Source organism: Mesorhizobium sp. P2_D1, from assembly GCF_056404455.1.
Map to the genome: position 1 here is coordinate 56,561 of NZ_JBFUDZ010000003.1, position 56,874 is coordinate 113,434.

Genomic DNA, 56,874 nt, shown 5'->3' on the forward strand with positions numbered 1-56,874 from the left:
GACGACGCCATGCTTGGCGGCGACATAGGGCGCAACATAGGCGTAACCCTTCAGGCCTGCGGTGGAAGCAACGAACACGATTCGTCCTGTTTTCCGCGCCGCCATGCCGGCGAGCGCCGGCTTCACCGTCAGGAAGGCTCCGGTCAAATTGACATCAAGCGTCCGCTGCCAGTCGGCGAGGGTGGTCTTGTGCGCCGGCGTGCTGCCGGCCATACCGGCATTGGCGATGACGATGTCGAACGGGCCGCGCGCGGCTTGCGCCGTCTCGTATAGCGATGCCAGCGCAGCCTCGTCGGTGACGTCGGCTGCAATGCCGAAGATGCGGTCGCTTTCCCCGACCACATTGGCGAGCTCCGCCTGGCGGCGGCCGCAAATGGTGACGTCGATGCCGGCGCTGGCCAGCGCCAGCGCGATGGCCCGGCCGACGCCGGAGCCGCCGCCGGTAACCAGTGCATGCTTGCCGGAAATCGTTGCAGCGTCGCTCATACTTTCAGCCCCGCCGCGGCGTCGCGCTCGGCCAGCCGGTAGAGCTGGTCGCGCCCGGGCAGATAGGGATCCGGCCATTTGACACCGCGGTCGCCGAGTGTAATCGCCGCATGCAGCGTCCAGTAGGGATCGGCGAGATGCGGCCGTGCCAGCGCCACCAGATCGGCGCGGCCGGCCATCAGGATCGAATTGACATGGTCCGGTTCGTAGATGTTGCCGACCGCCATCGTCGCCATGCCGACCTCATTGCGGATGCGGTCGGAAAACGGTGTCTGGAACATGCGGCCGTAGACCGGCTTTGCCAATGCCGAGGTCTGGCCGGCCGAGACGTCGCAGATGTCGACACCGGCCTCATGTAGCAGCCGCGCGATCTCGACCGCGTCGGCCGGGGTCACGCCTTCGATGCCGACCCAGTCATTGGCCGAAATGCGCATCGAGATCGGCTTCTGTGCCGGCCAGGCGGCGCGCACCGCGCGGAAGATTTCCAGGGGATAGCGCATGCGGTTTTCGAGCGAGCCGCCATAGGCGTCCGTGCGCCGGTTGGTGACCGGCGTGATGAAGGACGACAGGAGATAGCCGTGCGCGGCATGGATCTCAAGCATGTCGAATCCGCAACGATCGGCCATTTCGGCCGAGGCCACGAACTCGTCGCGCACTTTGTCCATGTCGGAGCGGTCCATGGCCTTCGGCACCTGATTCTGCGGCGACCACGCAACGGCCGATGCCGCCATCACAGGCCAGTTGCCAGAGGGCAGCGGGACATCGGTGCCCTCCCAGCCGAGCCGGGTCGAGCCCTTGGCGCCGGAATGGCCGATCTGGGCGCAGATCTTCGCCTCTGTTTCGGTGTGGACGAAATCGACCAGTCGCCTCCACGCCACCTCATGTTCGGGCGCATAGAAGCCGGGACAGCCTGGTGTGATGCGCCCTTGCGGACTGACGCAGGTCATCTCGATGTAGATGAGGCCGGCGCCGCCCTTGGCGCGTTCGGCATAGTGGGTGAAATGCCAGTCGGTCGGACAGCCGTCGACGGCCTTGTACTGCGCCATCGGCGAGACGACGATGCGGTTCTGCAGTGCCATGTCGCGCAGCTTGAACGGCGCGAACATCGGCGCGCGGCGCAGGCTGTTGCCGCCGGCACCCGCCTGGCGCTGGAACCATTCCTCCGCGCCGCCCAGCCATGCGGCATCTCGCAGCCGCAAATTCTCGTGGCTGATGCGTTGCGAGCGGGTCAATAGCGAATAGTTGAACTGCACCGGATCGAGGCCGAGATAGCGCTCGACCTCCTCGAACCATTCGAGCGAATTGCGGGCCGCCGACTGCAGCTTCAGCACCTCGGTGCGGCGGGCATCCTCATATTTGCGGAACGCGGCGTCGAGGTCCGGCTCGGACTCGACATACTCTGCCAGCGCCACGGCACTTTCCAGCGCCAGCTTGGTGCCGGAGCCGATCGAGAAATGCGCCGATGCGGCAGCATCGCCCATCAGTGCCAGGTTCTTGTAGGACCAGCGTTCGCACAGCACGCGCGGGAAATTGATCCAGGCCGAACCACGAATATGGTTGGCATTGGTCATCAGTGCATGACCGCCAAGATGCTTGGCAAAAATGCGCTCGCAGACGGCGATCGATTCCTGCTGCGACATCATGCCGAAGCCGAAAGCAGCCCAAGTCTGTTCGCTGCACTCGACGATGAAGGTCGCGGTGTCGCTGTCGAACTGGTAGGCGTGCGCCCACACCCAGCCATGCTCGGTTTTCTCGAAGATGAAGGTGAAAGCGTCGTCGAATTTCTGGTTGGTACCGAGCCAGACGAACTTGCACTTGCGGGTGTCGATGTCGGGCTTGAAGACGTCGACGAAGGTGTTGCGCGCTTTGGAATTCAGGCCGTCGGCGGCGACGACCAGATCATGCGTCTCCATATAGGGCCGGGGATCGGCGATGTCGGTCTCGAACATCAGCTTGACGCCGAGTTCGCGTGCGCGCCGCTGCAGCAGGACCAGCAGCCGCTTGCGGCCGATGCCGCAGAAACCATGGCCGGTCGAAACCGTGCGCACACCGTCATGGATGACGGCGATATCGTCCCAGTAGGCGAAATGCTTCTTGATCCAGACGGCGCTGACCGGATCGTTCTTCGACAAATTGTCTAGCGTCTCGGCCGACAGCACGACGCCCCAGCCGAATGTGTCGTCGGCGCGGTTGCGCTCGAACACCGTCACGTCGTGCGCGGCGTCCCTGAGCTTCATCGAGATGGCAAAATAGAGGCCGGCTGGTCCGCCGCCGAGAACCGCAACCTTCATCTGTGCGATCTCCTCTTCGCTTGCTGGTCCCAGTATCGCGCCGGTGGCGAATTATTTCAAGCTTAAAGTTTCATATCGAAATGATTATCCGGATATCACGAAGGCGCGCTTGCGTGACGTGGCGCAAGCGCGTCTTCAATCATTTTTCCGGATTCTTCGGGCTCCACAGCACGGTCTCGGCGCCTTTCTCGTAAGCCATTCCCGAGGGATAGCTGATCGCTTCGAGCTGCAGCCCCCAGGGCGCCTGGAAATAGAGAATGGTCTGGCCGGCGGCCGGCCCCTCCTTGACCGGCAGCGGCCCCATCCGCGTCTTGACGCCCTTGGCATCGAGATAGGCTTTGGCGGCGGCGACGTCATCGACATAGAAGGCGATGTGGAAGCCGCCTATGTCGCTGTTCTTCGGTGTCAGATCCTTCTGGTCTGGTGCGGTGTATTTGAACAGTTCGATGTTCGATCCATAGCCGCAGCGAACCAGGGTGATCTCCTCGATCACGGCCTTCGGATCGACGCCCAGCAAATCCCGCATGAAGGTGCCCTTGTCGTCGGCGAACGGCCCGAACGACATCGCCTTCTTGCAGCCGACGACTTCGGTGAAGAAGTCGACCGCCTGCTTCATGTCGGGAACGGTGATGCCGGTGTGATCGTGGCCGCGCATGCCGGGGATCGAGCTGGCGGCGGCAATAGCGGCGCTGCCAAGGATGGCGGCGGCGAGCGTGGCGTTTCGAACTTTCGTCTTCATGTCAGTCCTCCTCCATGGGTGGGCCTGGTCATTTGGCGGTCGCACGTCCGAGGCCCGCTTTTCGGCGTGCGTTTGCATTCATGTCGCCTTGGCGGCGGAAGGGATATCCAGCCAGCCGGCATCGATTTCGGGCAGCGGGATGGCTGAGATCAGGTCGCGCGTGTAGCTTTGCCGTGGGTTGTCGAACAGGGCATCGGTGGCGCTGGCTTCGACGATCACACCTTCGCGCATGACGATSACTTGCCGGCACAGCCGCCGRATGACCGACAGRTCGTGGCTGATGAAGGCGACKGTCAGGCCCATCTCSGCYGCMAGCTTCTCCAGCAGGGTCARGATCTGCGCCTGYGTCGACACGTCGAGRCCGGAGACGATCTCRTCGGCSAGCACGAATTTCGGCGACAGCGCCAGCGCGCGCGCAATGCCGACGCGCTGGCGCTGGCCGCCCGACAGTTCGTGGCGGTAGCGGCTGGCGAAGCTCTGCGGCAGGCCGACGCGCTGCAAGGCTTCGGCGACGCGCGCCTTCAGATTGTCGCCAAGGCCATTCTGCTTCAGTGGTGCGGCGATGATGCTGGCGATGGTGCGGCGCGGGTTGAGCGACGACATCGGATCCTGGAAGATCATCTGCAGGTCGCGGCGCAATGGCCTGAGTTCCGCTTCCGGTAGATGGGTGATGTCGCGGCCGTCGAAGTTGATGCTGCCGGCGCTGGGTTCCAGCAGGCGCACCAGGGCGCGGCCGAGSGTCGACTTGCCSGAYCCGGAYTCGCCGACRATGCCGGTCACCGAGCCCCTGGGCAGGTCGAGGTCCAGGCCTTTCAAGATCTCGGCCAGCGGCGCGCGGCCGATCAGCGGCTTGCGYGTCATGTCGGGCARSGCGACCTTCAGCCCGCGCACGGAAAACAGCGGCTCARCCATGSGGCCGCCYCCASGCCWGGTCKGCKGCSGYGATCTCSGCGGCWAGCCCGGCCAGSACCGCMTCGTCCACCGGCTTCAGCGAGGCGAAKGGATCGGTGTAGCGCGGYGTSGCSGCCATCAGCGCCCGYGTGTAGGGGTGYTGYGGGGCRGCGAAGAGGGCAGCMGTCTCGGCYTCYTCSACCACYTTGCCGGCATAGAGCACCGACACYTTCTGGCTGATCTTGGCGACGACGCCGAGATCATGGGTGACGAACAGGATCGCCGTGCCGTGGTCGCGCTGCAACTGCGCGATCAGCCGCAGGATCTGCTTCTGCACGGTGACGTCGAGTGCAGTCGTCGGTTCGTCTGCGACGATCAGCCGTGGTTCGGCGGCGAAGGCGGCGGCGATCAGCACGCGCTGGCGCATGCCGCCGGAAAGCTCGTGCGGGTAGGTCTTCAGCACGCGATCGGGGTCGCGGATCTGCACCTCGTCGAGCAACTGGCGAATTCGGGTATCGGCCCTCTCACCGCTCCAGCCCAGGATGCGCACCAGCCGGTCGGTCATCTGTGAACCGATGCGACGTGACGGGTTGAGCGCGGTCAGCGGGTCCTGCGGGATCAGCGCCGTGCGGGCACCGATCAGCGTGCGCCTTGCCTTTGGCTGCAGCCTGCCGAGGTCTTCGCCCTCAAGCAGCATGTCGCCCTCGACAATGCGCACGCTCGACGGCAAGACGCCAAGCACCGCCTTGCCGATCATCGTCTTGCCGGCGCCGCTCTCGCCAACCAGCGCGCGGACCTCTCCTGGATGCACGCAGAGTGACACCGAGCGCAGCACGCGCTGGCCGTTCGGCAGCACGGCGCTCAAGTCCCTGATGTCGAGGCAAGCGCTCATCGCAACACCGGGTCGAAACGCGTCTTCAACGCCTCGCCGAACTGGCTGAACGACAGCACCGTCAGGATCAGCGTGATCAGCGGAAACACCAGCACCCACCAGGCCTGGTGGATGGAAATCCGACCCTCGGCGATGATACCGCCCCAGGTCGGATCGTCGGTCGAGATCGACAGATTGACGAAGGAGAGGATCGCCTCGACGATGACGGCGATGCCCATTTCCAGTGACAGCAGCGCCACGATCGACGGCACCACATTTGGCAGCACTTCGCGCAGCATGATGCCGATCCGGCCATAGCCGGCGATGCGGGCATTCTCGACATAGTCCATGCGCGACTGGCCCATCGTCTCGGCGCGGATCACCCGGCAGAAACGCGTCCAGTCGATGACCGCAATGGCGATGATGACGGAACTGAGCCCGGTGCCGAGCACGGCGACCAGCAGGATGGCGAACAGCACCGGCGGGAAGGCCATCCAGACGTCGACGATGCGCGAGATGATGCGGTCGGCCCAGCCGCCGAAATAGCCCGATATCAGCCCSAGCGTCGAGCCGACCAGGCACGYGRCGATGGCGGCGGCGAAGGCGACGATGAAGGCAATACGGCCGCCGAAGATCAGYCGSGACARCARATCSCGGCCGAGGCTGTCGGTGCCSAGCCAATAGCCGGGYTCGGCGCCGCTCATCCAGAACGGCGGCAGCCGCTCCAGCATCAAATCCTGCGCCAGAGGATCCTGYGGYGCGACCAGCGGCGCGAAGATCGCGGCCAGCAGCGCCAGCAGCAGCCAGCCGCCGGCCAGCCACAAGCGCGGGGATACGCCACGCCTTCGAGCGCGCCCCTCATCCATGGCGCAGCCTCGGATTGAGCAGCGCATACATCATGTCGACGSTGAGGTTKATCARYACGAACAGCAGCGCAAAGACCAGCACGATGCCTTGGATCAGCGGCAGGTCGCGGTTGATGACGGCATCGATCGCCATATTGCCAAGGCCTTCATAGGAAAACAGCCGTTCGACGATGACCGTGCCGCCRATSAGGAAGGTGAATTGCACGCCGACMAGSGTCAGYGTYGGCARRGCKGCGTTCTTCAGCGCYTCGCGCAGGATSACCTGCGTTTCCGAAAASCCTTTCACCCGCGCCAGCACGACATAGTCGAGGTCGAGCACTTCCTTCAGCGACTGTTTCAACAACTGCGAAATGATCGCCGCCAGCGGCAGTGCCAGCGCAACCGCCGGCATCAGCATGTGTTTGAGGAGATCCCAGGTGAGATCGAAGCGGAGTCTCAAGATGCTCTCGGCCAGATAAAACTGTGTGACGAAGGGCAGGTCGAGCTGCGGCGACACCCGGCCGGAAATGTCGAAGATCGGCACCAGCACGCCGAACAGCAGGATCAGCACCAGGCCCCACAGGAAGTCGGGAATGGAAAGCGCTGCACCGCTGGCGATATCGATGCCGGCCTCGACCGCCGTGCCGCGTTCGCGCGCACCGAGGATCGCGGTCGTGCCGCCGATCGTCACCGCCATCAGAAGGGCAACGATGGCGAGTTCCAGCGTCGCCGGCAGCCGGTTGAAGACGAGACCAAGCACATCCTGCCGCAGCGAAATCGAGGTGCCGAAATCGCCTCGGGCCACGCCGGACAGCCAGATGAAGAACTGCTGCACGATGGTTTTGTCGAGTCCGTAGAGGGCGCGCAGCCGGGCGATGTCGGCGTCCGTCGCACCGGGCGGCAGCATCATCGCGATCGGATCGCCCGGAGCAACGCGGATCACGACAAAGACGACGACGGCAACGCCGAACAGCGTCACCAGCATCGTCAGAAGACGGATCAGGAATCTTTGCAGAAGCATGTAAATCTTTGCAGGAGCCAGCTGGCTCGTATGCCGGATAGGAAATGCGCGCCGTCTCGATGGACGGCGCGCGGCAATCCCAGGCCGATATCAGGCCGGAGTCATAAGTGCAGGCAGCAACGCGCCGGACACGTGCTGCACGACATTAACGCCCTTGGCATGCACGATCGGCTGCGCATACTGCATCAGCGGCAGCACATAGGCCTGCTCGGCGATGTATTTGTCGACCGCCTTCCAGCCGGCAACGCGCTTGGCCTCGTCCTTCTCGCCCCATAGCGGGTTGATCATGTCGATCAGGTCCTGGCTGTCCCACACCGAATGCGGGCTCGGGCCATACATGGCAAAACCGGTCGAGGTGGTCGGATCGCCGATGGCATTGCCCCAATTGTAGAACGCGGCCGGCGCCAGCTTGTCGGCGGCGCGCAGTTCGTAGTGCTTGGCGATCTCGTAGACCTCGATCGTCGCCTCGATGCCGACCTTGCGCCACATGCCGACGATCGCCTGGATCATCTCGTAGTCCTTGGGCTTGAAGCCCTTGGTCGTYTGKATGGTGAACTTGACCGGCTTTTCCGGCGAATAGCCKGAAGCAGCGAGCAGTTCCTTGGCCTTTTCCGGATTGTGCTCGACCTTGATCGACGCATCGTAAGCCGTGTATTCCGGCGTCTCCAGCGTGTCGATCGGCTGGCCGTAGCCGCGCAGCAGGCGGTCGACCAGCAGCTTCTTGTCGATCGACATCACAGCTGCCTGGCGGACGTTCTTGTCCAGCATCGCCTCGATGTCGTTGAAGAAGATCATGCCGATATCGGAGACGTTCTTGCACGAGCCGGCAAGCCCGTCCTTGGCGATCAGCCGGTCGTACTCCTCATAAGGGATTTCGAGCGTCACCTGAGAGGAGCCGGACTCGATTTCGGCGACCCTGCTTGCCGCATCGGCAACGAACTTGATCGTCACATTCTCGAAGGCCGGCTTGCCGCCCCAGTAGTTCGGATTGGCTTTCAGCCGCAAGAAGGCGTTGCGCTCGAATTTTTCCACCATGTAGGGTCCGGTGCCGATCGGCGCTTTCTCGAAACCTTCCGCGCCCACTTTCTCGTAGTAGGCCTTGGGCATGATGTAGCCGGTCAGGAACGACATCCATTTGAAATACACCGGGTCGAACTGCACGACGTCACCGGTGATCTTGTTGCCGTCGATCTTGAAATTGCTGACGTTCTTCCAGACGAACTGGATCGGGTTGCCGGTCTTCTCGTCACCCGCCCGCTGCAGCGACCAGACCACGTCCTCGGCCGTGAACGGCGAGCCGTCATGCCAGGTCACGCCTTCGCGCACCGTCATCATGATCTTCGTGCGGTCGTCGTTCCAGCCCCATTCGGTGAGCAGGCCCGGCGCAAAGGAAAGGTCCGGCTTTTGCGGGATGAACTGGTCGAACACCGACTGGTAGAGGCCCTGGATCGTCGGGTTGACGGCCGAAGGTCCGGTCGTCGGATCCCAGGACGGCAGGTTGACATTATAGGCGATGGTCAGTTCGCCGGCAGCGGCCTTGGCGATCTGCGGCAGGCCGATAGCGGCCGCCCCGAGTGCCGCGGCACTGTATCCGAGCAATTCGCGTCTGTTGATTGTCATGGTCGTTCCCCTTGTTGGTTTATTGTCTTTGCGCGGCGATCTCAGTTCATCGTTTCAGCTCCTTGGGCAGCAGCGCCTTGCCCTTTCTCACCCAGAAAATCCTAGGGCTCCTACCTCCCGCCAAGTTGTTGCGCGAGCATGTAGCCTGAGGCGGCACCGGTACCTGCGCCCGGCCATGTCGCGGCCCCCGTGAGATGCAGATTGCCGATCGGTGTGTTCCAGCCGGCAAAACCGCGCGCCGGACGGAACAGGAAATTCTGCGCCAGATGGTGGCTGCCGCAGACCTGGTCGCCGCCGACGAGGTTCGGGTTCTCGCGCTCCAGATCGATGGGCGAAAACACCGCCCGGCCAAGGATCTTGTTGTGCAGGCCGGGCGCGTAGCTCTCGATGATGTCGAGAACGCGCTCGGCGTAGTTGTCCTTGACCTTGTCCCAATGCGCCGGTGCGATCTTGCCGGCCGCATCTCCCAGGATTTCGGCGGGCAGCATGCGCACCTGCACCCACAGCACGTGTTTGCCCGTGGGCGCTCGCGTCAAGTCGATCGCCGTCGGCTGGCCGACGACCAGCACAGGCTCGTCCGGCAGCATGCCTGCCATCGCCTGCTGATAGGTGCGCGACATGGCGTCGAGCGAGGGAGACAGATGCACATAGGCAAACTGCCGCAACTCGGCGCCGGCGCGCCAGTCCGGCACGTCGTCGAGCGCCAGATGGATCATCATCGTGCCGGGTGCGTGGCGAAACTCTTTCATCGCCGTGTCGAAGCCGGCGTCACCCGAACCATTGGGCAGCAGCTTGCCGGTCAGCGCGCTGGGCGCCACGCCGGCGATGACTGCCTTGGTCGCGGTATGCGTTTCGCCGGAAGCGAGCCGCACGCCGGTCGCCTTGCCGGCGGAAACCGTGATCTCCGCCACCTCGGCACCGGTGACGATTGTTCCGCCAGCAGATGTGACCATGCCGGACAATGCCCGGATGATGGTATCTGCCCCGCCCTTGCCCAGCACCATGCCGAAACTCTGGTTGGCCATCGATTCCAGATAGGGGAACACCGCACCGCCGGCGATGTCGGGCGCGAAGTCGAGATGCATGCCCCAGGTGGCAAGCGTTGTCCGCACATGAGGCGACTCGAAGGTCTCCTCAAGCCAGGCGCGCGGTGAGGACAGCAGCAGCCGGCTGGTGTCGAGCKCACCGGACATGCCCTTCTTGCGCCACAGGTTCCATGCCGTGCCGGCAAGCGCGCGGGCACTCATCGGCGATCCCAGCAGCCGGAACAGATGTTCGGCCTCCGCCGGGAAGGCGGCGACCAGCCTGCGCCATGTTGCGGCATCCGCGGCTGAAAAGGCGGCCATGCGCGAGGCGGTCTTTTCCAGGTCGTTGCTGACGCCGAACCAGCGTCCGTCAGGGAAGGCGCTGGCAAAACAGTCGGCGACCGGCGCGAACTCCAGCCCTTGGCGGTTCAATTCATTTGCATATTTCCGGTGGAAGGCCGAGCCGGCAAACAAGCTCAAATTCATCGCGCCGAAATCGTGGCGGAAGCCGGGAAGGGTGAATTCGCGGGTCTGGACGGCGCCGCCGATTGTTGCACTGCGCTCGAAAATCCGGGTTTTCCAGCCTATAAGCGCCAAATGCGCGGCGCATGCCAGACTGTTGTGGCCCGCCCCGACAAAGATGGCGTCGAACTCGCTCACGCCCCGGTCCCATTTCCTTTATGCTTAAAGATAATTGCAGATGCATATGTTTTCGTCTAGTAGGATATTAAGGGCCGAGACGAGCCTTGATCATCATCACGAAAGAGGGAACAGAGACCATGGACACCCAAAAACTCCTCGGCGAAGTCGCCGGCCAGCTTCTTTCAGGCGCCATCAAGGTGGTCGACCTGTCGGCGCCGCTCGGCCCCAACACGCCATTGATCAAGCTGCCGCCGGAACTCGCCGTCGACACGCCGAAGGTCGAAATCCATAACATCTCCCGCTATGACAAGAACGGCCCTTGGTGGGCGTGGAACTGGTTGAAGCTCGGCGAACATTCGGGCACGCATTTCGACGCGCCGCAGCATTGGATCACCGGCAAGGATTATCCCGACGGCGCCACCGACACCATTCCGGCTCAGAACTTCGTCGGCCCGGTCAATGTCATCGACTGCTCGAAGGAAGCCGCCGCCGACCACGATTTCCTGCTCACCGTCGACCACGTCAAGGCGTGGGAAGCCAAGCATGGCGCGATCAATGCCGGCGAATGGGTGGTGATGCGCACCGACTGGTACAAGCGCAATGGCTCCGAAGCCGAGTTCCTCAACGCCAACGAGACCGGCCCGCACACGCCGGGTCCGACGGCGGAAACCATCCAGTTCCTGATCAGCAAAGACATCAAGGGCTGGGGCAGCGAGACGATCGGCACAGATGCCGGCAAGGCCGGCGGCATGGAGCCGCCATTCCCGGCGCATACGCTCATACACAAGGCCAACCGCTACGGGCTTGCCAGCCTCTGCAACCTCGACCAGTTGCCGCCGAAGGGTGCGATCCTGATCGCGGCGCCGCTCAAGATCGAACATGGCACCGGCAGCCCTATCCGCGCGCTGGCGCTTGTTCCGAAGGGCTAAGCGAAAGCGTTTGACGTGAGCCCGCCGGATCACATCATCGTCGGCAGCGGCATCAACGCACTGGTCTGCGCGGCGATGCTTGGCGGCAAGGGCGCGAAGGTGCTCGTCCTCGAGCGCAACGACCGCATTGGCGGCTGCATGCGCACCGAGGAGATCACCGCGCCCGGTTTCATCCATGACGTGATGGCGACGACCTTCGTGCTGTTCATCACCTCACCGGCCTTTGCGGCGCTGGGCGCCGACCTCGCCCGGCACGGGCTGGAGTTCTGCCACACCGGCACGCCGACCGGCGTGCTGCGGCCGGACGGCAGCCATGCCGTGCTCGGCACCGACCGCGCCGCCAACATCGCGGCGCTCAATGCCATCGCCGCAGGCGACGGCGACCGGCATGCAGACGATGTCGGTGGCATCGAACGCAATGCCGGCCTGCTGTTCGGCCTGCTCGGCGGCAGCCTGTGGTCCTATCCGACGGCGAAGCTTTTGGCTGGCGACGGCTGGCGGCGCGGGCCGCGCGGCCTTGCCGCCTTTCTCGGCGAAGCGCTGGTGCCGGCGCGCAACTGGCTCGAAAGCACCTACCAGTCGGAAACCATCCGCGCGCTGTGGGCACCCTGGGTGCTGCATGCCGGGCTCGGACCGGAAGATGCTTTCTCCGGCCAGATCGCCAAGGTCATCGCCTTTGCGCTGGAGGCGGCCGGCGCGCCGATCGTCAAGGGCGGCGCGAAGAACCTGCTGTCAGCCTTCGAGGCGCTCATCACCGAGCGCGGCGGTGTCATCTCCACCGAAGCCGACGTTGCTTCCATCATCCTGACTGGAGGTCGCGCCACCGGCGTGCGGCTGGCCTCGGGCGAAACGGTCAATGCGAAGAAGAGCGTCATCTGCTCGGTCACGCCGACGCAACTCTATGGCCGGCTGCTCGGCGCTGACGCTCCAAGGGGCGATGCCGAGGCGACGCGGAAGTACCGTTACGGCAAAGGCAATTTCCAGATCCACTATGCCCTGGACAAGCCGCCGGCATGGCGCGGCGAAGGCCTGGACAAGGTCGCATTGCTGCACCTGACGCCGGGACTGGATGGCGTGTCGAAAGCCTGCAACGAGGCGGCGCGCGGCATGCTGCCGGAGGTTCCGACCATCTGCGTGGGCCAGCCGCATGCGCTCGATCCCTCACGCTGCCCACCGGGTAAGGCGATCCTGTGGCTGCAACTGCCCGAGGCACCGCGGCACATCAAGGGCGACGCCGCCGGCAAGCTGGGGACACCGGCCGATGGCCAATGGACCGAGACGCTGCGCGAAGCCTATGCCGACCGCGTCGAGGCCATCCTCGCCAGCCATATCGACGGCTTCAAGGACAGCGTCATCGCGCGCCGCGCCTATTCGCCAGCCGATCTCGAAACAATGAACATCAATCTGGTTGGCGGCGATCCTTATGGCGGCTCCTCGACCATCGACCAGTCGTTCCTGTGGCGCCCGTTCAAGACCAGCCGCAACCACCAGACCGGCATCAAGGGCCTCCACCATATCGGCGCCTCGACCCATCCGGGTGCCGGCCTCGGCGGCGGCTCCGGCTTTCTCCTGGCGGGGAGGCTGTGATGGAACAGAAGGTCGCGGAAAAGCGCCAGCGCATTTCCACCTTGGGGCAGATCGGCCTGCAGCAATTCGCGCCCTATCTGATGAACCGCATCATGGGCCGCTACAACGCCACTTTGCGCGACGATTTCCGCAAACAGGGGCTGACCATTCCGCAGGTCCGCACGCTGGCCGTGCTGTCGGTCACCGACGGCATCACCGTCAACGATCTCTCGGTCTATACGGTGATCGAGCAGTCGACCTTGAGCCGGACGCTCGACACTCTGGAGGGCCAGGGCCTGGTGCGGCGCGAGCAAGGGGTCACCGACAGCCGCATCCGCCATGTCTTCCTGACCGACGATGGCCGCGCCGAGTTCACCCGCGCCTGGCCGGCCATGCATGACGCGTTCGAGGCGATGTTCGACGATATCGACGACGCCGAATATTCGGCGCTCATCGCCACACTTTTGAAGATGCTCAAAAACATTCGCAAGCACGACATCTAGACCTACGCGCCGCCGGCGCCGGCGCCGGCGGTAACGGAAGGGAGAAAAAAATGGCCGAACGGTCTTTTGCCAAGGAAGTCGAAAAGCTGCGGCTCGGCTCCGGCGAGGAATTTGCAGGCGAAGGCATTCTCGCCATCACCAAGGCGCTGCTGCAATGCGGCGTCGGCTATGTCGGCGGCTATCAGGGCGCGCCGATCAGCCATCTGATGGACGTGCTGGCCGACGCGCAGGACATTCTGGGCGAGCTCGGCGTGCATTTCGAAGCCAGCGCTTCGGAAGCCACCGCCACCGCCATGCTGGCCGCATCGGTGCACTACCCGATCCGCGGCGCCGCGACCTTCAAGTCGACGGTCGGCACCAATGTCGCCTCCGATGCGCTCGCCAATCTGGCGTCGGGCGGCGTCACCGGTGGCGCGCTGATCATTGTCGGCGAGGATTATGGCGAGGGCTCCTCGATCATGCAGGAGCGCAGCCATGCCTTCGCTATGAAGAGCCAGGTCTGGCTGCTCGACCCGCGCCCCAATTTGCCGTCGATCGTCAAAGCGGTGGAGGACGGTTTCGAGCTGTCCGAAATTTCCAACACGCCGGTCATGCTGCAGGTCCGCATCCGCTGCTGCCATGTGCATGGGCATTTCATCGCCAAGGACAACAAGCGACCGCCGATGACAGTGGCCGATGCGCTCGACGCGCCACGCCGCGACACCGGCCGCATCGTGCTGCCGCCCGCCTCCTTCCTGCACGAGAAGGAGAAGGTGCAGAAGCGCTGGCCGGCGGCGGTGGATTTCATCCGCAAGAACAAGATCAACGAGATGTTCGGCTCGGACCACGGCTCGGTCGGCATCGTCATGCAGGGCGGCATGTACAATTCGGTCATCCGCGCGCTGCAGCGTCTCGGCCTCGCCGACACCTATGGCGACACCGATGTGCCGCTCTATGTGCTCAATGCCGTCTACCCCTTGATCGACGACGAGTTCCTGTCCTTCTGCGAGGGCAAGCAGTCCGTGCTGGTCGTCGAGGAAGGTCAGCCCAATTACATCGAGCAGGCCTTTGCGGCGATGCTGCACAAGGCCGGGCGCGGCACCAGGCTGGTCGGCAAGGAGCATCTGCCGATGGCCGGAGAATACACCGGCCAGGTCATGCTTGACGGCATCGGCGCCTTCCTGCGTGCCGAGGCGCCGCATCTGTTGCCGGGCGAGGTGCGCGCGCCCAACAAGGTCGGCGACGGCGTCGATACTGCCGACCTGATCAACGTCGTGCCGGGTCGTCCGCCGGGCTTCTGCATCGGCTGCCCGGAACGACCGATCTTTGCCGCCACCAAGCTGGTCGAGCAGGAACTCGGCAAGCACCACATCGCTTCCGACATCGGCTGCCACCTGTTCTCGATCATGCCGCCATTCGAGCTCGGTGCCACGACCATGGGCTATGGGCTGGGGCCGGCCTCGGCCTCGGCCTTCAATTCGCCCGACGCCAAGCGCCGCTCGATCTCCTTCGTCGGCGACGGCGGCTTCTGGCACAACGGCCTGACCTCCTCAATCGGCAATGCCGTGTTCAACAAGAACGATGGCGTCATCGTCATCGTCGACAATTTCTATTCGGCCGCGACCGGAGGGCAGGATATCCTGTCGTCGCGCGCGGGCAACAAGACCAAGTCGACCAAGCATCCGATCACCGAGGCGGTGAAAGGCATGGGTGTCAAATGGTTGCGCCACATCGACCGCACCTATGACGTGACCAAAATGCAGGACACGCTGCGCGAGGCGCTGACCACCGACGAGAAGGGACCGAAGGTCATCGTCGCCTCGTCCGAATGCATGCTCAACCGGCAGCGCCGCGAAAAGCCCCTTGTCGACAAGGCGATCAAGGGTGGCGAGCGCGTCGTGAAGCCGAAGTTCGGCATCGACGAAGACATCTGCACCGGTGACCATGCCTGCATGCGGCTGTCCGGTTGCCCGTCGCTGTCGGTCAAGTCGCTCGACGATCCGCTGCGCGACGATCCGGTGGCCCATATCGACCAGAGCTGCGTCGGTTGCGGCAATTGCGGCGAGGTCGCCGATGCGGCGGTGCTGTGCCCCTCCTTCTACCGCGCCGATGTCGTGCACAATCCGGGCCGCTGGGACCGCTTCCTCGAAGCGGCGCGGCGCGCCACCATCAGCCTGTTGCAGCGCCGCCGCGAGAGCCGGCGCCTGACCTTCGCCGATGCTTGACGCTGTCCCGCCATTTCGCCCCCGAGCCGGCGCTCACGATGACGAGCGCGTCATCAAGCTCGCCGTGCTGGCGGTCGGCGGCCAGGGTGGCGGCGTGCTGGCCGACTGGATCACCGACGTCGCCGAGCGCAATGGCTACGTCGCGCAATCGACCTCGGTCGCCGGCGTCGCCCAGCGCACCGGTGCCACCATCTACTATGTCGAGATGGCCCGCGACACCGGCCGGCTGCCGGTCTTCGCGCTGTCGCCCTCGCAAGGCGACGTAGACATCCTGATCGCGGCGGAGCTGATGGAGGCTGGCCGCGCCATCATCCGCGGCTTCGTCACGCCAGAGCGGACGACGCTGATCGCGTCCTCGCACCGCATCGCCGCCGTCTCGGAAAAGATCGAGCCTGGCGACGGCCGGGCGTCCTCCTCGAAAGTGCATGCGACGGCGCAAGCCGCCTCGAAGCGCTTCATCGCTTTCGACATGGAGAAGATCGCCGCCGACAAAGGCTCGATGATCTCCGCCAGCCTGCTTGGCGCGCTGGCCGGGTCCGACGCGCTGCCGTTCACCCGCGAAAGCTACGAGCACGCGATCGGTGCCGGCGGCCGCGGCGTCAAGGCCAGCCTTGCCGCCTTCGGCGCTGCGTTCGACCGCGCGCGTGGCACGGCGGCTCCGGCGCCAAAGAAGGTAGAGCCAGCGATTATCGGATCTGCCCTTGGCGCAGGGCAAGTGAGTGGCCCGCAAAATCTGCTGCAAGGCTGGCAGGCCTTGGCCGCCCGCATCGATGTGATGCCCGAGGCGGTGCGCGACATGGCGCTCAGGGGCCTGAGAAAGGTCGTCGACTATCAGGACATCGCCTACGGGGGCGAATATCTCGACCGGCTGGACAAGGCCATCGCGCTGGACGGGCCGGATCGCGGATATGACATGTCGGTCGCTGCCGCGAAGCATCTGGCCAACGCCATGTGCTACGACGACATGATCCGTGTCGCCGATCTCAAGACGCGCTCGACGCGCGACCGGCGGGTGCGCCGCGAGGTCGGCGTCAAGGACGGTTCGATCCTGCAGGTGACCGAATATTTCCATCCGCGCATCGAGGAGTTCTGCGGTACTTTGCCGGCAAACTTAGGCAGCTACATCGAGAACCGGCCTAAGCTCGCCGCCTTTCTCGACCGCCGTATCAACCATGGCCGCCGCATCCGCACCGACAGTTTCGCCGGCTTTGCCGCGCTGTGGTTCATCGGTGGCCTGCGCCGCTGGCGCCGCCGCCTGCTGCGTCACCAGGTGGAGACCAGGCATCTCGAACGCTGGTACGCGCTGGCGCTTGGCTACGTGCCGGCCGACTACGCGCTGGCCGTCGAAATCCTCAACTGCCGCCGGCTGATCAAGGGCTACAGCGATACCCACGTCCGCGCCCAGTCGAAATTCGACCGGGTGCTGTCGGCGCTCGATCTGGTCAAGGGCCGCCCGGACGCCGCCGACTGGATCCGCCGCCTGCGCGAGGCAGCGTTGAAGGACGAGAAGGGCGACATGCTCGACGGCGCGCTGAAGACCGTGGCGACGCTCTGAAGCAAGGCTACTTCAGGCGACGAGCCCTCGCATCGGCTTCACCGAGGCCGAATCGGGAAACACCTTGCCGCCGAGGACCGCGGCCGAAAGGCCGAACTGGTCGGCGAGCAGCCCTTTCAGCACTGCTCTGACATCAGAGGTCGGCGCCAGGTCGCGTTGTTCGTAAAGCTGAGCCGGCTTCAACCCCGGCCAGTCCGCAATGACGCGGCCGCCCTTGATCGCGCCGCCGGCCAGCAGCACCACGGTGCCGGTGCCGTGATCGGTGCCGACGGTGCCGTTGACCTGCGCCGTGCGCCCAAATTCGGTGATGGTGACGATCGCCGTGTCCTTCCAGCGCTCGCCCAAGCCCTTCTCGAATTCCTCGAAGACGCCGTCGAGGCCGCCGAGCAAGGTGGCGAGCCGGCCGGTCGCACCGCCTTCATTGACATGCGTGTCCCAGCCATCGAAAGCCAGGGCTGCAACGCGCGGCCCGTCATCGGCCGCGATCAGCCTGGCGGCGCCTTGTGCCGCCTGCCGCATCCCCGCCGCGCTGTCGAGGCCGCCCTTCGGCTTCATTGTCCTGCCCATCTTGTCGTCCACGGCCATCCGGTCGGCGTCGAGCCCCTTTTGCAGCGCCACCGCGAGAACCGGGTCGCGGTGCTGGTAGAGATCGAGAACGCGCGACGCGAGCCCGTCGCCGGGCGCCGGCAGCGATAGCGGCGCCCAGCCAAGCACCGGCGCCGCCCCACGGATCACCAGCGGTGTCGACGGCCCGACGGCCAGACCGCCAAGCGTTGCCACGCGGTCGCCTTCTGGCAGGTTTTCCAGCGCTCGATTGAGCCAGCCGGTCGTGACATGGCCGGGGCCTGCAAAGCCGCTTTCCAGCACATCCTGGCCATCGAAATGCGAGCGCTCGCGATAGCCGGTCGCGGCCGCATGCACGACCGCCGCCTGGTTATTCCCATACAGCCGCGCAAACACCGGCATCGCCGGATTGAGCGCGAAGAAGCCGTCGAGCGGCAGCGCCGCATGCGGACCGCTTAGCGACAAGGCGATGTCGCCATGCAGGCCGGCATAGTCGGGATCGCCGACCGGACCGACCGCTGAGAGCCCGTCCAGCGCGCCGCGCAGCACGATGACGATCAGGCGCGGATCGCGATTGTCGGCGGCACGGGCAAAGCGGGGCATGTAGGCCCAGGCAAACAGCGCGCCGCCGGTCATCAATATCGCGCGGCGGGAGGGATCCGGTGTTTCGCACAGCAGGCTCATGATTTCGTCTCCACGGCAGCGATCTTCGCTGGAACTATCTGCGCTGGAATTATCGTCGTTGGAATTCCGGAGCCATCAGCAACAGCGCCAGCCCTTGCTGCTTGGATTCGGCCCTTGCGATCGCTTGCCTCGTCTCCGCTGAGGCGGCAGGGCCGATCAGCACATCGAGCATGTCGTTGGGATTGCCGATATCCCTAGCCTGCCGCGCTGCCTGCCAGGCGATGTCGAGGCGGACCTTCATGCCCTCCGCCGATGCCCAGCCGTCGACCCCGTCGGGAAAGCCGTTCGGCCCCGGCGGTTGCCACAGCGGCTCGCCCAGCGCGTTGAGCCAGCCGAGCGACTGGCCGGGATCGTTGGCCGGACCGGGGCCGGTCGCCCTTCGGATGGCGACGACATAGTCGAAGGGCGACCGCATCTTCGCCAACGGCGTCGACCACGCCTCCGGCATGGCGATGAGGGCGGCGGCCAGCGCCCGCAGATTGCCGTCGGTCTTGGCGAAGACCTTGGCGAGGCGGGCGATTGCAGACGGCGGCGGCGTGTCGGCGATGAAATGGCGGGCCAGCTTGGTGGCGATATGCAGTGCCGTTGCCGGGTGGCGGGCGATATCGTTCAGCGCGGCCTCCGCCTGTCCCATGCCGCCGGCAGGATAGGCCTTGCCGAGCAGCACTGCATCCCCCGGCTCATGTGCGTTTGCGTTGAAGACAAAATTGCCGGGCTCGCCCAGCCGCCCGTCGCGCCCGGCCATCGTCCAGCCTGTAAGGATGCGTGCGAAACTGGTGACATCGGCCTGGCTGTAGCCGCTGCCGACGCCGAGCGTGTGCAGTTCCAGGATTTCACGGGCGAGGTTTTCATTGAGCCCGCGCTTGCGGTTGCTACCCGCACGAGAGTCCGGCCCGACCGACTGCTGGTTGTCGAGATTGAGCAGCATCGCCGGATGATGCTCCACCGCCAGCAGCATGTCGGCAAAGCGGCCGAGCACGAAAGGGCGGATGGCCTCCCGCTCGAAGGCACCGGCGCTGGCTTCAATGAGGATGTCCTTCGCCACCGAAACACAGAAATGGTTCGACCAGAAACAGACGAGCCGTTCGACGAAGCCGGCCTTCGCCCGAACGGCCTTGTCGAAGCGCGCCTGTGCTTCCGCCCGGAACAACGTCGCCTCGACCTGCGGCACGACGGGTTTGTCGGTGGGGGCAGGCGCAAGCGCGGGGTGGGCTGGCGTGATCTGGGCGGGCAGGGCCTGTGCGGGCACAGCTTGGGCGCTCGCCGTCGCTGGCTGCGCTGCCGCGGCGGCCGTGCGCTGGCGCTGGAGCTGGAAATTTGCCGCCATGCTGGCCTGGATGGCCGGCGTGCTGCCCAGCAAGCCGGTATAGGCCGGATCGTCAAGCGAGATCATGGCGATGTCGGCTTGCCGCAGTTCCGCCCTGAGATAGCCGCGCGGATCGCCGGCCAGCATCTCGCGGTCGCCGGGCCTTGCACCAAGGCCGAAGCGGTTGAATGCGACGAGTACCGGATCTGGCGGCAGGGAATTGGAGGCCGGGACAGTCAAGTCAGCTCTCCATCGCCTGAGCCTCAAGCGCCTGGCGCATGAGGCTCGTTCGAGCCGTTTCGTGCATAGTCAACAGGGGGAGGAGGCCGGCACGGAGTGGCCGACCCCCGACGCGCATCCTACCAGTGATGCCGGCGGTGCCAGACATGGTGCCGATGCCAGGCGTAGAAGGCCGGGCCATGCCGATAGATGTAACGAGGGTAGACCACCACACGATTGGGCACGCAGCGTCCCCAGGGATTGGGATGCCAGCCCGGACCGCAGCCCCAGGCGGCATGCTCGACCAGCGCCGGCGCGGCAAGCGGCGCCATTGGCATCGCCGAGGATGCCGCAGCCGTCGCAACCGTTCCGGTCACGGCGAGAGCCGCGGTGAGCACGTATTTTGTCAAATAATTCATGGCCATACTCCGAAGTGTCCGAGGTTGAAAACCTGCACGCACATGGTCCGGCAGGTCCTGCCCTTCTCCTGTTAAACGGCGTCGTCGGCGTTTTCCGTCGGTCGTCACGGCGATTTTTTTGGCACCGCCGACAGTTGCGACCCAGCGCGTCTGGTGAGCCCTTCCGCCAGTACGCGGCGGCCCTCGGCGGAACTTGCCGCCGCGAACTCGACGATGCGCTGCTCAAGCCGCATGCGCACGGTGACGTCGGCATTGCGCGCCCGCTCCAGCGCCGCCGACAGGGCCGTCGCGTCCAGAACCGGCTGTCGCAGCAGGTCTGCCGCCTCGCGCCTGGCTTGCTGGCCGTCGAGGATGACCTGACGGGATTCGCGGCGAACGTCGCGCAGCGCCTCGCGGAACACCGTCCGATCCTGCTCGGGAAGCCGGCCGCCGGCCGTCTCCAATGAGTAGCCCTGGCCTGACTTGCCGCTTCTTATCCAGACGGCCCCGCCGGCAAGCGCCCCGGCCAGGAAGACGTTGAGCACCACCGACAGGGTGACAAGGTTTCGGCTCATGTTCATAGGTCTTCCTCGATCGCGTCGCGGTCCGGGCTGGCGTCGCCGAACGCCGTCGCATTGGCGTCCAGCACATAGTGGTCCGGCTGGACCTCGGGTGTGACGATGCTCACCAGGGCCAATCCGGCGACAGCGCCGGCCAGGCCAATGCCGGCAAGCCCCAGTCCGAGCCACCAGAACCGCTGACGCCGGCGTTGGGCGAGGTATCGGCCGGCGGCCTGCACGATGCTGCCATGCAGGGCCTTGTCGGGCGCGCCGACGCGGTAGCCGTCCAGCAGGGCGTCAAGTCTCCCGGCATGCTGCAAAATGGCCTGGCCAGTCTCGCTTAGCGCAAAGATCGCGGCGGCTATCCGTTCAGCCTCCGGCCATCGCCGCAAGTCACTGCCATAGGCCTCTGCCAGGGCCGCAAAGCGCGTGGCATCCATTGCCGGTTCGTTCCTGGATCCTTCAGCCATGGTCTTCCCCTTGCCCATCGGGGCCGCTTGCCCGGTTCTCACTCATCGGCGCCATCCCTGGCCAGGATCGTCTGCAGCGACCGCCGGCCGCGCGAAAGCAGGCTCTCCAGGGCGTCGACGCTGATCTTCAGGGTCGCTGCTGCCTCGACGTTGGACATCTCCTGGTAATAGACCAGAACGATCGCTTCGCGCTGGCGCGGCGCTATGCCTTGCAGCGCTCGTTCGACCCGCTGCGCGTCTTCCTGCGGATGGGCATCGGGAAGTGCGGCCGGGTCGACCATTTCCGGCAGGTCGTCGGTCACCCATTCGCGCTTGCGGCGCAGCCGGTCGTAACAGAGGTTCAGCGTCACCCGGTGGATCCAGCTGTCGAAGCGCGCATTGCCGCGTCGCCAGCCCGAGGCATGGCGCCAGATCCGCACGAAGGTCTCCTGCGCGACATCCTCGGCCTCCGCAGCATCGCCGAGCATGCGCACGGCAAGCGCCAGGATGCGGGGCAGTTTGCGCGCGACGAGCGTCTGCACGGCTGCCGGATCGCCGGCGCCGACGCGGCGAACCAGCTCCTCGTCCGGATCGGCGCTCATCAGCCGGCGCACTCCCGATGTTCATCGCACGTCATTGCCTCTTGGTCATTGCTCCTGCTTGGGAGCGGTTTTGTGGCCCGGCAGTTCGTCGGCCGTCAGGACGCCGTCGGAATTCTTGTCGAGCCTGGCAAAGCGCTTGGCAAAGAAGGCATCGAGTTCGGCGCGGTCGATGAAGCCGTCATGGTTGGAATCGAGACGCGCGAAGGATTTGACGGGGTCGCCCTTGATGTTGCGCTTGGCCTGAAAGGCTTCCCATTCCAGCAAGCTGATCTTGCCGTCGCCATCCGTGTCGGCAGCCATGATCGCTTTCTCGCGCCGCTTCTGGAATTTGGCCAGCGTGATGTCGGACCTGGCCTTCGGCGTGGCCGGTGCGGCAACCGGCGGCGTCGCGGCAGGCGGCTGCGTCGCTGTCTGGGCGAGAGCCGCTACGGTCAGCAGGCTCATGGCAGCGGCAAGTATCGAACGACGTATCATGCGTTGGCGTCTCCGGTTGGCGCGTGGCCACGGCTTGAGCCGAGGTCACGCTTCGACCGTTAAACGCCGCGACGGCGGAAATCCGTCGGTCGCGCAATCTTGTTTCGGACGCATTTCCTGGATGCAAGGGCTCCGTCGGCGGCCGCAGTGACGTGCCAAACCCGGCGCCTCAGCGCTGGACGTGAACCCGTGCCAGGTTTGGCGCCGGTTCAAGCAAAACCGCGTCGGCAGGGACCTAGTCTGATTGGTCGGCCGCGACCAACTGGTCTGGCTTGAAGCCAGCATGTTGCGGGGTCCACACGTCACCCTCGCGGTTGAACCAATGGCACATGAATATGCCCGAGGCCGCGCCGTCGCTTATGGTCATTTTCGGGCCTCCGGACTTCAGCCTGACGACGTCTCCGGTCTTGAAATTGTTGGGCATTTTCGACCTCCATTCAGAGGCTTAGAGTTTCACACCAAACCAGGGCCTCGACAATGGCCGATATGCCTCGCCCGCGCCGCAAGCCGTTGCTCCAGCGGCGGTTCGGCCTTAACCTTTCCGTAAATATTAGGCTGCTACTTGGACGGCGATGGCCTCGTGGCGGAGCGGCTACGCTGGAGACTGCAAATCTCTGAAGCCTCGGTTCGATCCCGAGGCGAGGCCTCCATCCTCACTTACCTGTCCGACAAAAGCAGCGAACGGCCGGAGCCGAGGCTCGGCCCAGTGACGGCGCCGTTGATTGCTGCTTGAAGGAATGGTGCCGCTTAGGTGACTCGAACACCTGACCCCATCATTACGAATGATGTGCTCTACCAACTGAGCTAAAGCGGCCCGGGAGGCCAGAGCCTCCAAGATGCGGGGGTGATAGACTCAACCGGCGGCGAATTCAAGATGCGACTTGGCAATTCATGCGAGGCCGTCGAAAGCCGTCCGCCGCGTTGCTCGCCAATCGGTCGCCGAGTCAGGCTCGCGCGGTTCGCACCCTCCTGCTGGTGAAAATTGATGAAACACRCTGATTTCGTTGCCGGAACAGCGTCGGAATGGACTTTGCACACCCTGACAAGGCAGAATGCACCGCTCGCCCGTTGATTGATTGGTCGCCTGCGGCTAACGATCATGGCAAGGTTTGGGCAAACGTGCAGAGGGATCCGCTTGGACGCAATCGAAAAGGCGATCCGGAATGCCTTCGAGAAAGGCAACGCCGAGGACCGCGCGTTCCGCGAAAGGGTCTATAGATCGGCTTTTGCCGCGCTCGACCGTGCGCTCCAGGCCAATCCCGACGTGACGGTGGAAGTCGCCATCAAGCGCCGCAAGGCGATACAGGCGAAAATCACCGAAATCGAATCCGAGTATCTGCCGGCGGTGCCGGATGTCGGCCCACAGGGTGATGCGCCGGCGGTCGAGCTTGGTGGGGACCCGGCTCCTGCGGTCGAGGTGGCTGCGGACCCCGCTCCTGCGGTTGAGACCGGGCAACCGGCATCACCCGTCGTTGTCGTTGACGAGCCCGTGCAATCCGCCTCCGATGCGCCTCGCTCGCGTGTGCTGCCAGTCGTTCCCGACATCATGCCGGACGCCGGCCTTCCCGGCGCGCCAGCCATCGACATGTCTGCTCCCGACTCGGCCGAGGCCGCGACGGAAGTGGCGCCCGATCGCGATGAACGGCGCATAAGGGGGCGTCGCCTGCCGCTGACCGCCATCTTCCTGACCGTGACGCTGCTTGCCGCTGTCGGTATCGGCCTGTTCTTCGCCGTGCAGACCGGTGTGTTCAAGACACAGGCGCAGCTCGACACCGCTCCGCCCGAAGCGCCGCCGACCGTCAACGACGACGACTTCACACCGGCCGATGGCGACACCGGCCCAGCAAAGCCCGGTGCCGCGGACCAGTCGCGCGACTGGATCAACGTGTTTTCGCCAACCGACGCGTCGCATGTCAGCGCCCCGTCGGATGCCAAGGCCGAAGTGATGAAGGACGACACCGGGTCGTTCCTGCGCATCCGTTCCGGAGCCTCCGGTTCGGCGATCAGCTTCGATGTCGGGCAAGGCGTGCTGGAACAGCTCGCTGGCAAGCATGCCGTGTTCGACATCATTGCCCGCTCCGAAGAAGGCAAGGAGACGCAGATTTCCGTCGACTGCAACTTCGGCGAACTGGGCGACTGCGGCCGCAAGCGCTACGCGGTCGGCCAGCAGCAGAACGAATATCTGTTCGACGTGCAGTTTCCCAAGAAGCACCCGGGCTCGGCCGGCACGATCGCCGTCAATTCCGACTTCGACAAACAGGGCAAGGCGGCGGACATCTACGAAATCCGGGTCTCGGTCGAGCCGTAAGCGCATCCATGCAGGACAAGCGACTTAGCGATCGAGCAGCGCCTGCAGCGTCTCGATGCGGTCGGCCTCGTTGGCCGGCTTGTCCCAGCGCAGCCGCGAGATGCGGGGAAAGCGCATGGCGACGCCGGATTTGTGCCGGGTCGAGCGGTTGAGGCCCTCGAAGGCGACTTCCAGCACCAGGCCGTTGTCGCGGTCGGCCCGCACCGAGCGCACAGGCCCGAAACGCTCGACCGTGTTGTCGCGGACATATTTGTCGATCTGCTTCAGCTCTTCGTCGGTGAAGCCGAAATAGGCCTTGCCGACCGGCACCAGTTCCTCCTCGCCTTCGCCGCCGGACCAGACGCCGAACGTGTAGTCCGAATAGAAGCTCGAGCGCTTGCCATGGCCGCGTTGGGCATACATCAGCACGGCATCCACCGTGTGCGGATCGCGCTTCCATTTGAACCACGGGCCTTTCGGCCGCCCGGCGACATAGGGCGAGTCCCAGCGCTTCAGCATGACGCCCTCGATGATCGGATGCGGCGGCGCGCGGCGCAGCTCCTCCAGCGCCTGCCAGTCGGCGAAGTCGACAAATGGCGAAAGATCGAAACGGCTCGGGTCGAGCGTGCCGACAAAGGTTTCCAGTCGGCCGCGCCGCTCACGAAACGGCAGCGCGCGCAAATCCTCGTCGCCGATCTGCAGCACGTCGTAGCAGCGCATGAAGGCTGGATATTGCTGCTGCATCTTCGGCGTCACCGTCTTGCGGTTCAGCCTTTGCTGCAGGTCCGAGAAGGTGCCGGTCGCCAGCCGGGGATCGCCGACCAGCAGTTCGCCGTCCAGCGTTGCGGAAAAATGCATGGCGTCGGCGAGATCCGGAAAGGCGCCGGAGACATCGTCGCCGGTGCGCGAATAGAGCCGGCGGATACCGCCTTCAGCGACCGCCTGGACGCGGATGCCGTCCCATTTCCATTCGGCTGCATAGTCCGCGGGGTCGAGCTTTTCGAGATCGCCGTCGCCGACCGGGTTCGACAGCATGACCGGGCGAAACAGGGCCATCGCCGTATTCCTGGGCTTTTCGGCCTTGCCTTCCAGCCAGGCGAACAGTGCCGTGTAAGGCGGCGACAGTCCGTGCCAAAGCTCCTCGATCTCGGTGACATCGACCTTGCCGAAATCCGCCAGTGCCTGTTTGGCCAGCCGCGCCGACACGCCGATGCGCAGGCCGCCAGTGACCAGCTTGATGATGGCAAAGCGCGCCGAGATGCCGGCGCTGTCGAGCAGTCCGGCCAGCACCTTGGGTCCGTCGGAGCGGCTTGCCGCCTGCAGCCTGGCGACGACTTCGCCGAGCGTCGGCTCGCGGTTCGGGATGTTTCCGGGCGTTTGCGGCCAGACCAGTGACACCGTTTCGGCAAGATCGCCGACATAGTCGTAGGAATAGCCGAACAGCACCGGGTCCATGCGCTCGGTGACCAGGGTGCGCAGCATCGCCGGCTTGACCGCGGCGATGCTGAGATCGCCGGTGATGGCAGCCAGCGCCAGGCCACGGTCGGGATCCTCCACGCTGCGGAAATAGTCGGTCAGCAAGGTCAGCTTGCCGTTGCGCGACGGCGTCAGCACCAGGCGATCGAGAAGTTCGGCGAAGCGGTTCATGCCATCAATCGCCCTCGTCCTCGTAGCCGACCAGATGCAGCGGCCGTGCGGCGATGCCTTCGAGTTCGCACCAGCGCACCAGCGCTTCCTCGCGGCCATGCGTCACCCAGATTTCCTCGGCTCCGGTCTCCTTGATGGTGGCGGTCAGTTCGTCCCAGTCGGCGTGGTCTGATATGATCAGCGGCAGTTCGACGCCGCCTTGCTTGGCGCGTTGGCGGATGCGCATCCAGCCCGAGGCGAAGCACGAGATCGGATCGGGAAAGCGCCGCGCCCAGCGGTCGGCGAAAGCCGAAGGCGGACCGACCACGATGGCGCCCGCGAAATCTTGCTTGCCGCCCTCCACCGTTGCCGGTTCGAGCGTTCCGAGCTCGATGCCCTGGCTCTGGTAATATCCGCTGAGTCTGGCCAGCGCGCCATGGATGTAGATCGGCCGGTCGTAGCCGGCGTCGCGCAGCAGCCGCATCACCCGCTGCGCCTTTCCCAGCGCATAGGCGCCGACCAGATGCGAGCGTTCGGGAAACTGCGTCGCCGATTTCAGCAGGCGGGCGATCTCTTCCGTGTCGGGTGGATGGCGAAACACCGGCAGGCCGAAAGTCGCCTCGGTGATGAACACATCGCACGCGATCGGCTCGAACGGCGCGCAGGTCGCGTCTTTCTGCCGCTTGTAGTCGCCGGAAGCGACGATGCGCGTGCCCTGGTGCTCGACGGCGATCTGCGCCGAGCCAAGCACATGGCCGGCGGGATGGAAGCTGATGCTGACACCATCGAGGACAATCGTCTCGCCGAGCTGAGCTGCTTGCGTTGTGTCGGCAAAATCCTCGCCATAGCGCAGGCCCATGATGTCGAGCGTCTGCTGTGTGGCCAGCACCGAACGGTGGCCGGAACGCGCATGATCGGAATGGCCATGCGTGATCAGCGCCCGGTTCACCGGCCGCACCGGGTCGATGAAGAAATCACCTGGTGGGCAATAGAGGCCCTCGGGCCGGGGATGGAGCAGGTCTGAGGCGCGCATGATCCCCAAGATAGGATATAATTCCGCTGCGGGAAGCCTGTTGTATGTGACTGCTGACTCCCGCATACAGCACCGCCGGCTTCCATCCGCCGACAGGATCATCGCCCAGGACCCATTGCCATGAAACCGCTTCAGGCCTCGTCCGGCGACTTGAACGCCGATCGCCGTGCCGATTATGCCGAGATGCTGCATGCGGACGGCGATCATGCCGCGGCGGCGGAATTGCTGCTCGGTGCCCTGGAACTGAAGCCGCAATGGGCGATGGGCTGGTTTCGCCTCGGCGAGATGCAGCAGGCTGCCGGTGCGCCGGACCTCGCCGCGCAGGCATGGACGATGTCGCTGCAACTCGATCCGACGGATCGTCAAGGTGCCGCACTGAACCTGCAATTGATCGGCAGGGCTCCGGAGACCGGCTCGCTGCCCAGCGCCTTCGTCGAGACGCTGTTCGACCACTATGCCGACAGCTTCGAGGAATCACTGGTCGACAGGCTGGGGTATCGGCTGCCCGAATTGCTCGATCAGGCCATCCGGTCGACAAGGCCGGGCCGCTTCCCGCTGGCGCTCGATCTCGGCTGCGGCACCGGGCTCATGGGGCAGAGGCTGCGGCCCATCGCCGATCGGCTGGAGGGATATGACATTTCGGCCAGGATGCTGAAGCAGGCGCGGGCCAAGGGCGTCTACGATTTCCTCGGCAAGGCCGATCTGCGGGATTTTTCCTATGCCGGCCCGAAAGCCGATCTGGTGGCGGTGGCCGATGTCTTCATCTATGTCGGCGCGCTCGACGGCGTGGTGAAGACGGTTGCCGGCTTGCTTGCCGGCGATGGCCTGTTCGCCTTTTCCGTCGAGAGCCTGATTGGCAATGGCGATTTTGTGTTGCTGCCATCGCGCCGCTACGCGCATTCGGAACATTATGTGCGTGAAATCCTGGCTGCCAACGGGTTTTCGATCCTGTCGCTGGAGACGACCGTGATCCGGCAGGACCGCCGGGAACCTGTCAACGGGTTGGTCGTTGTGGCAGGCAAGCTACCGGGGGACAAGGCTGCGATCCCCTGCGGTCGCGGCCGCAGATAATCCGTGCTGCGAAAAAGTCTGATTTGCATGCGCGTCTGATATTTGCGATCTGGTCGGATCAAGGCGGGATATCAGGAGGAGCAGAGTCGATGCGCTGGAACATGATTGTCTTGGCATCTTGCCTGGTGACCGCCGGCTGTGCGGGCAGTTCGATGGCTGAGAGGCAGGACGCCGACATCCAGTCCTCCCTGCAATATGACAGCGTGCCCTGCGGCCAGCTGCTGGCGCAGCGCAACGCGCTGGCACAGCAACACAATTTGTCGACGAAGGCGAAGCCCACCTTCTCCAATCCGGCGATGGGCTTCGGCCCGTTCATGCCGGATGTGCGCTCCAAGGCCAAGCAGGACGCCGACAAGGCGACCGGCCAGATGGATGCCATGAACCGGTCGATCGATCGTCGCGATTGCGGCAAGCCAGACCAGCGGAAGAAACTACTGCCTGGCTAGGATCTGGCAGGCGCCGCTCTCTATGCTTTGACGCAATTCCCTGAGGGAAAACGCTACCCGCTTTTCCCGGGAAAACCGTTTCACGCATTTCCTGGAATTACTTAATACCCAGCTTTGCGGTCGACCAGATTGTCGAGCTTTTCGCCGCGTTCGAAAGCGTCCATCTGGCGCAGCATGATCGGGGCCAGGTGGACAGGATCGGAGGTCGCCGCCGAATGCGGCGTCACGAACACTTTTGGATGTCCCCACAGCGGGCTGGTCTTCGGCAGCGGCTCGACTTCGAACACATCGAGGCTCGCCTCCTTCAGCGTGCCGTCATCCAGTGCCCGCACGATGTCGGCGTCCTTCTGCAGGCGGCCACGTCCGGCATTGATCAGCACCGAGCCACCGAGGCCGTTGCGCTTCCTCAGTTCCTTCAGCACGCCGTAATTGATGATGCCATGCGTGTCCGGGGTCAGCGGCAAAAGCACCACCAGGATATCGGTCGCCTTGAGGAAGGGGATCAATCCCGCCTCGCCGGAGTAGGTCGCTACGCCTTTCATCGGCCGCTCGCTGCGTGACCAGCCATTGACGGCAAAGCCGAGTGACAAAAGCACCGAGGCGGCGGCGCGGCCGAGATTGCCGAGGCCCATGATGCCGACCGAAATGTCGCTGGCCGGCCGCTGCTGCGGCTCGTGCCAGATCTTTTTTGGCTGCTGCGACCGGTAGAGCAGGCCGTGGCGATGATGGTCGAGCACCCGCCAGACGACATATTCGGTCATGTACTGGGTGAGGTTGTCGGCGACGACCTTGACGATAGGCACATCGGGCAGGCCCGGGTCGGCGAAGATATGGTCGACGCCGGCACCGATCGAGAAGATGGCGCGCAGATTGGGCAGCGATGCCAGGATGTTGGGCTTCTGCTTCCACACCACCGCATAGGTGATCGACGGGTCGCTGGCGCCGTCCGGTTCCAGCACCACCTCACGCTCGGCCGACAAGAGCTCGCGCCAGCGCTGCGGATGAAAGCCGGTGACGGCAAGCAGGATGCGGCCTTTTTCCATCGATGGAGTTTCCCTGTTATGCGTGCCCGTTGTCCAGGCTATTCGCTGACGATGCCGACCGGCGCCGTCTCTATCTTGAAGGCGGCCGAGATCAGCGCCCGAGTATAGTCGGTTTGCGGATTTCCAAAAATCTGTTCGGAAGGGCCGGCTTCGACGATCCTGCCATTGCGCATGACGATCACATCGTTGGCCAGCGCCCGGATGACCTTGAGGTCGTGACTGATGAAGAGATAGGCGAGGTCGTGCTTGGCCTGCAGGCTGCGCAACAGGTCGACGACCTGCGCCTGCACGCTCATGTCGAGCGCCGATGTCGGCTCGTCCAGCATGACGAAGCGTGGGTTGAGCACCATGGCGCGCGCAATGGCGACACGCTGGCGCTGGCCGCCGGAAAACTCGTGCGGGTAGCGGTTGCGGGTAGCGGGATCGAGCCCCACTTCCTTCAGCACGTCGGCGACGCGCGCGTCGCGCTGGTCGGGCGACAGTTTCGGTTCGTGGATCTTCAGGCCTTCCTCGATGATCTCGGCGATCGACATGCGCGGGCTGAGCGAGCCGAACGGGTCCTGGAAGACGATCTGCAATTCGCGCCGCAGCGGCCGCATGGCGTTGAAGGAGAGCTGGTTGATGTCGCGCCCATTGAACTGGATGCTCCCGGTCGACGAGATCATCCGTGCCAGCGCCAGTCCAAGCGTCGTCTTGCCCGAGCCGGATTCGCCGACCACGCCGAGCGTCTGCCCGGCACGCACGGTGACATCGATGCCGTCGACTGCTTTCACATTGTCGACGGTGCGCCGGAAGAAGCCCTGCTTGATCGGGAACCAGACTTTGATGTCCTTGCCGGTCATCACGGGCTTGGCGGCGGCGTTGGCCGCCGGCGGCTTGCCTTTCGGCTCGGCGGCCAGCAGATGGCGCGTATAGGGGTGTTGCGGATTGGCGAAGATGTCCTTGGTCGGGCCGGTCTCGACGATCTTGCCCTTGGTCATCACGCAGACCCGGTCGGCAATCTTGCGCACGATGCCGAGGTCATGGGTGATGAACAGCATCGACATGCCTTTGCGGCTCTTCAGGCCGGCCAGCAATTCGAGGATCTGCGCCTGAACGGTGACGTCGAGTGCCGTCGTCGGCTCGTCGGCGATCAGCAGTTCCGGTTCGTTGGCCAGCGCCATGGCGATCATCACGCGCTGACGCTGGCCGCCGGACAGCTGGTGCGGATAGGCATCGAGGCGCTTTTGCGGATCGCGGATGCCGACCTCGTTGAGCAGGGCAAGCGTGCGCGCCTTGGCCGGGCGGTCGGCCATGCCCTGATGCAGCTTCAGGATCTCGACGATCTGCTGCTCGATCGTGTGCAGCGGATTGAGCGAAGTCATCGGCTCCTGGAAGATCATGGTGATCTTGTTGCCGCGCACCTGCCGCAACTGCTTCTCGCTCATGGCAAGCAGGTCGGCGCCCTGGAACAGGATCTTTCCCGAGGGATGGCTGGCGCTGGGATAGGGCAACAGCTTCAGCACCGACAGCGCCGACACCGATTTGCCGGAGCCGGATTCGCCGACCAGCGCCACCGTCTCGCCCTTGGCGATGTCGAACGAGATGTGGTCGACGGCCAGCGACTGCTGTCCGCCTTGGGCAAAGGCGACGCTGAGGTCCTGTACGCTGAGCAGGGGCGCCTCGCTCATTTGAACGTCTTGCGTGGATCGAAGGCGTCGCGCGTCGCCTCGCCGACAAAGACCAGCAGCGACAGCATCAGCGAGATGACGACGAAGCCGGAAATGCCGAGCCACGGCGCATTGAGATTGCGCTGCGCCTGCTTCAGCAACTCACCGAGCGAGGCGGATCCCGGCGGCAGGCCGAAGCCGAGGTAGTCGAGCGAGGTCAGCGTCGAGATCGAGCCCGAGAGCAGGAAGGGCATGAAGGTCAATGTCGCCACCATGGCGTTGGGCAGCAAATGCCGGAACATGATGGTGCGGTTGGGTACGCCGAGCGCGCGCGCCGCGTTGACATATTCGAAGTTGCGAGCGCGCAGGAACTCGGCCCGCACCACGCCGACCAGCGCCACCCAGGAGAACAACAGCATCAGCCCGAGCAGGATGAAGAAGCCCGGCGGCAGGATGGCGGCGACGATGAGCAGGAGATAGAGCACCGGGATCGCCGACCAGATTTCGATGAAACGCTGGAACAGGAGATCGGTCCAGCCGCCGAAATAACCTTGCACGGCGCCGGCCGCGACGCCGATCAGGGCCGAGCCGGCGGTCAGGATCAGGCCGAACAGCACCGAAATGCGGAAGCCGTAGATGACGCGCGCCAGCACGTCGCGCGCCTGGTCGTCGGTGCCGAGCCAGTTCCAGTTGCCGACGATGCAGGCCGGATCGGCCGCCCCTTGCGGATACTGGCTGCAGCGCGCCTTGGCGTCATATTGCCAGGACGGCTTGGCCGGTGCCGCTTCCGGAATGGCGTTGTTGACGGTCTGGTAGGAGTAGCGCACCGGCGGCCAGATCATCCAGCCATGGGCGTTGATCTCGTCCTGGATGACCGGGTCGCGATAGTCGGTGACCGCGTAGAAGCCGCCGAACTTTTCCTCGGGGTAGGCGACCAGCACCGGAAACAGGATTTCGCCTTTGTAGGAGGCGATGATCGGCTTGTCGTTGGCGATGAATTCGGCAAACAGCGACAGCACGAACAGGACGAGGAATATCCACAGCGACCAGTAGCCGCGCCGGTTTGCTCTGAAGTTCTGCAGGCGGCGCTTGTTGAGCGGCGACAGCCACGGCCGCACGATCCGCTCCGGTGCGGCCTCCGTGGTTGCGGTGGTGTCCGACATCAGACGTCTCTCCGCTCGAAATCGATGCGCGGATCGACCCAGGTGTAGAGCAGGTCGGACAGCAATCCGACGAACAGCCCGAGCAGCGAGAAGATGTAGAGATTGGCGAACACCACCGGATAGTCGCGCTCGACCACCGACCGGAAGCCGAGCAGGCCGAGGCCATCGAGGGAAAAGATGTTCTCGATCAGCAGCGAGCCGGTGAAGAAGGCCGAGATAAAGGCGCCCGGAAAACCGGCGATCACGATCAGCATGGCGTTGCGGAAGACGTGGCCGTAGAGCACCTGCCGCTCCGACAGGCCCTTGGCGCGCGCCGTCACCACATACTGCTTGCGGATCTCTTCCAGGAACGAGTTCTTGGTCAGCAGCGTCGTGGTGGCGAAGGCCGACAGCACCAGCGCCGTCAGCGGCAAGGTCATGTGCCAGAAATAGTCGATGATCTTGCCGGACCAGGATAGCTGGTCCCAATTGTCAGAGGTGAGGCCGCGCAGCGGAAACCAATCCCAGAACGACCCGCCGGCAAACAGCACCATCAGCATGATGCCGAACAGGAAGCCTGGAATGGCATAGCCGACGATGACGACGCCGCTGGTCCAGACGTCGAAGGGCGTGCCGTCCTTGACCGCCTTGCGGATGCCCAGCGGGATCGAGATCAGGTAGGACAGAAGCGTGATCCACAGCCCGATCGAGATCGACACCGGCATTTTTTCCAGGATCAGGTTGAGCACCGAAATATCGCGGAAATAGCTGTCGCCGAAATCGAAGCGCGCATAATTCCACAACATCATGCCGAAGCGCTCGAGCGGCGGCTTGTCGAAGCCGAACTGCTTTTCCAGCTTCTTGATGAATTCGGGATCGAGGCCTTGGGCGCCGCGATATTTCGAGCTGACATCACCGGCGACATCGACATTGGCGCCACCGACCGCGTCACCGCCGCCGCCGCCAAGGCGATCGCTGCCGCCCTGGTTGGTCAGCCGGGCGATGACCTGCTCGACCGGGCCGCCCGGCGCGAACTGGATGACGGCGAAGGATATCGCCATGATGCCGAACAGGGTCGGGATCATCAACAGGATGCGGCGCAGGATATAAGCGCCCATCAGGTCTTTTGCCCTGCTTGAGCGAACATCTCAGCCTTTGCCAATTTTTGCCGCCTTGCCCTTATCGAACCACCACAGCGTCTCGACCGGAAAGCCGAAATCGGGCTTTTGCTCGACGAAGTCGAACATGTCCCAATAGGCGACGCGGTGATTCGCCAGATAGTATGTTGGAATCCAGTCTAGCCGTGCGCGCAAGACCCGGTCGAGCGCCCTGAGCGCGGTGACGAGTTCGTTTCGGCTTTGCGCCTTGCCGGCAGCCACGATCAGCGCGTCGATGGCCTTGCTTTCCGTGCCCGGATAGTTGCGTTGCCCCGGCGTTTTCGCCATTCGGGAATCATAGAGCATCTCCAGGCCGTCGTTGGTCGGCGTCGCTCCGATCGACCAATGCAGCACGGTAAGATCGAAGTCGAAATCACTGTGCCGCTGTTCATACTGTGCCGAATCGACTTGCCGGATAGAGGCGTCGATCCCGATCGCCTTCATATTCTCGGACCATGGGGTGAAGATGCGAACGATGCCGTCATCCTCCGCCAGCATTTCAACCTGCAGACGCTCACCCTTGTCGTTGACGACGAAACTGCCCGCACGTTTCCAGCCGGCTTGCGCAAGCAATCTCGAAGCCTCGCCCAGCAGCTTGCGGTCATGGCCCGAGCCGTCGGACAGAGGCTGCGTCACGGCTTCGCCAAAGACCTCTGGTGGCAACTCGGCCCGGAACGGCTCGAGCAGGGCCAATTCCGCAGGCGAGGGCAAACCTTCGGCCTTATAATCCGACCGTTCGAAGTTCGATTGAGAGCGCTCGTAAGAGCCGTAAAACAGGGCCCGCTTCATCCATTCGAAATCGAAGCATCTGGCGATCGCCCGCCGTACCCGCTCGTCGCGAAATTGCGTACGACGTTGATTCAACGCCACGCCCTGCATGTCTGGCGTCTTCTCACCGGGAAATTCCCGTTTGACGATCTTGCCATCCTTCAGCGCCGGAAAGTCGTATCCGGTCGCCCATACCCGCGCGGTGAATTCCTCGCGAAAATGCGTGTCGCCTTTCTTGAAGGCTTCAAAAGCCGCCTGCCGATCAAGATAGAAGTCGATGCGGATGCGGTCGAAATTGTAGAGGCCACGGTTCACGGCTAGATCGCGACCCCAATAGTCGGCGACGCGGTCATATTCGACAGTCTGTCCGGCTACCACGCGCCCTATCTTGTAAGGCCCCGAGCCGAGCGGCGGTGTCATCGTCGAGGCATCGAAATCATTGGCCGTATAAAAGGCCTTGGACACGATCGGCATTGCCACAATCGCAAGGATGTTCTGCGGCGACTGCTCGCCGTTGAAGGTCAGGTCGAGAGTGGTGGGATCGACCGCGACCGCTTCCGTCATGTACCGCAGCGCCTTGGAAAGGTTTGGATGGCCTTGGTCTTTGTAAAGCTTCAACGCGAAGGCAACGTCTTCAGCGGTCAGCGGCGAACCGTCGTTGAAGCGGGCTTGCGGTCGTAGGCTGAAACGGAAGCCATTGCGGTCTTGCGACAAGGTGACGGACTCGGCAAGCAGGCCATAGACCGCATCCGGCTCATCGAGCGCGCTTGCCATCAGAGAATCGAAACAAAGCTCCGTTCGCGGCGGTGAATCTCCTTTCAACACCAGGGAATTCAATGTGTTGAAAGTCAGGAAGCTCTGATTCAAGGTGGCGTTCGGTGGCGCGAAATTCATCTGGCCGCCCTTGGGCGCGTCCGGATTGACATAGTCGAAATGCGCGAAGTCCGGCTTGTATTTGAGATCGCCGAAAGCCGACAGGCCGTGCAGTTTTACGCCAGTCGGGACGGTGGCGAAGGCTCGGCTGGGCAGCAGGGCGGCGGCGGTGGCGGCACCGCCCAATGCCAGGAAATCGCGGCGGGCAAGGACCGCCATCAATTGCCGCCCTTGTACTTGGCCGCCAGCGCCTTTTCCTTATCGAGGTCGATCCACCAGGAATCGATATCGGCGCCGACATAGGCGGGCTGCTTGTCTGGAAAGCCGAACTTGTCCCAATAAGCCAGCCAGACGGCGGACCGGTGATATTGCGGCACGACGTAGAAGTTCCACAACAGGATACGGTCGAGCGCATGGGTGGCGGCGACAAGGTCGTCGCGATCGGTGGCGAAGATGATGCGGTCGACCAGCGCGTCGATGATCGGATCCTTGATGCCCATCAGATTGCGCGAACCCGGCGCATTGGCGGCTTTCGAAGTCCAGAAGTCGCGTTGCTCGTTGCCCGGCGAATCCGACTGCTGGAGAAGCCCCGTGACGACATCGAAATCGAAATTGTTGACGCGGTTGATGTACTGCGTCTGGTCGATGATGCGCAGCGTGGCGTCGACACCGATCTTGCGCAGATTGTCGATATAGGGGCTGGCGATCACCTGGTCGGTGTCGTTCCAGCCGAGAATTTCGAATTTGAATGGCGCTCCTGTCTTGGCATTGACCATCTTGCCGCCCTTGATCACCCAGCCGGCCTTGGCGAACAGATCAACCGCCTGTTTCAGGTACTTTCGTTCCGCTTGCGGGGAATCGTAGACCGGCAGCTTGAATTCTTGGGTGAAGAGTTCGGGCGGCAGCCTGTCGCGATATTTTTCCAGGATTTCCAGCTCCTTGCCTTGCGGCAATCCGCTCGATGCCAGTTCGGTGCCCTGGAAATAGCTCGATGTGCGGGTGTTGAAGCCGAAGAACAGCGTGCGGTTCATGCTCTCGAAATCGAACGGGATTGTCAGCGCTTCACGCACCAGCCGGTCCTGGAACAGCGGCCGCCGCTGGTTGAGGACGAAACCCTGCATCGCCTGTGGCGCCTGGGTCTGGAAGTCCTTCTTGACGACATCACCGGCTTGGAATGCAGGAAAATTGTAAGCCGTTGCCCATTTGCGCGAGCTGTATTCGCGGTTGATGTCCTCCAGCCCACCCTTGGTGAAGGCCAGCCAGGAGGCGTTGTCGTCGAGTATATAGGTGTAGCGTCGCGTGTCGAAATTCTCGCGGCCGATCTTCACCGGCAGTTTGGCTGCCCAGTAGTCGGGCACGCGCTGCCAGATGATTTCCGAGCCGGGCTTGAAACTGGCGATCTTGTAGGCGGCCGAACCGAGCGGAATTTCCAGCGTCGGCTTGGTCACGTCGCGCTTCTTGCCGTTGGCATCGGTGCCTTCCCACCAGTGTTTCGGCAGCACGGCAAGGTCACCGATGATCTTCGGCAGTTCCCGGTTGCCCTTCTGGTTGAAATGGAACTCGACCTCGCGGTCGGAGACGGCGACCGCATCGGTGACGTTCTCGAAATAGCGGCTGTATTGCGGGCTGTTCGCCTTCAGCACCTGGAACGACCAGATCACATCATCGACGGTGATCGGCTGGCCGTCATGCCATTTGGCGCGCGGGTCGAGCCGGTAGGTCGCGGAGGAATAATCGGCCGGATATTTGTAGGCTTCGGCGATCAGCGGATGGCTGGTGCTGCCTTCGTCGGTCGCCTGCTCCATCAGGGTGTCATAGAGCAGGCCGCCGCCGAATCCGACCAGTCCGGCGGCCGGCGATCCCTGGACGATATAGGGGTTGAAGCTGTCATAGGTGCCGGGCACCACCGAATTCAGCGTGCCGCCCTTGGGCGCGTTCGGGTTGACGTAGTCGTAGTGCTGGAAATTGTCGCCGTATTTGGAGGGGCCGATCAGCGAGGAGGTGGTGCGCCATTCGTCGGCTTGCGTCGCTTGCAATCCCGCCGCCAGCAGGGCTGCCGCCAGCAACGATTTGAGTAGCGTTCGGCCAACCGTCATGCACTGTCCTCTTCGTGCTGCGTGTCCATTCCACAAAGGCAATCTAGATGATTTGCTCCTCGTGAAAACCGCAATGCGCGGCTTTGTCGCTGCATATGCGATCTTGCTAACAAAAAAGCCGGGCTGAACCCGGCTTTTTCAAGATCGTCGAGGTTACAATTTGTTTATTGGGCAGGCGCAGGTGCCGGAGCGGCCGGAGCCGGGGCGGCGGGGGCTGGCGCGGCCGGAGCCGCCGGCTTGGCGGGAGCAGCACCCTCGGCCGGCTTGGCAGGGGTGGCTGCTTCGGCCGGCTTGGCAGGCGCGGTCGCATCAGCAGCAGCCCCTGGCGCCGGCAGCGGCTTGGGATTGTCGGACAGCGTGCGCAGATAGGCGATGACGTTGGCGCGGTCCTCGTCCTTGGGCAGGCCGGCAAAGCCCATGGCCGTGCCCTTCACGAATTTCTTCGGTGAGGTGATGAAGTGGTTGATGTTGTCATAGGTCCACTTCTCGGTGCCGCCCTTGGAGAATTCCTTCATGCCGGCCGAGTAGGCAAAGCCTTCATGCTCGCCAACCGGACGGTCGATGAGATCCCACAGATCGGGGCCGACCTTGTTGGGGCCGCCCTTTTCACCGGAATGGCAGGCCTGGCATTTCTTGAACACCGCAGCGCCCGCTTCGACATTGGCGGTCGCCAGAAGGTCGGCGATCGGCTTGGCTTCGGCAGCCGGAGCGGCCGGGCCGCCTTCGGCGGGCTCGGTGGCTTCGATGGCGAAGCCGGGCTTTTCCGGCGCCGGCGAGGCAAACAGCGCATCCGACACAAGGCCAACCGAGAAGACCACGAAAACAGTTCCGAGCAATCCGGCGAGCAGCTTGTTGACTTCGTTGGAATCCATACGCCCCTTGCTCCCTTTTCCGGCGGACCGATCCGTCCACTCCGTCCGTCGGTATCGTGACCCACCCTGCTAAGGCGGTCAAATCGGGCGGAAACTAGGTCTTTTGCTCCGGCGTTGCAACACCTATAAGGGCGCTTCCAGTGAGACCTTTTGCCACTTTTCCCTTCCCCTTTTGAGACGCCTTGCAACGCGCATGTCCACGCTGATCCTGATCCCGGCCCGCATGGCCTCGACCCGCCTGCCAGGCAAGCCGCTGGCCGACATCGCCGGCGCGCCGATGATCGTCCATGTCGCCCGCCGCGCCGCCGAGGCCGGCCTCGGCCGGGTGGTGGTGGCGACCGACACGCAAAGCGTGGCGGAAGCGGTGCGCGCGCATGGTTTCGAGGCCGTGATGACGCGCATGGATCACGAATCCGGCTCCGATCGCATCCACGAGGCTTTGGTTGCGCTTGATCCCGAACGCAAGGTCGAAACGATCGTCAATGTGCAAGGCGACTTGCCGACAATCGACCCGGAAATCATCGCCGCGTCGCTCAGGCCGTTCGAAGACAGGGCGGTGGATATCGCCACGCTCGGCGTCGAGATCGTCCGCGACGAGGAAAAGACCAATCCCAACGTCGTCAAGATCGTCGGCTCGCCGCTCTCCGGCACCAGGCTGAGGGCGCTCTATTTCACCCGCGCCACCGCGCCATGGGGCGAAGGCGCGCTGTACCACCATGTCGGCCTCTACGCCTATCGGCGCGCGGCACTCGAGCGCTTCGTGGCGCTGAAGCCGTCGCCACTCGAACGGCGCGAACGGCTGGAACAGCTGCGGGCGCTGGAAGCCGGCATGCGCATCGATGCCGAGATCGTGCGATCATTGCCACTTGGCGTCGACACGCCGCAAGACCTCGAACGCGCCAGAACCATCCTTTCACACTGAACAATCCCTTCCAACAGAGACACTTTGAACCGAGACTTGGGCATGCCTGAAAAGACCAACAGAATATCCTTCCAGGGCGAGCCGGGCGCCAATTCCGACACCGCCAGCCGCAATGTCTATCCCTCGATGGAGCCGTTGCCGTGCCCGACCTTCGAGGATGCGTTCAACGCGGTCGAGACGGGCAAGGCCGATCTCGCCATGATCCCGATCGAGAACACCATCGCCGGGCGCGTCGCCGACATCCACCATCTGTTGCCGGAATCAAGGCTGCACATCGTTGGCGAATATTTCCTGCCGATCCATTTCCAGCTGATGGTGCTGCCCGGGGTCAAACGCAACGAGATCAAGACCGTGCACAGCCACATCCACGCGCTTGGCCAGTGCCGCAAATACATCCGCAAGAATGGCTGGAAGCCGGTGGTCGCCGGCGACACGGCGGGTTCTGCGAAGCTGGTTTCGGAGGTCAAGGACCGCACCATGGCGTCGCTCGCCCCGGCGCTCGCGGCAGAGCTCTACGGGCTCGACATCATTGAGGAGAATGTCGAGGACACCGATTCCAACGTCACCCGCTTTGTCGTTCTGACCAAGAACAAGCAATGGGCCGAACGCCCGTCGGCCGACACCAAGATGATGACGACATTCATCTTCCGCGTCCGCAACGTGCCGGCCGCGCTCTACAAGGCAATGGGCGGTTTCGCCACCAACGGCATCAACATGACCAAGCTGGAGAGCTACCAGTTGGGGGCGTTCACCGCGACGCTGTTTTACGCCGACATCGAGGGCCATCCCGACGATCCGCTGGTCAAGCTGGCACTGGACGAGCTTCGTTTCTTCTCCCGTGAGGTGCGGATCCTGGGCGTCTATCCGGCCAGCGAGTCACGCGAGCAGTGGAAGGTGGCTGACTAGGTGCGTTGAGATTCAGGTCAGCCTTTGCAGGCCGGGGTTACCTGAATATCAACATGGCCTAAATCACCGCGCCAAGCGGCACGTAGTCGATCTCCATGAACGTCTCGACTTCCGGCACCCAGCGGTCACGCACGAAGGCGACGTGGTCGGGATGGTCATTGTACCTGTTGTAGGCCGCCTGGTCGGCGAACTCCATCGAGAAGCCGAAGCGGTAATCGTTCTTGGGGCTGACCTGCCGCAATTGTTCGAAATGCGCAACGCCCCTGATCGCCGAGAGGGCTTTCTTGGCGTCGACCAGGAACCTCTTCTCCTCCAGCGAATGCGGCGGATGCTTCAGCGTGAAGACGACGGTGTGACGGATCATTTTCTGCTCCTGCAATGTCTTTCGGTACTGGCTGCCATTATTCGCTGTCCACCCAGGCCCGGATGAGGTGATGCGCAATGGCGCCTTTCGGTGGCGTGACCAGATCGCCGGGATGTTCCCTGGTCAGCATCAAGCGCACCTCGTCGCGGGCAAACCAGCGGCAGTCTTCAAGCTCGTTGAGGTCGGCCTGGATGTCGTCGTTGAGCGGCTCGCCGAAACAGCCGATCATCAGCGAATAGGGAAACGGCCAAGGCTGGCTGGCGTGATAGACGACACGGCCGAGCCGGATCCCAGCCTCTTCCAGCGTCTCGCGGCGCACCGCCGCTTCGATCGTCTCGCCCGGTTCGATGAAGCCGGCAAGGGCCGAATACATGCCCGGCCCGAAATGCCGACCGCGCCCGAGCAGGCATTTATCCCGCGTCGCCGTCAGCATGATCGCCACCGGGTCCGTGCGCGGAAAATGCTCTGTGCCGCAATTTGGGCAATGCCGCTTGTAGCCGCCGGCCCGCATCTGCGATTCGGTACCGCATTTGCTGCAGAAGCGATGGCTTGCATGCCAGGCGAGCAGGGCAGCGCCTTGCGCCATCGCGCCGGCGGCCGCCTCATCGATCAGCCCTTGCATGTAGACCGAGCGATAGTCGATCGCTTTGATAGTCTCGGGCAAATGTTCGGCCTCGACGCCGGCTGGTATCGCCAGCACGGGTCCCAGGTCGGAAAAGCCGAGCAGGACGCCGTGGGCGAAGGAAACCTTGAACGGCTCGCTCTCGGCGGCGCGAAACCAGGGGTCGAGGCCACCGTTGCCCCCGAGCTTCAGATAGAGCCGGCCGCCATTCATCAGAAGCAGCCGCGTCGTCGGATCGGCCAGCGCCTTGTCGACGGAATCGTCGGCGCGGTTTTCGGATTGCCGGTCGATGATGTTGCCGGCAAAGCCGACGAACTGGCTCGGCTCGCGCAGCGGCGCGTCAAACAGGCGGAAGCTCATGCGGACTCTGATGCTTTGGGATGGACACGGGGAAGGCTTATAGCGCCGCCCTTATCGTTTGGGCAAACCGGCGCAGGTCGGAACGTTGATAGGGCTCGCGCAGGCCGTGTCCCCACACCGGGCCTGGCCAGCCGGGATCGCCCTCCGAACGCGCGACGACATGGATGTGTAGTTGGCGCACGATGTTGCCGAGCGCGCCGGTGTTGATCTTGGTGCAGCCGGTGGCCTTCTTCAGCGCCTGCGCCACCATATTGGTCTCGAAGGTCAGCATTGCCTGGTCGAGCGGCGTCATGTCGTGGATTTCTTCCGCGCCCGGCCGCTGCGGCACCAGGAGCAGCCATGGCCAGCGCCGGTCGTTCATCACCCGCAATTCGCACAGCCCAAGCCACATCAACTGTTCGCTGTCCGCCTCCAGCCGGGCATCCAGCGTGAATCCGGCCTTAAGGCCCGGCAGCATCGGCGTTTCCCTTGCTTTTCTTGGTTTCCTCAAACTCATAAACGCTAGAGCGGCTGCAACAGGGCTGCAAGCGAATCATTGATCCCCAGCGGTTCGTGATGCCGATTCGCCTGCGCACTTGCATTTCATCGCCGAATTGCCGATATGGACAGCGGGAGGTTGGTGGTGGACGATCCACTCGCCAACCGGGTCAGGTCCGGAAGGAAGCAGCCCTAACGAGCCCGGAACGGGTCATTGTTCCAGCCTCCCACCTCATCGGCTCCTCTCGCGACATTGACGACGCATTGCTGCGCGGGCGAGACTATGCGCAGAAATAGGCCGCCTTCGGGCGCGGCCCTTTGGAGCTTTACGGGCGAATGAGCGAAGCCGGAAATTCGGGAACGGACAAGGCCGCTGCCTATCGGGTGCTGGCGCGCAAGTACCGTCCTTCGAACTTCTCCGAGCTGGTCGGCCAGGAGCCGATGGTGCGTACCCTCACCAACGCCTTTGCCACCGGCCGCATTGCCCAGGCCTGGATGCTGACCGGCGTGCGCGGCGTCGGCAAGACCACGACGGCGCGCATACTGGCGCGGGCCCTGAACTATAAAACCCCGACAACGGACCAACCTTCGGTCGACCTTGCCGTGCTCGGTGAGCATTGCCAGGCGATCATGGAAGGCCGCCATGTCGACGTCATCGAGATGGATGCCGCCTCGCACACCGGCATCGACGACATCAGGGACATCATCGAGCGCGTGCGCTATGCGCCGGTCTCGGCCCGCTACAAGGTCTACATCATCGACGAAGTGCACATGCTTTCCACGCAGGCCTTCAACGGCCTGCTAAAGACGCTCGAAGAGCCGCCGCCGCACGTCAAATTCATCTTCGCCACCACCGAAATCCGCAAGGTTCCGATCACCGTCCTCTCGCGCTGCCAGCGCTTTGACCTTAGGCGCATCGATGCCGGCGCGCTGGTCGCGCACCTCTCCTCGATCTCGGCCAAGGAAGGCATTTCGGTCGACGACGACGCGCTGGCAATGATCGCACGCGCAGCCGAAGGGTCGGCCCGTGATTCGCTCTCCATCCTCGACCAGGCGATCGCCCATGGCGCGGGCTCGGTCAGCGCCGACGCGGTCCGGGCGATGCTGGGATTGGCCGATCGTGCCCGCATCGTCGACCTGTTCGAACATGTGATGAAGGGCGATGTGGCCGCCGCTCTTGGGGAATTCCGCACACAGTACGACACCGGCGCCGACCCGGCTGCCGTGCTGACAGATCTTGCCGAGTTCAACCACCTCGTCACCCGGCTGCGTTTCGTGCCGTCGGCCGTCGACGACGCTGCGCTGTCGCAGGACGAGCGGCAACGCGGCGCGGATTTCGCCAGGACGCTGTCGGTCAGGGTGCTGTCGCGGACATGGCAGATGCTGCTCAAGGGCATCCCCGAGGTGCAGTCCTCCAACCGGCCGGTGAGCGCCGCCGAGATGGTGCTGATCCGGCTGGCCCACGCCGCCGACCTGCCGACACTGGATGAGGCGTTGAGATCGCTTGAGGGCTCAGCGCCGGTTCCAAATGGCGCGTCGCGCCCCGCCGGCGCGCCCACGGGTCCCGGCAATGGTGGCGGCGCCAGCGCGGTTGCACAGACCCGCATGCCATCCGGGCCAGGCGGCGCGCAGACCATGCGGCTGGTCGAGGTCACGCCCGCGCCCGCCGCTTTCGTCGCGCCCCCGCAACCGGTCCTGGAGACGCCGCAGGTTCCGCTGAAATCGCTGGCCGACATCATTGCTCTTGCCGACGCGCAGCGTGACATCGCTTTCAAGGTGCTGGTCAAGAGCTGTATCCGTCTTGTGCGCATCGAGCCCGGCCGCATCGACGTCGGTCTGACCGCCGATGCGCCCAAGATGCTGCTCAACGACCTGACGACGAAACTGCGCGCCTGGACCGGCCGCAGCTGGCTGGTCTCGCTGTCGAAGGAAGAGGGCGGCCAGACGCTCGCCGAAATGGAATCGACCAAGCGCGAGACCGCCTTCCTCGATGCCAAGAGCGATCCTACCGTCGCCGCCATTCTGGCGCGGTTCCCCGGCGCCAAGATCATCGACGTGCGCATTCCCGACTCGCCGGAAGCCGATACGACCGAGGCCGAAGTGCCGGTCGAGCCGCCAGCGGACGACGACGAAACCTGACCAGAGCCACGAATCCGCAAAGGACGCGACCATGAAAGATCTTCTCGGCCTGATGGGCAAGGCGAAGGAAATGCAGGCCAAGTTCCAGGCCATGCAGGACGAGATCGCCACGCTGGAAGCGTCCGGCCAGGCCGGCGGCGGCCTGGTCAACGTGACGTTGACCGGAAAATTCGAGATGAAATCTCTGAAGATCGATCCGTCCCTGTTCAAGGAAGATGATGTCGAGATCCTGGAGGACCTGGTGCTCGCCGCCCACAACGACGCCAAGACCAAGGTCGAGCAGATCATGCAGGAGAAGACCAAGGCGCTGACCGCCGGCCTGCCGATCCCGCCAGGAATGAAACTGCCCTTCTAACGTTCGGTGGCGCTACGCCCATGATCGAAGAGCCCTCCGAAAGACTGATCGAGCAGCGCGTTCGCTGCAGGATCTACGAGATCCTGGAAATCCTGGCCGATTGCGACGCCGGCGTCGATCTTGTCGGCATCAGGGGCTACTTCGACCTGTTCGAGGATTACGTGCATCGCCCGTCGATCGAGGCCGGCACGTCGGCGCTGTCGAAGGACGAGCGTGTGATCGTGCTCGAGATCGCCGAATTCCTGGAGGCGGCCTGCGAGACAAATCCGGACTTCACCAAGGCCGAATTCATCGAAAGCGACTGGCCGGGAAAGATCGCGCCGACGGCCAGGGATGCGCTGGCGCTGTTCCTCAGGCGCGGCCTGTTTTCGGAGAAAGTCGAAGAGGTCGAACCTGGTCAGCCGGTCTCGATGGCTGCGGCGCGTTGACAGAATAAAGCCATGCAACTGTGCCAGTTTGGCAACAGTGCCTCGCTAATAACGTTTTAGCCATCATTTTGCCTGAAAGTGTCTCATTCTTGCCGCAGCCTGGGGGCGGGCATCGAAGTGAGGGTTACCTTTTGATTTCCATGCGATGGAAGACGCCGCTGTTGCTCGGCGCCGTCATTTCACCCTTGTTTTTGGCTGCCTGCAGCCAGACCACCTCGCACGGCATGTCCGTCGCCAGCCTGACCGACGCCATCACCCCGAGTTTCCTGAGTTCCCGATCTTACAGTCACACGCCAAAGGACAGGGAATGCCTGGAACGGGCGATGTTCTTCGAGTCCAACCGGTCGAGCCGTGACGGCATGATCGCGGTCGGCACGGTGGTGATGAACCGGCTGCGCTCCGGCAACCACGGCAGCACCATTTGCGAGGTGGTGGGCGAGCCCGGGCAGTTCGCGCCCGGCGTCATGACCCGGCCGATGAATTCGCGGGCCATGCCCGATGTCGAGGAAGCCGCCGACGCCGTGCTCAAGGGTGAGCGCAAGGGCAAGCTGAAGAACACGATGTATTTCCACACCGCCGGGCTGCGTTTCCCTTACAAGAACATGCATTACACCATGGTTGCCGGCGGCAATGCCTTCTACGAGAAGCGTGGTCGCAATTGGCAGCCGCTGCCGGATGAGCCGCAGGTCGCCATTGCCTCGGCGGCGCCCGTGAAGCCGGCAGCACCGGTGATCCTTGTTGCTTCCGCCGAGCCGGTGCGTCCGGCCAAGCCGGCAACCATCCGATCCGCGCCTGCCCAGCAGACCTTTGTGACCGCCGCCGTGGTGCCGACCGCGAAACCCGCGCGCGCCTCGGCGGAGCCGACGGTTGTGGCGATGCAGGAGCCCATGGAAGAGCCGGATGCCGCCCGTTTTGGCGGAACCTTGAACACCCGGATCATCTCCTCGGTTGCGAACGCGCCGCAAGAGGCGTCGATGGGATTCCAGTCGACACCGGAGAACACTGACGCCATCGGCGCGATGATCGCCAGCCAGAGCCGTCCGCTCGAGGTCAACTGATCCGTACTCCATGGCCCGCCAAGACAATATGGCGGGTCATGCGGACGCGGGATGTTCCAAAACGCACTGAAAAATCCTAGATCAGAGCGATGTCCAAGCGAATCGCCGGTCCGGAGATCGAACGTCTGATCCAGCTCCTGGCCAAGGTGCCGGGGCTGGGGCCCCGTTCGGCCAGGCGTGCGGCACTGCATCTGATCAAGAAGAAGGAGCAGCTGTTGTCGCCGCTCGCCGCCGCCATGGCCGAGGCTGCCGACAAGGTGCGCATCTGCTCGACCTGCGGCAATGTCGATACGTCGGACCCATGCATGATCTGCACCGATCCGCGCCGTGACGCCGGCACCATCATCGTCGTCGAGGACGTTTCCGACCTATGGGCGCTGGAGCGGGCGGCAGCGATGAATGTGCGCTACCACGTGCTCGGCGGCACGCTGTCGCCGCTCGACGGTATCGGCCCCGACCAGCTCAACATCCGCTCGCTGATCGACCGCGTCGCCGGCGGCGAGGTCAAGGAGATCATCCTCGCCGTCAACGCGACGGTCGAGGGCCAGACCACCGCGCACTACCTCACAGATCAGCTGTCCGGCTTCGACATCAAGGTGACACGCCTTGCGCATGGCGTGCCGGTCGGCGGCGAGCTCGATTATCTCGACGAGGGCACGCTGGCGGCCGCACTTCGCTCACGGACGGCGTTTTGACGCAATTGGCGGAGAAGAGTCTGTGATGAGCGGTTTCCTCCAGGCGATTGCACGCCGTCCCACCCCCCTCTGTCCTGCCGGACATCTCCCCCGCAAGGGGGGAGATCGGATGTCACGTTTGCTTTCGCCAATCTGCGACGTTGCAAGGTTGGCGATGCCGTCGCAACCGCCAATCTCCCCCCTTGCGGGGGAGATGTCCGGCAGGACAGAGGGGGGTGGGAAGGAACGCAGCCTCTATGAACGACTCGTCACGATTGTCCTCGCAATCCTTATGGCGTTGGGCGCTTCATCCCCCGCCTCCGCTGCAAAAATCGACGACCAATTCCGCGCCTGGCTGCAGAACGACCTGTGGCCGGAGGCGAAGGCGAAAGGCATTTCCAAAAAAACCTTCGACGCCGCTTTCGATGGCATCAAGCCCAATCTGAAGCTGCCCGACCTGGTCAAGCCGGGCGAAAAGGCGACCACGCCGCAGAAACAGCATCAGGCCGAATTCGGCTCACCCGGTGCCTATTTCGCCGAGAAGACCATCGGTGCGGTGACGGCCGGCGGTCGGGCGCGCGAAGCGACCAATGCCCGCACGCTGGCCGCCATCGAAAAGCGCTATGGCGTGCCGGGCGAAGTGCTGCTGGCGATCTGGGGCCGTGAAACCGGCTTCGGCGCGGCGAAAATGCCCTATGATGCCTTCGAGGTGTTGGGCACCAAGGCATTCATGTCGACCAAGAAGGATTTCTTTCGCACGGAGCTTTTGGCCGCGCTGGAAATCGTCGAGCGCGGCCTGGCCCCGGTCGGCGCAATGAAGTCATCCTGGGCCGGCGCGCTCGGCCAGCCGCAATTCATGCCGACTTCGTTCCTGAAGCATGCCGTCGATTTCGACGGCGATGGCCGTGTCGACATATGGAATTCGACGCCGGACGTGCTGGCCTCTATCGCCAACTACCTCGTCCACTATGGCTGGGTGAGGGGGCGTGGCTGGGGCTTTGAGGTGACCGTCCCGGAGACGGTCTCCTGTTCGCTGGAGGGTCCGGACCAGGGTAAGACAATTTCGCAATGGGCTGACATGGGCATCAAGCGCATTGGCGGAAAGCCGTTTCCGGAGAGCGAGCTGAAAGCCGAAGGCTTCCTGCTGATGCCGGCCGGGCGCAGCGGGCCGGCCTTCATCGCCACCCCCAATTTCTACGTGCTGAAGGAATACAACACCAGCGACCTCTACGCGCTGTTCATCGGCCACGGCGCCGATCGCATCGCCCATGGCGACAGCAATTTTGCCGGCAGCTGGGGCGCGGTGGGTGGGCTCTATCGGTCGGACATCGCCGCCTTGCAGCGGGCGCTGGAGGCCAAGGGCTACGATGTCGGCAGCGCCGACGGGCTGCCCGGCTTCAAGACCCGCCGGTCGATCGGCAAGTGGCAAGCCAAGAACGGCCGCGCCGCCACCTGTTTTCCCGATGCCGATCTGGTCGCGGCGCTGAAGTAGCTCCGATATTTAGCAGATTTTTCCCGATTGGCGGCATCAATTAGCCGGCGCGTGCATCGACTCGCCCCAGCCCATTCTGGTCCAATACGCTGTCTTGCAAATGCTCGTTGCGGGCCAGAATGCCGCCGGATATGGTGTTGACCAATTGGACAAAAACCACGACGGTAAGTGGGCAGAGGGCCATTGTCGGCCCCGAAAAGAATACTGCAATCCTGAGCCGGGAACTCAGGTCAACAAAACAGGGAACAATCACAATGATGATGGAAAAGTTTGCTCTACGCTCGCGCATCCTGCTCGCGGGTGCCGCCATGTCCGCGCTGCTTCTGGCCGGCGCGCCGGCGGGCGCGGTCACCCCCGCCGACACCCTGGTCGAAGGTTTCGCGATCGACGACATCATTTCCATGGATCCGGGCGAGGCGTTCGAGTTGTCGACCGCCGAGGTTACCGGCAACACCTATGATCTGCTCGTCCGTCTCGACCTCAGCGACACCTCCAAGGTCAAGGGCGACCTCGCCGAAAGCTGGACCGTTTCCGACGACGGCCTGACCTACACGTTCAAGCTCAAGCCCGGCCTGAAATTCGCCTCGGGCAATCCGATCACCGCGGCCGATGTCGCCTATTCCTTCGAGCGCGCCGTAAAGCTGGACAAGAGCCCGGCCTTCATCATCGACCAGTTCGGCATCAGTGGCGACAACGTCACTGAGAAGGCCAAGGCGGTCGACGACACCACCTTCCAGTTCGTAGTCGACAAGGCCTATGCGCCGAGCTTCGTCTTGAACTGCCTGTCGGCAACCGTTGCTTCGGTGGTCGATGCCAAGCTGGTCAAGGAACATGTCGCCGCGGTCACGCCGAGTGCCGACTACAAATGGGACAATGATTTCGGCAATGCCTGGCTGAAAACCGGCTACGCCGGCTCCGGGGTCTTCAAGTTGCGCGAATGGCGCGCCAACGAAGCCGTCGTCATGGAGCGCAACGACAATTACTTCGGCGAAAAGGCCAAGCTTGCCCGCGTCATCTACCGCAACATGAAGGAAAGCTCGGCCCAGCGGCTGGCGCTCGAAGCCGGCGACATCGACGTTGCCCGCAACCTCGAGCCCAACGACCTCGACGCCATTGCCAAGAAGGCGGATTTGACCACCACCAGTGCGCCGAAGGGCACGGTCTATTACATCAGCCTCAACCAGAAGAACCCGAACCTCGCCAAACCCGAGGTGCGCCAGGCGTTCAAGTATCTTGTCGACTATGATGCTTTGGGCTCGACCATCCTCAAGGGCATCGGCGAGATCCACCAGACCTTCCTGCCAAAAGGCGTGCTCGGCGAACTCGATGAGAATCCGTTCAAGCTCGATGTTGCCAAGGCCAAGGAATTGCTGGCCAAGGCCGGTCTAGCCGACGGCTTCAGCGTAACCATGGATGTACGCACCGGCCAGCCGACCACCGGCATGGCGGAATCGATCCAGCAGACGCTCGGCCAAGCCGGCATCAAGCTGGAGATCATTCCCGGCGACGGCAAGCAGACGCTGACCAAATACCGCGCCCGCAACCACGACATCTATATCGGCCAGTGGGGCCAGGATTATTTCGATCCGAACTCTAACGCCCAGACCTTTGCCTCGAACCCGGACAATTCGGATGCAGGCAAGACCAAGACGCTCGCCTGGCGCAACGCCTGGGACATTCCGGACCTGACCAAGCAGACGGAAGCGGCCCTGCTTGAGAAGGACGCGGGCAAGCGCGCGGCGATGTACCAGGATCTCGAGAAGAAGATCCTCGACACCAGCCCCTTCGTCGTTATCCATCAGCAGCTGGAAGTGGCCGGCCTGCGCAAGAACCTCAAGGGCTTCGCACTCGGCCCGAGCTTCGACAGCAACTTCGTCGGGCCGGTTTCCAAGGAATAACGCCGACGGACGCGCCGCATGAGCGCGATTGAAAACGAGGGCGGGCGCCGCAGCGCCCGCGCCGTCGCCCTTGCATCATCGCTCGGCCGTTTCCTGGTCATTGCGATCACGACCTATCTTGGTCTGCTCGCGGTCACCTTCTTCATCGGCCGCGTCATCCCGATCGACCCGGTGCTGGCGGTGCTCGGCGATCGGGCGCCGGCCAATGTCGTCGAGCGCACGCGCCGCGAGATGGGCCTCGACTTGCCGCTGGTCGAGCAGTTCTACATTTATGTGAGAAGCGCGCTGCACGGTGATTTCGGCACCTCGGTGCTGACCACCAATCCGGTCATGACCGACATTCGCCGCGCCCTTCCGGCAACGACGGAACTGGCGACATTGGGAACGCTGATCGGTGCACTGTTCGGCGTGCCGCTTGGCGTGCTGGCCGCGGTCAGGCGTGGCAGCCTCATCGACCAGATCGTGCGCATCATTGGCCTCATCGGTTATTCCGTGCCGATCTTCTGGCTTGGGCTGCTGGCGCTGGTGCTGTTCTACGCCAAGCTGCAATGGGTGGCGTTTCCGGCCCGGCTCGACGTCGTCTACGAATACACCTTCACGCCGATCACCGGCTTCTATCTCCTGGATTCCCTGTGGCAGGGGCAGTGGGACGTCTTCTATGACGCCTTCCGCCACATCATCCTGCCGGCCTCGCTGCTCGGCTATTTCTCGCTCGCCTATATCAGCCGCATGACACGCTCGTTCATGCTCAACGAGCTCGCCCAGGAATACATCGTCGCGGCCCGCGCCAAGGGCCTGTCGGAAACCCGCATCATCTGGGGCCATGCGCTGCGCAACGCAGCGGTGCCGATGGTGACGGTGATTGCGCTCTCCTATGCCGGGCTGCTCGAAGGCTCGGTGCTGACCGAGACCGTGTTCTCGTGGCCAGGTATCGGCCTCTACATCACCAATTCGCTGCAGAACGCCGACATGAACGCAGTGCTCGGCGGCACCATCGTCATAGGCTCGGTCTTCATCGCCATCAACCTTCTCTCCGACCTGCTCTACCGCGTGCTCGATCCGAGGACGAAGTCCTCATGAGCGCCGACGCCATCCAGACCCGTCGCGACTGGCTGCTCAGCGAGCGGCCGGCGTCGCGCATGCAGGCAAGGCTCGGCCGCGCCTATGTGGCGTGGCGGCGCTTTTCCGCCAACCGGCTGGCATTTCTCGGCCTGCTCATCATCATTGCCTTGCTGGTCGTTGCCGCCACTGCCGGCGTGCTGGCGCCCTACTCGCCGACATTCGGCGACCTCAAGGGCTCGCGCCTGCTGCCGCCGAGCGCCGAGCACTGGTTCGGGACCGACGATCTCGGCCGCGATATCCTCTCGCGCATTCTCTACGGCTCGCGCTGGACGCTCTACGTGGTCATCCTGGTCGCCATCATCGCCGCACCCATCGGCCTCTTGGTCGGCACCGTCGCCGGCTATGCCGGCGGCTGGACCGATGCGATCCTGATGCGCATCACCGACATCTTCCTCGCTTTCCCCAAGCTGATTCTGGCGTTGGCCTTTGTCGCGGCCCTGGGCCCCGGCATCGAGAATGCGGTGCTCGCCATCGCCATCACCTCCTGGCCGCCCTACGCTCGAATTGCCCGCGCGGAAACGCTGACCGTGCGCAATTCCGATTACATCAAGGCGGTGCAATTGATGGGCGCCTCGCCCTTCCGCATCGTGCTGCGCCACATCATGCCGCTCTGCATCTCCTCGCTGATCATCCGGGTGACGCTCGATATGGCCGGCATCATCCTGACCGCCGCCGGTCTCGGCTTCCTTGGCCTCGGCGCGCAGCCGCCGCTGCCCGAATGGGGCACCATGATCGCGTCGGGCCGCCGCTTCGTGCTCGACCAGTGGTGGGTGGCCGGTGCGCCGGGCTTTGCCATCCTGATCGTCAGCCTTGGCTTCAACCTGCTTGGCGATGGCCTTCGCGACGCGCTCGATCCGCGCAGTGGTGACCAATGAGCACGCTTCTCGACGTCGAGGACCTGCGCGTCACCTTCCCGACCCGCACCGGGCTGGTCGAGGCGGTGCGTGGCGTCACCTTCTCGCTTGGCCGCGAACGGCTCGGCATTGTCGGCGAGTCCGGCTCCGGCAAGTCGCAGACCGGCCGCGCCATCATGGGGCTCACGCCGCCGCAGGCCCGGATATCGGCGAACAAGCTTGCCTTCGACGGCATCGACCTGCTCAGCGTCTCGCCACGCGAACGCCGCGCGTTGCGCGGAAAACGCATCGCCATGATCCTACAGGATCCGAAATATTCGCTCGATCCGGTGATGAGCATCGGCCGCCAGATCGTCGAGACGCTGCGCACCCATGAAAAGGTCGGCAAGGCCGAGGCGCGCGACCGCGCCCTGGCGATGCTGGAAGCGGTGCAGATCCGCGACCCGGCCCGCGTCTTCGACCTGCATCCGCATGAAGTGTCCGGCGGCATGGGCCAGCGCGCCATGATCGCCATGATGCTGATCGCCGGACCGGAAATGATGATCGCCGACGAGCCGACCTCAGCGCTCGACGTCACCGTGCAGCTCGATGTGCTCGGCATCCTCGACCGGCTGGTCAGCGAGCGCGGCATGGGGCTGATCTTTATCTCGCACGATTTGCGCCTGGTTTCGTCCTTCTGCGACCGCGTCATCGTCATGTATGCCGGCAAGGTGGTCGAACAGCTCAAGGCGTCCGAACTCGGCCGCGCCCAGCATCCCTATACGCGCGGCCTGCTCAACTGCATGCCCAAGATCGGCGCTGACCGTCACCCGCTGCCGGTGCTCGACCGCAAGCCGGAGTGGGCGGCATGACAGCAGCGATTGCCGTCGACCGGCTGGGAGTGATCTTCGACCGCTTTCACGCGCTGAAAGGCGTCAGCCTCGACGTGCAGCCGGGCGAATCCTTTGGCCTGGTCGGCGAATCCGGCTCCGGCAAATCGACGCTGCTGCGAGCCATCGCCGGCCTAGCGCCGGTTGCGTCGGGGAGCATCGCCGTCAACGGCAAAAAACTTGGTACTCGCCGCGACAAGGCCTTTTACCGCGAAGTGCAGATGGTCTTCCAGGATCCGTACGGGTCGCTGCACCCACGCCAGACCGTCGATCGCCTGCTGCAGGAACCGCTCGCCATCCACGGTTTTGCCGACGGCGAAAAGCGCATCCAGCGGGCGCTCGACGAGGTCGGCCTCGGTAACGGTTTTCGCTTCCGCTACTCGCATCAATTGTCGGGCGGCCAGCGCCAGCGCGTGGCGATCGCGCGCGCGCTCATCCTCGAACCGTCGATCCTGCTGCTCGACGAGCCGACCTCGGCACTCGATGCCTCGGTACAGGCGGAAGTGCTCAACCTTTTGGAAGAGGTCCGCCGGCGGCGCAAGCTGACCTTCCTGATGGTCAGCCACGATCTCGCCATCATCACCCATATGTGTGGGCGGCTGATGGTGATGCAAAGCGGCGAGGCGGTGGAGAATCTGAGCGCGGACGACCTTGTCGAGCGGCGTGTGACGAAGGATTATACGCGCAATCTGCTCAGGGCGAGCGAAGGGTTTGTAAGAACCGCTTGAAGCGTCTTCCTTATGCGCAGCACCAACCGTCTTCAGGGAAATTCCATGGACGAATGGAAGTTTGCAGACCCACCCAATGTCGCGGTGTTATCGGACAGGAGCATATTCAAAGGTGGCGACTGGATCGCATACGTTGTGCATGAAGATGACGACGACGACCACTACAGCGATCTAGGCGGCAGTTGGCAATTTCACAGCAGCGATACTCGAGATTGGGATGAACGCGAGATAATGCTCGTCGGCCTGCAAGAGGTGGTTCAGCAGGATGAAAGCATTCTGGCATTGGTCGATTTGCCAAAAGGTTGGCATGCTTGGCGCAGTTCCAAATCATCGCCGTGGCAGCGCGCCAAATCACTCCCTGTACCCTCCAACGACAACGAGTGATGCAGCAGAGTCTTAAATCGAACTTTGCGCCAGTTCGCCGCTCTCCGGAACGGGTGGTTCTTCCTTGGCTTTCGGCTCCTTGATCCGGAACCATGCCACGTAGAGCGCCGGCAGGAACAACAGCGTGATCGCGGTGCCGGCGATGATGCCGCCCATCATGGCATAGGCCATCGGTCCCCAGAACACCTCACGCGCGATCGGGATCAGCGCGAGGCTCGCGGCCGCTGCCGTCAGCGCAATCGGCCGCATGCGGTGCTCGGTCGCCTCGATCACCGCCGCCCAGCGGTCCTTGCCTTCGGTGACAAGATCCTCGATCTGCACGATCAGGATGACCGAGTTGCGGATCAGGATGCCGATCAGCGCCAGCACGCCGAGGATGGCGACGAAGCCGAGCGGCGCGCCGCTCGGCACCAGTGCGGCCACCACGCCGATCAGGCCGAGCGGCGCCACGGCAACGACCAGGAACAGGCGCTGGAAGCTCTGCAACTGCACCATCAGGATGGTCGCCATGACGAACAGCATCAGTGGCACGACGGCGGCGATGGGTCCCTGGCTCTTAGCGCTCTCCTCGACCGAGCCCGCGGTCTCGATCGAATAGCCCGGCGGCAGTTTGGCGATAAAGGCATCGACGGCTGGCCTCAGTTCATTGACCACGGTCGCCGGCAGCGTGTCGCCGACCAATCCGGCGCGCACGGTGATCGTCGGAATGCGGTTACGCCGCCACACCGTCGGCTGCTCCAGCTCGTAGCGGAAGTTGGCCACCGCCGCGAGCGGGATCGCCTCGCCGGTACCGGTAGGCAACTGCATGTTCTGCAACGTGCTGATCGAGCCGCGTTCGGCATCGCGTGAGCGCGCCACGACGTTGATCAGATAGGTGGCATCGCGCACCTGCGTGATGGTGTCGCCGCCGACCGTGCTGTTCAGTGCGCTGGCGATATCGGAGGAGGTGATGCCGAGCTGGCGCGCCTTGTCCTGCAGCACGTCGACCCTCAGCACACGCTGCGGCTCGTTCCAGTCGAAGGTTGGCGCGGCAAGCTTCGGATTGGTCGAGATGAGGCCGGCGAATTGCTGCGCCAGGCCGCGCACGGTCTGGATGTCGGGACCGCCGACGCGGTACTGCACCGGGCGGCCGACCGGCGGCCCCAGTTCGAGCGGCTTGACGAAGGCATCGGTGCCGACGAACTCCTCGCGCAGCAGCTTCTCCAGTTGCGGCTTCAGCCGGTTGCGAGCCTCGATGCTCTTGGTGACAATGACGGTCTGGCCGAAGTACGGATTGGCCGGTTGCACGTCGAAGGCGAGCAGGAAGCGCACCGCGCCCTGGCCGATATAGGAGCTGAAATGGTCGATGTCGGGGTTGCCGGCCAGCGCGCGCCCTTCGAAACGCTCGATCTGGTCCCGGGTCTCGGTGATCGACGAGTTCTGCGGCAGGTTCCAGTCGACGATCAGCTCCGGCCGGTCGGAAGGCGGAAAGAACTGCTGCTGGACGAGGCCAAAGCCGGCTATCGAGCCGGCAAACAACAGCACCGTGGCGATGATGGTCAGCCAGTGATACCGCACAGAGCCGATAAGCACACGCCGGAACAGTGACGTGAAGCGGCCCGGCTGGTCATGGTGCTTCGTCTTCATCGTCGCCGGAAGAATTGTGACGCCGAGTAGAGGTGCAAACAGCACGGCCACGATCCATGATACCAGAAGCGATACCGCGATAACGACGAACAGGGTGAAGGTGTATTCGCCGGCGGCGCTGTTGTTGAGGCCGATCGGGATAAAGCCGGCGACCGTCACCAGCGTACCGGTCAGCATTGGGAAGGCAGTCGATGTGTAGACGTAAGTCGCCGCTTTGCGCAGATTGTCGCCGACCTCAAGCCGCGCCACCATCATTTCGACCGCGATCATCGCGTCGTCGACCAGGAGACCGAGCGCGATGATCAGCGCCCCCAGCGAGATGCGCTGCAGCGAGATGCCGAGATAGGCCATGACCGTGAAGGTGATGGCCAGCACCAGCGGGATCGACAGCGCCACGACGAAGCCGGCGCGCATGCCGAGACTGATGAAGGACACCGCCAGCACGATGGCGACCGCCTCGAACAGCGCGCGCGTGAAGCCCGAGACGGCCTCCTCGACGATGACCGGCTGGTCCGCGACCAGATGCACACCGACGCCGACAGGCAGGTCGGCCAGCACCCTGTTCATCTCCGTGTGCAGCGCCTCGCCGAACTGCAGCAGATTGGCGTTGGGCTTCATGCCGATGGCGAGCGCGATAGCGTCCTGGCCATTGAAGCGGAACAGCGCCGTCGGCGGATCGACATAGCCGCGCGTGATCGTCGCCACATCGCTGAGCCGGAAGAAGCGGTCGTTGACGCGCAGATTGATGGCACGCAGACTCTCTTCGGACGTGAACTGGCCACCGACGCGCACGCTGATGCGCTCCGGTCCGGACTCGATGACACCGGACGGCGTGATCGCGTTCTGCGCTTGCAGGCTGGCAATGATCGCTTGCTGGTTGAGGCCAAGGGCGGCGATCTGGCGGGTCGAGAATTCGAGATAGATCGCCTCGTCCTGCGCGCCGACGAGATCGACCTTGCCGGCATTCGGCACGGTCAGGATTTTGGTGCGGACGTCCTCGACATAGTCGCGCAGCTGGCGCGGCGTCAGCCCGTCCGACGTGAAGGCGTAGATGTTTCCGAAGACATCGCCAAAGCGGTCGTTGAAGAA

Annotated in this window: 52 protein-coding genes, 2 tRNA genes and 1 other RNA gene (2 of these 55 only partly in view); 24 read left to right on the plus strand and 31 right to left on the minus strand. The window is 63.8% G+C overall.

What is annotated here, in order from left to right; genetic code table 11:
- The 9 genes from AC1D0I_RS04440 to AC1D0I_RS04480 form a co-directional block, all read right to left on the minus strand.
- On the minus strand, positions 1-486 hold the 5' portion of the coding sequence (locus AC1D0I_RS04440; RefSeq protein ID WP_477393328.1) for an SDR family NAD(P)-dependent oxidoreductase. 288 nt of this gene lie to the left of the window's left edge; the window shows 486 of its 774 coding nt (coding positions 1-486); the start codon lies at positions 484-486; its stop codon lies beyond the left edge, outside the window.
- On the minus strand, positions 483-2,777 hold the full coding sequence (locus AC1D0I_RS04445) for a bifunctional salicylyl-CoA 5-hydroxylase/oxidoreductase (RefSeq protein WP_477393330.1): 2,295 nt from the start codon (positions 2,775-2,777) through the stop codon (positions 483-485). The genes AC1D0I_RS04440 and AC1D0I_RS04445 overlap by 4 nt, the downstream gene beginning before the upstream one ends.
- A gap of 139 nt (positions 2,778-2,916) precedes the next feature.
- Positions 2,917-3,516, minus strand: a complete 600-nt coding sequence (locus AC1D0I_RS04450) for a VOC family protein (protein ID WP_477393332.1) — start codon at positions 3,514-3,516, stop codon at positions 2,917-2,919.
- 78 nt (positions 3,517-3,594) lie between these two features.
- Positions 3,595-4,428: an ATP-binding cassette domain-containing protein gene (locus AC1D0I_RS04455; protein ID WP_477393334.1), complete on the minus strand. Its 834-nt coding sequence runs from the start codon at positions 4,426-4,428 to the stop codon at positions 3,595-3,597.
- On the minus strand, positions 4,421-5,299 hold the full coding sequence (locus AC1D0I_RS04460) for an ABC transporter ATP-binding protein (RefSeq protein WP_477393335.1): 879 nt from the start codon (positions 5,297-5,299) through the stop codon (positions 4,421-4,423). Before AC1D0I_RS04460 ends, AC1D0I_RS04455 begins: the two co-directional genes overlap by 8 nt.
- The gene (locus tag AC1D0I_RS04465) at positions 5,296-6,144 is read right to left on the minus strand and encodes an ABC transporter permease (protein ID WP_477393337.1); all 849 of its coding nucleotides are present in this window, start codon (positions 6,142-6,144) and stop codon (positions 5,296-5,298) included. Before AC1D0I_RS04465 ends, AC1D0I_RS04460 begins: the two co-directional genes overlap by 4 nt.
- A complete protein-coding gene (locus AC1D0I_RS04470; protein ID WP_477393339.1) occupies positions 6,137-7,144 on the minus strand; it encodes an ABC transporter permease in 1,008 nt (335 codons plus the stop codon). Before AC1D0I_RS04470 ends, AC1D0I_RS04465 begins: the two co-directional genes overlap by 8 nt.
- A gap of 90 nt (positions 7,145-7,234) precedes the next feature.
- Positions 7,235-8,764 carry an ABC transporter substrate-binding protein gene (locus tag AC1D0I_RS04475; RefSeq protein ID WP_477393341.1) on the minus strand — a complete coding sequence of 510 codons (1,530 nt, stop codon included), beginning with the start codon at positions 8,762-8,764 and terminating at the stop codon, positions 7,235-7,237.
- A gap of 110 nt (positions 8,765-8,874) precedes the next feature.
- On the minus strand, positions 8,875-10,449 hold the full coding sequence (locus AC1D0I_RS04480) for a phytoene desaturase family protein (RefSeq protein WP_477393343.1): 1,575 nt from the start codon (positions 10,447-10,449) through the stop codon (positions 8,875-8,877).
- Positions 10,450-10,568: 119 nt separating this feature from the next.
- On the opposite strand from AC1D0I_RS04480, the gene AC1D0I_RS04485 reads away from it, so the two are divergent.
- From AC1D0I_RS04485 to AC1D0I_RS04505, 5 genes are read left to right on the plus strand one after another with little or no spacing between them, the layout of a single operon-like run.
- On the plus strand, positions 10,569-11,360 hold the full coding sequence (locus AC1D0I_RS04485) for a cyclase family protein (protein WP_095084285.1): 792 nt from the start codon (positions 10,569-10,571) through the stop codon (positions 11,358-11,360).
- Between the two features lie 15 nt (positions 11,361-11,375).
- Positions 11,376-12,947: a phytoene desaturase family protein gene (locus AC1D0I_RS04490; protein ID WP_477393345.1), complete on the plus strand. Its 1,572-nt coding sequence runs from the start codon at positions 11,376-11,378 to the stop codon at positions 12,945-12,947.
- The gene (locus tag AC1D0I_RS04495) at positions 12,947-13,429 is read left to right on the plus strand and encodes a MarR family winged helix-turn-helix transcriptional regulator (protein WP_111544741.1); all 483 of its coding nucleotides are present in this window, start codon (positions 12,947-12,949) and stop codon (positions 13,427-13,429) included. Before AC1D0I_RS04490 ends, AC1D0I_RS04495 begins: the two co-directional genes overlap by 1 nt.
- A 50-nt stretch (positions 13,430-13,479) precedes the next feature.
- Complete coding sequence (locus tag AC1D0I_RS04500; protein WP_477393347.1) at positions 13,480-15,633, plus strand: thiamine pyrophosphate-dependent enzyme; 2,154 nt, start codon at positions 13,480-13,482, stop codon at positions 15,631-15,633.
- Positions 15,626-17,188: an indolepyruvate oxidoreductase subunit beta family protein gene (locus AC1D0I_RS04505; RefSeq protein ID WP_477393348.1), complete on the plus strand. Its 1,563-nt coding sequence runs from the start codon at positions 15,626-15,628 to the stop codon at positions 17,186-17,188. Before AC1D0I_RS04500 ends, AC1D0I_RS04505 begins: the two co-directional genes overlap by 8 nt.
- Before the next feature lie 12 nt (positions 17,189-17,200).
- On the opposite strand, the gene AC1D0I_RS04510 is transcribed toward AC1D0I_RS04505, so the two are convergent.
- From AC1D0I_RS04510 to AC1D0I_RS04545, 8 genes are all read right to left on the minus strand, one after another.
- On the minus strand, positions 17,201-18,436 hold the full coding sequence (locus AC1D0I_RS04510) for a DUF1501 domain-containing protein (RefSeq protein WP_477393351.1): 1,236 nt from the start codon (positions 18,434-18,436) through the stop codon (positions 17,201-17,203).
- Between the two features lie 49 nt (positions 18,437-18,485).
- Positions 18,486-19,982: a DUF1800 domain-containing protein gene (locus tag AC1D0I_RS04515; RefSeq protein WP_477393353.1), complete on the minus strand. Its 1,497-nt coding sequence runs from the start codon at positions 19,980-19,982 to the stop codon at positions 18,486-18,488.
- A 119-nt stretch (positions 19,983-20,101) separates the two neighbouring features.
- Positions 20,102-20,380 (minus strand): GCG_CRPN prefix-to-repeats domain-containing protein, encoded by a 279-nt coding sequence (locus tag AC1D0I_RS04520; RefSeq protein WP_095084283.1) that lies wholly within the window; start codon positions 20,378-20,380, stop codon positions 20,102-20,104.
- A 104-nt stretch (positions 20,381-20,484) separates the two neighbouring features.
- Positions 20,485-20,940 (minus strand): periplasmic heavy metal sensor, encoded by a 456-nt coding sequence (locus AC1D0I_RS04525; RefSeq protein WP_477393355.1) that lies wholly within the window; start codon positions 20,938-20,940, stop codon positions 20,485-20,487.
- Positions 20,937-21,389, minus strand: a complete 453-nt coding sequence (locus AC1D0I_RS04530) for a hypothetical protein (RefSeq protein WP_477393357.1) — start codon at positions 21,387-21,389, stop codon at positions 20,937-20,939. Before AC1D0I_RS04530 ends, AC1D0I_RS04525 begins: the two co-directional genes overlap by 4 nt.
- Positions 21,390-21,427: 38 nt before the next feature.
- On the minus strand, positions 21,428-21,970 hold the full coding sequence (locus tag AC1D0I_RS04535; protein ID WP_477393359.1) for an RNA polymerase sigma factor: 543 nt from the start codon (positions 21,968-21,970) through the stop codon (positions 21,428-21,430).
- Positions 21,971-22,015: 45 nt separating this feature from the next.
- Positions 22,016-22,444, minus strand: coding sequence for an EF-hand domain-containing protein (locus tag AC1D0I_RS04540; protein WP_095082540.1), 429 nt, complete (start codon positions 22,442-22,444; stop codon positions 22,016-22,018).
- Between the two features lie 235 nt (positions 22,445-22,679).
- Positions 22,680-22,868, minus strand: a complete 189-nt coding sequence (locus tag AC1D0I_RS04545) for a YodC family protein (RefSeq protein WP_095082538.1) — start codon at positions 22,866-22,868, stop codon at positions 22,680-22,682.
- Positions 22,869-23,018: 150 nt separating this feature from the next.
- On the opposite strand from AC1D0I_RS04545, the gene AC1D0I_RS04550 reads away from it, so the two are divergent.
- A tRNA-Cys gene (locus AC1D0I_RS04550) sits at positions 23,019-23,094 on the plus strand.
- Between the two features lie 88 nt (positions 23,095-23,182).
- Here AC1D0I_RS04550 and AC1D0I_RS04555 read toward each other — a convergent pair.
- Positions 23,183-23,258, minus strand: a tRNA-Thr gene (locus AC1D0I_RS04555).
- A 321-nt stretch (positions 23,259-23,579) separates the two neighbouring features.
- Here AC1D0I_RS04555 and AC1D0I_RS04560 point away from each other — a divergent pair.
- Positions 23,580-24,752: a hypothetical protein gene (locus tag AC1D0I_RS04560; protein WP_095082516.1), complete on the plus strand. Its 1,173-nt coding sequence runs from the start codon at positions 23,580-23,582 to the stop codon at positions 24,750-24,752.
- Between the two features lie 24 nt (positions 24,753-24,776).
- Here AC1D0I_RS04560 and AC1D0I_RS04565 read toward each other — a convergent pair whose 3' ends face one another.
- Together AC1D0I_RS04565 and AC1D0I_RS04570 are read right to left on the minus strand one after the other, a co-directional pair.
- Entirely contained in the window at positions 24,777-26,378 is a 1,602-nt protein-coding gene (locus tag AC1D0I_RS04565; protein ID WP_477393361.1) for a cisplatin damage response ATP-dependent DNA ligase, read from the minus strand.
- Positions 26,379-26,382: 4 nt separating this feature from the next.
- A complete protein-coding gene (locus AC1D0I_RS04570; protein WP_457153206.1) occupies positions 26,383-27,390 on the minus strand; it encodes a ligase-associated DNA damage response exonuclease in 1,008 nt (335 codons plus the stop codon).
- 120 nt (positions 27,391-27,510) lie between these two features.
- On the opposite strand from AC1D0I_RS04570, the gene AC1D0I_RS04575 reads away from it, so the two are divergent.
- Positions 27,511-28,461, plus strand: coding sequence for a class I SAM-dependent DNA methyltransferase (locus AC1D0I_RS04575; protein WP_477393363.1), 951 nt, complete (start codon positions 27,511-27,513; stop codon positions 28,459-28,461).
- Between the two features lie 89 nt (positions 28,462-28,550).
- Entirely contained in the window at positions 28,551-28,907 is a 357-nt protein-coding gene (locus tag AC1D0I_RS04580) for a hypothetical protein (RefSeq protein ID WP_477305020.1), read from the plus strand.
- 101 nt (positions 28,908-29,008) lie between these two features.
- Here AC1D0I_RS04580 and AC1D0I_RS04585 read toward each other — a convergent pair whose 3' ends face one another.
- The 7 genes from AC1D0I_RS04585 to AC1D0I_RS04615 all read right to left on the minus strand — a co-directional run bounded on the left by AC1D0I_RS04585 (position 29,009) and on the right by AC1D0I_RS04615 (position 38,507).
- Positions 29,009-29,950, minus strand: a complete 942-nt coding sequence (locus tag AC1D0I_RS04585) for a 2-hydroxyacid dehydrogenase (RefSeq protein ID WP_477393365.1) — start codon at positions 29,948-29,950, stop codon at positions 29,009-29,011.
- Between the two features lie 38 nt (positions 29,951-29,988).
- Entirely contained in the window at positions 29,989-31,620 is a 1,632-nt protein-coding gene (locus AC1D0I_RS04590) for an ABC transporter ATP-binding protein (RefSeq protein ID WP_477305024.1), read from the minus strand.
- Positions 31,617-32,762 (minus strand): ABC transporter permease, encoded by a 1,146-nt coding sequence (locus tag AC1D0I_RS04595; protein ID WP_477393367.1) that lies wholly within the window; start codon positions 32,760-32,762, stop codon positions 31,617-31,619. Before AC1D0I_RS04595 ends, AC1D0I_RS04590 begins: the two co-directional genes overlap by 4 nt.
- Complete coding sequence (locus AC1D0I_RS04600; RefSeq protein ID WP_095082500.1) at positions 32,762-33,859, minus strand: microcin C ABC transporter permease YejB; 1,098 nt, start codon at positions 33,857-33,859, stop codon at positions 32,762-32,764. Before AC1D0I_RS04600 ends, AC1D0I_RS04595 begins: the two co-directional genes overlap by 1 nt.
- A 30-nt stretch (positions 33,860-33,889) precedes the next feature.
- Entirely contained in the window at positions 33,890-35,758 is a 1,869-nt protein-coding gene (locus AC1D0I_RS04605; protein WP_477393369.1) for an extracellular solute-binding protein, read from the minus strand.
- Positions 35,758-37,635, minus strand: a complete 1,878-nt coding sequence (locus tag AC1D0I_RS04610; protein WP_477393371.1) for an extracellular solute-binding protein — start codon at positions 37,633-37,635, stop codon at positions 35,758-35,760. The genes AC1D0I_RS04605 and AC1D0I_RS04610 overlap by 1 nt, the downstream gene beginning before the upstream one ends.
- Before the next feature lie 164 nt (positions 37,636-37,799).
- The gene (locus AC1D0I_RS04615) at positions 37,800-38,507 is read right to left on the minus strand and encodes a c-type cytochrome (RefSeq protein WP_477393373.1); all 708 of its coding nucleotides are present in this window, start codon (positions 38,505-38,507) and stop codon (positions 37,800-37,802) included.
- A gap of 193 nt (positions 38,508-38,700) precedes the next feature.
- Between AC1D0I_RS04615 and AC1D0I_RS04620 the strand changes: the two genes are divergently transcribed.
- Both AC1D0I_RS04620 and AC1D0I_RS04625 read left to right on the plus strand, forming a co-directional pair.
- Complete coding sequence (locus tag AC1D0I_RS04620) at positions 38,701-39,429, plus strand: 3-deoxy-manno-octulosonate cytidylyltransferase (protein ID WP_095082492.1); 729 nt, start codon at positions 38,701-38,703, stop codon at positions 39,427-39,429.
- Positions 39,430-39,471: 42 nt separating this feature from the next.
- Entirely contained in the window at positions 39,472-40,335 is an 864-nt protein-coding gene (locus tag AC1D0I_RS04625) for a prephenate dehydratase (protein WP_095084280.1), read from the plus strand.
- Positions 40,336-40,393: 58 nt separating this feature from the next.
- Here AC1D0I_RS04625 and AC1D0I_RS04630 read toward each other — a convergent pair whose 3' ends face one another.
- From AC1D0I_RS04630 to AC1D0I_RS04640, 3 genes are read right to left on the minus strand one after another with little or no spacing between them, the layout of a single operon-like run.
- Complete coding sequence (locus tag AC1D0I_RS04630; RefSeq protein WP_477393375.1) at positions 40,394-40,699, minus strand: Dabb family protein; 306 nt, start codon at positions 40,697-40,699, stop codon at positions 40,394-40,396.
- A gap of 37 nt (positions 40,700-40,736) precedes the next feature.
- Positions 40,737-41,681: an NAD(+) diphosphatase gene (nudC, locus tag AC1D0I_RS04635; RefSeq protein WP_477393377.1), complete on the minus strand. Its 945-nt coding sequence runs from the start codon at positions 41,679-41,681 to the stop codon at positions 40,737-40,739.
- A 37-nt stretch (positions 41,682-41,718) separates the two neighbouring features.
- The gene (locus AC1D0I_RS04640) at positions 41,719-42,138 is read right to left on the minus strand and encodes an HIT family protein (protein WP_184877469.1); all 420 of its coding nucleotides are present in this window, start codon (positions 42,136-42,138) and stop codon (positions 41,719-41,721) included.
- Positions 42,139-42,292: 154 nt separating this feature from the next.
- Between AC1D0I_RS04640 and ffs the strand changes: the two genes are divergently transcribed.
- The 13 genes from ffs to AC1D0I_RS04705 all read left to right on the plus strand — a co-directional run bounded on the left by ffs (position 42,293) and on the right by AC1D0I_RS04705 (position 54,159).
- Positions 42,293-42,389, plus strand: an RNA gene (gene ffs / locus AC1D0I_RS04645) — signal recognition particle sRNA small type.
- 105 nt (positions 42,390-42,494) lie between these two features.
- A complete protein-coding gene (locus AC1D0I_RS04650) occupies positions 42,495-44,297 on the plus strand; it encodes a DNA polymerase III subunit gamma/tau (RefSeq protein WP_477393379.1) in 1,803 nt (600 codons plus the stop codon).
- A gap of 31 nt (positions 44,298-44,328) precedes the next feature.
- A complete protein-coding gene (locus AC1D0I_RS04655) occupies positions 44,329-44,652 on the plus strand; it encodes a YbaB/EbfC family nucleoid-associated protein (RefSeq protein WP_013527931.1) in 324 nt (107 codons plus the stop codon).
- A 20-nt stretch (positions 44,653-44,672) separates the two neighbouring features.
- Positions 44,673-45,080, plus strand: a complete 408-nt coding sequence (locus tag AC1D0I_RS04660) for a hypothetical protein (RefSeq protein ID WP_477393381.1) — start codon at positions 44,673-44,675, stop codon at positions 45,078-45,080.
- A 131-nt stretch (positions 45,081-45,211) separates the two neighbouring features.
- Positions 45,212-46,138 carry a cell wall hydrolase gene (locus AC1D0I_RS04665; protein ID WP_477393383.1) on the plus strand — a complete coding sequence of 309 codons (927 nt, stop codon included), beginning with the start codon at positions 45,212-45,214 and terminating at the stop codon, positions 46,136-46,138.
- An 89-nt stretch (positions 46,139-46,227) separates the two neighbouring features.
- A complete protein-coding gene (recR, locus tag AC1D0I_RS04670; protein WP_184877477.1) occupies positions 46,228-46,833 on the plus strand; it encodes a recombination mediator RecR in 606 nt (201 codons plus the stop codon).
- Between the two features lie 193 nt (positions 46,834-47,026).
- On the plus strand, positions 47,027-48,304 hold the full coding sequence (locus tag AC1D0I_RS04675) for a lytic murein transglycosylase (RefSeq protein WP_477393385.1): 1,278 nt from the start codon (positions 47,027-47,029) through the stop codon (positions 48,302-48,304).
- Positions 48,305-48,558: 254 nt separating this feature from the next.
- A complete protein-coding gene (locus AC1D0I_RS04680; RefSeq protein ID WP_477225320.1) occupies positions 48,559-50,202 on the plus strand; it encodes an ABC transporter substrate-binding protein in 1,644 nt (547 codons plus the stop codon).
- Between the two features lie 18 nt (positions 50,203-50,220).
- Positions 50,221-51,282, plus strand: a complete 1,062-nt coding sequence (locus tag AC1D0I_RS04685; protein ID WP_477393387.1) for an ABC transporter permease — start codon at positions 50,221-50,223, stop codon at positions 51,280-51,282.
- Positions 51,279-52,199, plus strand: a complete 921-nt coding sequence (nikC, locus tag AC1D0I_RS04690; protein WP_477393389.1) for a nickel transporter permease — start codon at positions 51,279-51,281, stop codon at positions 52,197-52,199. The genes AC1D0I_RS04685 and nikC overlap by 4 nt, the downstream gene beginning before the upstream one ends.
- Positions 52,196-53,029 (plus strand): ABC transporter ATP-binding protein, encoded by an 834-nt coding sequence (locus AC1D0I_RS04695; protein WP_095082464.1) that lies wholly within the window; start codon positions 52,196-52,198, stop codon positions 53,027-53,029. The genes nikC and AC1D0I_RS04695 overlap by 4 nt, the downstream gene beginning before the upstream one ends.
- Positions 53,026-53,775: an ABC transporter ATP-binding protein gene (locus AC1D0I_RS04700; protein WP_477393391.1), complete on the plus strand. Its 750-nt coding sequence runs from the start codon at positions 53,026-53,028 to the stop codon at positions 53,773-53,775. The genes AC1D0I_RS04695 and AC1D0I_RS04700 overlap by 4 nt, the downstream gene beginning before the upstream one ends.
- Positions 53,776-53,820: 45 nt before the next feature.
- The gene (locus AC1D0I_RS04705) at positions 53,821-54,159 is read left to right on the plus strand and encodes a hypothetical protein (protein ID WP_477305046.1); all 339 of its coding nucleotides are present in this window, start codon (positions 53,821-53,823) and stop codon (positions 54,157-54,159) included.
- A 12-nt stretch (positions 54,160-54,171) separates the two neighbouring features.
- Here AC1D0I_RS04705 and AC1D0I_RS04710 read toward each other — a convergent pair whose 3' ends face one another.
- Positions 54,172-56,874 carry the 3' portion of an efflux RND transporter permease subunit gene (locus AC1D0I_RS04710; protein WP_477393392.1) on the minus strand. It continues 396 nt past the right edge of the window, so only the last 2,703 of its 3,099 coding nucleotides appear in the window; its start codon lies beyond the right edge, outside the window; the stop codon is at positions 54,172-54,174.

Bases quoted from the DNA above. Each gene is read 5' to 3' on its own strand.
- AC1D0I_RS04445 (WP_477393330.1), bottom strand. From the start codon at position 2,777: ATGAAGGTTGCGGTTCTCGGCGGCGGACCAGCCGGCCTCTATTTTGCC.
- AC1D0I_RS04450 (WP_477393332.1), bottom strand. From the start codon at position 3,516: ATGAAGACGAAAGTTCGAAACGCCACGCTCGCCGCCGCCATCCTTGGC.
- AC1D0I_RS04485 (WP_095084285.1), top strand. From the start codon at position 10,569: ATGGACACCCAAAAACTCCTCGGCGAAGTCGCCGGCCAGCTTCTTTCA.
- AC1D0I_RS04495 (WP_111544741.1), top strand. From the start codon at position 12,947: ATGGAACAGAAGGTCGCGGAAAAGCGCCAGCGCATTTCCACCTTGGGG.
- AC1D0I_RS04500 (WP_477393347.1), top strand. From the start codon at position 13,480: ATGGCCGAACGGTCTTTTGCCAAGGAAGTCGAAAAGCTGCGGCTCGGC.
- AC1D0I_RS04505 (WP_477393348.1), top strand. From the start codon at position 15,626: ATGCTTGACGCTGTCCCGCCATTTCGCCCCCGAGCCGGCGCTCACGAT.
- AC1D0I_RS04510 (WP_477393351.1), bottom strand. From the start codon at position 18,436: ATGAGCCTGCTGTGCGAAACACCGGATCCCTCCCGCCGCGCGATATTG.
- AC1D0I_RS04520 (WP_095084283.1), bottom strand. From the start codon at position 20,380: ATGAATTATTTGACAAAATACGTGCTCACCGCGGCTCTCGCCGTGACC.
- AC1D0I_RS04525 (WP_477393355.1), bottom strand. From the start codon at position 20,940: ATGAACATGAGCCGAAACCTTGTCACCCTGTCGGTGGTGCTCAACGTC.
- AC1D0I_RS04530 (WP_477393357.1), bottom strand. From the start codon at position 21,389: ATGGCTGAAGGATCCAGGAACGAACCGGCAATGGATGCCACGCGCTTT.
- AC1D0I_RS04535 (WP_477393359.1), bottom strand. From the start codon at position 21,970: ATGAGCGCCGATCCGGACGAGGAGCTGGTTCGCCGCGTCGGCGCCGGC.
- AC1D0I_RS04540 (WP_095082540.1), bottom strand. From the start codon at position 22,444: ATGATACGTCGTTCGATACTTGCCGCTGCCATGAGCCTGCTGACCGTA.
- AC1D0I_RS04545 (WP_095082538.1), bottom strand. From the start codon at position 22,868: ATGCCCAACAATTTCAAGACCGGAGACGTCGTCAGGCTGAAGTCCGGA.
- AC1D0I_RS04565 (WP_477393361.1), bottom strand. From the start codon at position 26,378: ATGAACCGCTTCGCCGAACTTCTCGATCGCCTGGTGCTGACGCCGTCG.
- AC1D0I_RS04570 (WP_457153206.1), bottom strand. From the start codon at position 27,390: ATGCGCGCCTCAGACCTGCTCCATCCCCGGCCCGAGGGCCTCTATTGC.
- AC1D0I_RS04575 (WP_477393363.1), top strand. From the start codon at position 27,511: ATGAAACCGCTTCAGGCCTCGTCCGGCGACTTGAACGCCGATCGCCGT.
- AC1D0I_RS04580 (WP_477305020.1), top strand. From the start codon at position 28,551: ATGCGCTGGAACATGATTGTCTTGGCATCTTGCCTGGTGACCGCCGGC.
- AC1D0I_RS04585 (WP_477393365.1), bottom strand. From the start codon at position 29,950: ATGGAAAAAGGCCGCATCCTGCTTGCCGTCACCGGCTTTCATCCGCAG.
- AC1D0I_RS04590 (WP_477305024.1), bottom strand. From the start codon at position 31,620: ATGAGCGAGGCGCCCCTGCTCAGCGTACAGGACCTCAGCGTCGCCTTT.
- AC1D0I_RS04595 (WP_477393367.1), bottom strand. From the start codon at position 32,762: ATGTCGGACACCACCGCAACCACGGAGGCCGCACCGGAGCGGATCGTG.
- AC1D0I_RS04600 (WP_095082500.1), bottom strand. From the start codon at position 33,859: ATGGGCGCTTATATCCTGCGCCGCATCCTGTTGATGATCCCGACCCTG.
- AC1D0I_RS04605 (WP_477393369.1), bottom strand. From the start codon at position 35,758: ATGGCGGTCCTTGCCCGCCGCGATTTCCTGGCATTGGGCGGTGCCGCC.
- AC1D0I_RS04610 (WP_477393371.1), bottom strand. From the start codon at position 37,635: ATGACGGTTGGCCGAACGCTACTCAAATCGTTGCTGGCGGCAGCCCTG.
- AC1D0I_RS04615 (WP_477393373.1), bottom strand. From the start codon at position 38,507: ATGGATTCCAACGAAGTCAACAAGCTGCTCGCCGGATTGCTCGGAACT.
- AC1D0I_RS04620 (WP_095082492.1), top strand. From the start codon at position 38,701: ATGTCCACGCTGATCCTGATCCCGGCCCGCATGGCCTCGACCCGCCTG.
- AC1D0I_RS04625 (WP_095084280.1), top strand. From the start codon at position 39,472: ATGCCTGAAAAGACCAACAGAATATCCTTCCAGGGCGAGCCGGGCGCC.
- AC1D0I_RS04630 (WP_477393375.1), bottom strand. From the start codon at position 40,699: ATGATCCGTCACACCGTCGTCTTCACGCTGAAGCATCCGCCGCATTCG.
- nudC (WP_477393377.1), bottom strand. From the start codon at position 41,681: ATGAGCTTCCGCCTGTTTGACGCGCCGCTGCGCGAGCCGAGCCAGTTC.
- AC1D0I_RS04640 (WP_184877469.1), bottom strand. From the start codon at position 42,138: ATGCTGCCGGGCCTTAAGGCCGGATTCACGCTGGATGCCCGGCTGGAG.
- AC1D0I_RS04650 (WP_477393379.1), top strand. From the start codon at position 42,495: ATGAGCGAAGCCGGAAATTCGGGAACGGACAAGGCCGCTGCCTATCGG.
- AC1D0I_RS04655 (WP_013527931.1), top strand. From the start codon at position 44,329: ATGAAAGATCTTCTCGGCCTGATGGGCAAGGCGAAGGAAATGCAGGCC.
- AC1D0I_RS04660 (WP_477393381.1), top strand. From the start codon at position 44,673: ATGATCGAAGAGCCCTCCGAAAGACTGATCGAGCAGCGCGTTCGCTGC.
- recR (WP_184877477.1), top strand. From the start codon at position 46,228: ATGTCCAAGCGAATCGCCGGTCCGGAGATCGAACGTCTGATCCAGCTC.
- AC1D0I_RS04675 (WP_477393385.1), top strand. From the start codon at position 47,027: ATGTCCGGCAGGACAGAGGGGGGTGGGAAGGAACGCAGCCTCTATGAA.
- AC1D0I_RS04680 (WP_477225320.1), top strand. From the start codon at position 48,559: ATGATGATGGAAAAGTTTGCTCTACGCTCGCGCATCCTGCTCGCGGGT.
- AC1D0I_RS04685 (WP_477393387.1), top strand. From the start codon at position 50,221: ATGAGCGCGATTGAAAACGAGGGCGGGCGCCGCAGCGCCCGCGCCGTC.
- nikC (WP_477393389.1), top strand. From the start codon at position 51,279: ATGAGCGCCGACGCCATCCAGACCCGTCGCGACTGGCTGCTCAGCGAG.
- AC1D0I_RS04695 (WP_095082464.1), top strand. From the start codon at position 52,196: ATGAGCACGCTTCTCGACGTCGAGGACCTGCGCGTCACCTTCCCGACC.
- AC1D0I_RS04700 (WP_477393391.1), top strand. From the start codon at position 53,026: ATGACAGCAGCGATTGCCGTCGACCGGCTGGGAGTGATCTTCGACCGC.
- AC1D0I_RS04705 (WP_477305046.1), top strand. From the start codon at position 53,821: ATGGACGAATGGAAGTTTGCAGACCCACCCAATGTCGCGGTGTTATCG.